The 56,444-nt window shown below is 67.9% G+C and carries 51 protein-coding genes, 1 tRNA gene and 3 pseudogenes (1 of these 55 running past the window's edge); 21 read left to right on the top strand and 34 right to left on the bottom strand.

Annotation, left to right across the window (positions count from 1 at the left end):
• From KIP79_RS31355 to KIP79_RS31340, 4 genes and pseudogenes are all read left to right on the top strand, one after another.
• Positions 1 to 1,038: the 3' portion of an acyl-CoA dehydrogenase family protein gene (locus KIP79_RS31355; RefSeq protein WP_214108564.1), read on the top strand. The gene continues 108 nt to the left of window position 1, outside the view; only the last 1,038 of its 1,146 coding nucleotides appear in the window; its start codon lies off the left edge, out of view; it ends in the stop codon at positions 1,036 to 1,038.
• A 202-nt stretch (positions 1,039 to 1,240) separates the two neighbouring features.
• A pseudogene (locus tag KIP79_RS31350) lies at positions 1,241 to 2,499 on the top strand (RNA-guided endonuclease InsQ/TnpB family protein).
• Complete coding sequence (locus KIP79_RS31345) at positions 2,481 to 2,645, top strand: hypothetical protein (protein ID WP_214108562.1); 165 nt, start codon at positions 2,481 to 2,483, stop codon at positions 2,643 to 2,645. The pseudogene KIP79_RS31350 and the gene KIP79_RS31345 overlap by 19 nt, the downstream one beginning before the upstream one ends.
• 85 nt (positions 2,646 to 2,730) lie before the next feature.
• Positions 2,731 to 3,009, top strand: a complete 279-nt coding sequence (locus KIP79_RS31340) for a hypothetical protein (RefSeq protein ID WP_214108561.1) — start codon at positions 2,731 to 2,733, stop codon at positions 3,007 to 3,009.
• On the opposite strand, the gene KIP79_RS31335 is transcribed toward KIP79_RS31340, so the two are convergent.
• From KIP79_RS31335 to pdxH, 5 genes are all read right to left on the bottom strand, one after another.
• Complete coding sequence (locus tag KIP79_RS31335; RefSeq protein WP_214108560.1) at positions 2,969 to 3,724, bottom strand: alpha/beta fold hydrolase; 756 nt, start codon at positions 3,722 to 3,724, stop codon at positions 2,969 to 2,971. The genes KIP79_RS31340 and KIP79_RS31335 overlap by 41 nt on opposite strands.
• A gap of 42 nt (positions 3,725 to 3,766) precedes the next feature.
• Positions 3,767 to 5,995 (bottom strand): ATP-binding SpoIIE family protein phosphatase, encoded by a 2,229-nt coding sequence (locus KIP79_RS31330; protein ID WP_214108559.1) that lies wholly within the window; start codon positions 5,993 to 5,995, stop codon positions 3,767 to 3,769.
• 99 nt (positions 5,996 to 6,094) lie between these two features.
• Positions 6,095 to 6,814, bottom strand: a complete 720-nt coding sequence (locus KIP79_RS31325; RefSeq protein WP_214108558.1) for an iron-dependent transcriptional repressor DtxR — start codon at positions 6,812 to 6,814, stop codon at positions 6,095 to 6,097.
• 142 nt (positions 6,815 to 6,956) lie between these two features.
• A complete protein-coding gene (locus KIP79_RS31320; RefSeq protein ID WP_308169984.1) occupies positions 6,957 to 8,195 on the bottom strand; it encodes an MFS transporter in 1,239 nt (412 codons plus the stop codon).
• Positions 8,196 to 8,230: 35 nt separating this feature from the next.
• A complete protein-coding gene (gene pdxH / locus KIP79_RS31315) occupies positions 8,231 to 8,869 on the bottom strand; it encodes a pyridoxamine 5'-phosphate oxidase (protein ID WP_214108557.1) in 639 nt (212 codons plus the stop codon).
• A 173-nt stretch (positions 8,870 to 9,042) separates the two neighbouring features.
• Between pdxH and KIP79_RS31310 the strand changes: the two genes are divergently transcribed.
• Complete coding sequence (locus KIP79_RS31310; RefSeq protein ID WP_214108556.1) at positions 9,043 to 10,149, top strand: citrate synthase 2; 1,107 nt, start codon at positions 9,043 to 9,045, stop codon at positions 10,147 to 10,149.
• A gap of 55 nt (positions 10,150 to 10,204) precedes the next feature.
• On the opposite strand, the gene KIP79_RS31305 is transcribed toward KIP79_RS31310, so the two are convergent.
• The 5 genes from KIP79_RS31305 to KIP79_RS31285 form a co-directional block, all read right to left on the bottom strand.
• Positions 10,205 to 12,820, bottom strand: a complete 2,616-nt coding sequence (locus KIP79_RS31305; protein WP_214108555.1) for a type 1 periplasmic-binding domain-containing protein — start codon at positions 12,818 to 12,820, stop codon at positions 10,205 to 10,207.
• Between the two features lie 203 nt (positions 12,821 to 13,023).
• Positions 13,024 to 14,385 carry a DUF4407 domain-containing protein gene (locus tag KIP79_RS31300; protein WP_214108554.1) on the bottom strand — a complete coding sequence of 454 codons (1,362 nt, stop codon included), beginning with the start codon at positions 14,383 to 14,385 and terminating at the stop codon, positions 13,024 to 13,026.
• Positions 14,382 to 16,079, bottom strand: coding sequence for a coiled-coil domain-containing protein (locus tag KIP79_RS31295; RefSeq protein ID WP_214108553.1), 1,698 nt, complete (start codon positions 16,077 to 16,079; stop codon positions 14,382 to 14,384). Before KIP79_RS31295 ends, KIP79_RS31300 begins: the two co-directional genes overlap by 4 nt.
• On the bottom strand, positions 16,076 to 18,067 hold the full coding sequence (locus KIP79_RS31290) for a hypothetical protein (protein ID WP_214108552.1): 1,992 nt from the start codon (positions 18,065 to 18,067) through the stop codon (positions 16,076 to 16,078). The genes KIP79_RS31295 and KIP79_RS31290 overlap by 4 nt, the downstream gene beginning before the upstream one ends.
• Before the next feature lie 14 nt (positions 18,068 to 18,081).
• On the bottom strand, positions 18,082 to 19,089 hold the full coding sequence (locus KIP79_RS31285; RefSeq protein ID WP_214108551.1) for an AfsR/SARP family transcriptional regulator: 1,008 nt from the start codon (positions 19,087 to 19,089) through the stop codon (positions 18,082 to 18,084).
• Positions 19,090 to 19,199: 110 nt separating this feature from the next.
• Between KIP79_RS31285 and KIP79_RS31280 the strand changes: the two genes are divergently transcribed.
• Complete coding sequence (locus KIP79_RS31280; RefSeq protein WP_250214128.1) at positions 19,200 to 19,388, top strand: DUF397 domain-containing protein; 189 nt, start codon at positions 19,200 to 19,202, stop codon at positions 19,386 to 19,388.
• 86 nt (positions 19,389 to 19,474) lie between these two features.
• On the opposite strand, the gene KIP79_RS31275 is transcribed toward KIP79_RS31280, so the two are convergent.
• Positions 19,475 to 20,311 carry a DUF5753 domain-containing protein gene (locus KIP79_RS31275; protein WP_372453720.1) on the bottom strand — a complete coding sequence of 279 codons (837 nt, stop codon included), beginning with the start codon at positions 20,309 to 20,311 and terminating at the stop codon, positions 19,475 to 19,477.
• 508 nt (positions 20,312 to 20,819) lie between these two features.
• Here KIP79_RS31275 and KIP79_RS31270 point away from each other — a divergent pair.
• Positions 20,820 to 21,641 carry a helix-turn-helix domain-containing protein gene (locus KIP79_RS31270; RefSeq protein WP_214108548.1) on the top strand — a complete coding sequence of 274 codons (822 nt, stop codon included), beginning with the start codon at positions 20,820 to 20,822 and terminating at the stop codon, positions 21,639 to 21,641.
• A 313-nt stretch (positions 21,642 to 21,954) separates the two neighbouring features.
• A complete protein-coding gene (gene serC, locus KIP79_RS31265; RefSeq protein WP_214108547.1) occupies positions 21,955 to 23,067 on the top strand; it encodes a phosphoserine transaminase in 1,113 nt (370 codons plus the stop codon).
• Here serC and KIP79_RS31260 read toward each other — a convergent pair.
• The 10 genes from KIP79_RS31260 to KIP79_RS31215 all read right to left on the bottom strand — a co-directional run bounded on the left by KIP79_RS31260 (position 23,064) and on the right by KIP79_RS31215 (position 32,923).
• Positions 23,064 to 23,516 (bottom strand): BlaI/MecI/CopY family transcriptional regulator, encoded by a 453-nt coding sequence (locus KIP79_RS31260; RefSeq protein ID WP_214108546.1) that lies wholly within the window; start codon positions 23,514 to 23,516, stop codon positions 23,064 to 23,066. The two genes, serC and KIP79_RS31260, sit on opposite strands and share 4 nt — an antisense overlap.
• Positions 23,517 to 23,529: 13 nt before the next feature.
• Positions 23,530 to 24,132, bottom strand: coding sequence for a rhomboid family intramembrane serine protease (locus KIP79_RS31255; RefSeq protein WP_250214127.1), 603 nt, complete (start codon positions 24,130 to 24,132; stop codon positions 23,530 to 23,532).
• 55 nt (positions 24,133 to 24,187) lie between these two features.
• Complete coding sequence (locus tag KIP79_RS31250) at positions 24,188 to 24,952, bottom strand: crotonase/enoyl-CoA hydratase family protein (protein ID WP_214108545.1); 765 nt, start codon at positions 24,950 to 24,952, stop codon at positions 24,188 to 24,190.
• Between the two features lie 8 nt (positions 24,953 to 24,960).
• On the bottom strand, positions 24,961 to 25,734 hold the full coding sequence (locus tag KIP79_RS31245) for an SDR family NAD(P)-dependent oxidoreductase (RefSeq protein WP_214108544.1): 774 nt from the start codon (positions 25,732 to 25,734) through the stop codon (positions 24,961 to 24,963).
• Positions 25,735 to 25,767: 33 nt separating this feature from the next.
• The gene (locus KIP79_RS31240) at positions 25,768 to 26,112 is read right to left on the bottom strand and encodes an STAS domain-containing protein (protein ID WP_214108543.1); all 345 of its coding nucleotides are present in this window, start codon (positions 26,110 to 26,112) and stop codon (positions 25,768 to 25,770) included.
• A 36-nt stretch (positions 26,113 to 26,148) separates the two neighbouring features.
• Positions 26,149 to 26,907 carry an energy-coupling factor ABC transporter ATP-binding protein gene (locus KIP79_RS31235; protein WP_214108542.1) on the bottom strand — a complete coding sequence of 253 codons (759 nt, stop codon included), beginning with the start codon at positions 26,905 to 26,907 and terminating at the stop codon, positions 26,149 to 26,151.
• A 55-nt stretch (positions 26,908 to 26,962) separates the two neighbouring features.
• Positions 26,963 to 27,751 (bottom strand): cobalt ECF transporter T component CbiQ, encoded by a 789-nt coding sequence (gene cbiQ, locus KIP79_RS31230; protein WP_214108541.1) that lies wholly within the window; start codon positions 27,749 to 27,751, stop codon positions 26,963 to 26,965.
• A 38-nt stretch (positions 27,752 to 27,789) separates the two neighbouring features.
• Positions 27,790 to 28,809: an energy-coupling factor ABC transporter permease gene (locus tag KIP79_RS49735; protein ID WP_214108540.1), complete on the bottom strand. Its 1,020-nt coding sequence runs from the start codon at positions 28,807 to 28,809 to the stop codon at positions 27,790 to 27,792.
• Between the two features lie 167 nt (positions 28,810 to 28,976).
• Positions 28,977 to 30,776, bottom strand: coding sequence for a glycosyltransferase family 2 protein (locus KIP79_RS31220; protein ID WP_214108539.1), 1,800 nt, complete (start codon positions 30,774 to 30,776; stop codon positions 28,977 to 28,979).
• A 98-nt stretch (positions 30,777 to 30,874) separates the two neighbouring features.
• Positions 30,875 to 32,923, bottom strand: a complete 2,049-nt coding sequence (locus KIP79_RS31215) for a WD40 repeat domain-containing serine/threonine protein kinase (RefSeq protein WP_214108538.1) — start codon at positions 32,921 to 32,923, stop codon at positions 30,875 to 30,877.
• A 249-nt stretch (positions 32,924 to 33,172) separates the two neighbouring features.
• Between KIP79_RS31215 and KIP79_RS31210 the strand changes: the two genes are divergently transcribed.
• Together KIP79_RS31210 and KIP79_RS31205 are read left to right on the top strand one after the other, a co-directional pair.
• Positions 33,173 to 34,447 (top strand): esterase-like activity of phytase family protein, encoded by a 1,275-nt coding sequence (locus tag KIP79_RS31210; protein WP_214108537.1) that lies wholly within the window; start codon positions 33,173 to 33,175, stop codon positions 34,445 to 34,447.
• A gap of 68 nt (positions 34,448 to 34,515) precedes the next feature.
• Positions 34,516 to 34,878: a YciI family protein gene (locus tag KIP79_RS31205; RefSeq protein WP_214108536.1), complete on the top strand. Its 363-nt coding sequence runs from the start codon at positions 34,516 to 34,518 to the stop codon at positions 34,876 to 34,878.
• A 49-nt stretch (positions 34,879 to 34,927) separates the two neighbouring features.
• Here the strand turns inward: KIP79_RS31205 and KIP79_RS31200 are convergent, their stop codons facing one another.
• Positions 34,928 to 35,266, bottom strand: coding sequence for a cupin domain-containing protein (locus KIP79_RS31200; protein WP_214108535.1), 339 nt, complete (start codon positions 35,264 to 35,266; stop codon positions 34,928 to 34,930).
• A gap of 23 nt (positions 35,267 to 35,289) precedes the next feature.
• Here KIP79_RS31200 and KIP79_RS31195 point away from each other — a divergent pair, with 23 nt between their 5' ends.
• Together KIP79_RS31195 and KIP79_RS31190 are read left to right on the top strand one after the other, a co-directional pair.
• Positions 35,290 to 35,904 (top strand): TetR/AcrR family transcriptional regulator, encoded by a 615-nt coding sequence (locus tag KIP79_RS31195; RefSeq protein ID WP_214108534.1) that lies wholly within the window; start codon positions 35,290 to 35,292, stop codon positions 35,902 to 35,904.
• A 514-nt stretch (positions 35,905 to 36,418) separates the two neighbouring features.
• Positions 36,419 to 37,129, top strand: a complete 711-nt coding sequence (locus tag KIP79_RS31190) for a DUF5710 domain-containing protein (protein WP_214108533.1) — start codon at positions 36,419 to 36,421, stop codon at positions 37,127 to 37,129.
• A gap of 12 nt (positions 37,130 to 37,141) precedes the next feature.
• Here the strand turns inward: KIP79_RS31190 and KIP79_RS31185 are convergent, their stop codons facing one another.
• Positions 37,142 to 37,618 carry a MarR family winged helix-turn-helix transcriptional regulator gene (locus tag KIP79_RS31185; RefSeq protein WP_308169983.1) on the bottom strand — a complete coding sequence of 159 codons (477 nt, stop codon included), beginning with the start codon at positions 37,616 to 37,618 and terminating at the stop codon, positions 37,142 to 37,144.
• Between the two features lie 92 nt (positions 37,619 to 37,710).
• On the opposite strand from KIP79_RS31185, the gene KIP79_RS31180 reads away from it, so the two are divergent.
• Complete coding sequence (locus KIP79_RS31180) at positions 37,711 to 38,577, top strand: haloalkane dehalogenase (RefSeq protein ID WP_214108532.1); 867 nt, start codon at positions 37,711 to 37,713, stop codon at positions 38,575 to 38,577.
• A 31-nt stretch (positions 38,578 to 38,608) separates the two neighbouring features.
• Here KIP79_RS31180 and KIP79_RS31175 read toward each other — a convergent pair whose 3' ends face one another.
• Positions 38,609 to 38,980 carry a MarR family winged helix-turn-helix transcriptional regulator gene (locus tag KIP79_RS31175; RefSeq protein ID WP_214108531.1) on the bottom strand — a complete coding sequence of 124 codons (372 nt, stop codon included), beginning with the start codon at positions 38,978 to 38,980 and terminating at the stop codon, positions 38,609 to 38,611.
• 139 nt (positions 38,981 to 39,119) lie between these two features.
• Between KIP79_RS31175 and KIP79_RS31170 the strand changes: the two genes are divergently transcribed.
• From KIP79_RS31170 to KIP79_RS31160, 3 genes are all read left to right on the top strand, one after another.
• A complete protein-coding gene (locus tag KIP79_RS31170; RefSeq protein WP_214108530.1) occupies positions 39,120 to 39,566 on the top strand; it encodes a MarR family winged helix-turn-helix transcriptional regulator in 447 nt (148 codons plus the stop codon).
• Between the two features lie 237 nt (positions 39,567 to 39,803).
• Positions 39,804 to 41,237 carry an AAA family ATPase gene (locus KIP79_RS31165; RefSeq protein WP_214108529.1) on the top strand — a complete coding sequence of 478 codons (1,434 nt, stop codon included), beginning with the start codon at positions 39,804 to 39,806 and terminating at the stop codon, positions 41,235 to 41,237.
• A 379-nt stretch (positions 41,238 to 41,616) separates the two neighbouring features.
• The gene (locus tag KIP79_RS31160; protein ID WP_308169982.1) at positions 41,617 to 44,076 is read left to right on the top strand and encodes a DUF8508 domain-containing protein; all 2,460 of its coding nucleotides are present in this window, start codon (positions 41,617 to 41,619) and stop codon (positions 44,074 to 44,076) included.
• 1,229 nt (positions 44,077 to 45,305) lie between these two features.
• On the opposite strand, the pseudogene KIP79_RS31155 reads toward KIP79_RS31160, so the two are convergent.
• A pseudogene (locus tag KIP79_RS31155) lies at positions 45,306 to 45,422 on the bottom strand (Glu/Leu/Phe/Val dehydrogenase dimerization domain-containing protein); the annotation flags it as partial.
• A 318-nt stretch (positions 45,423 to 45,740) separates the two neighbouring features.
• On the opposite strand from KIP79_RS31155, the gene KIP79_RS31150 reads away from it, so the two are divergent.
• Both KIP79_RS31150 and KIP79_RS31145 read left to right on the top strand, forming a co-directional pair.
• Entirely contained in the window at positions 45,741 to 46,061 is a 321-nt protein-coding gene (locus KIP79_RS31150; RefSeq protein WP_214108528.1) for a hypothetical protein, read from the top strand.
• Positions 46,061 to 46,633 (top strand): nucleotidyl transferase AbiEii/AbiGii toxin family protein, encoded by a 573-nt coding sequence (locus tag KIP79_RS31145; RefSeq protein ID WP_214108527.1) that lies wholly within the window; start codon positions 46,061 to 46,063, stop codon positions 46,631 to 46,633. Before KIP79_RS31150 ends, KIP79_RS31145 begins: the two co-directional genes overlap by 1 nt.
• A gap of 150 nt (positions 46,634 to 46,783) precedes the next feature.
• Here the strand turns inward: KIP79_RS31145 and KIP79_RS31140 are convergent.
• The 5 genes and pseudogenes from KIP79_RS31140 to KIP79_RS31120 all read right to left on the bottom strand — a co-directional run bounded on the left by KIP79_RS31140 (position 46,784) and on the right by KIP79_RS31120 (position 51,212).
• Positions 46,784 to 47,913: pseudogene (locus KIP79_RS31140) on the bottom strand (IS3 family transposase).
• A gap of 292 nt (positions 47,914 to 48,205) precedes the next feature.
• Positions 48,206 to 48,278: transfer RNA gene (locus tag KIP79_RS31135), tRNA-Thr, on the bottom strand.
• A 41-nt stretch (positions 48,279 to 48,319) separates the two neighbouring features.
• The gene (rlmB, locus tag KIP79_RS31130) at positions 48,320 to 49,291 is read right to left on the bottom strand and encodes a 23S rRNA (guanosine(2251)-2'-O)-methyltransferase RlmB (protein WP_214108526.1); all 972 of its coding nucleotides are present in this window, start codon (positions 49,289 to 49,291) and stop codon (positions 48,320 to 48,322) included.
• Between the two features lie 31 nt (positions 49,292 to 49,322).
• Positions 49,323 to 50,720, bottom strand: a complete 1,398-nt coding sequence (cysS, locus tag KIP79_RS31125; protein WP_214108525.1) for a cysteine--tRNA ligase — start codon at positions 50,718 to 50,720, stop codon at positions 49,323 to 49,325.
• 96 nt (positions 50,721 to 50,816) lie between these two features.
• Positions 50,817 to 51,212 (bottom strand): PPOX class F420-dependent oxidoreductase, encoded by a 396-nt coding sequence (locus KIP79_RS31120; protein WP_214108524.1) that lies wholly within the window; start codon positions 51,210 to 51,212, stop codon positions 50,817 to 50,819.
• Positions 51,213 to 51,284: 72 nt separating this feature from the next.
• On the opposite strand from KIP79_RS31120, the gene KIP79_RS31115 reads away from it, so the two are divergent.
• Positions 51,285 to 52,478, top strand: coding sequence for a DUF2637 domain-containing protein (locus KIP79_RS31115; protein ID WP_214108523.1), 1,194 nt, complete (start codon positions 51,285 to 51,287; stop codon positions 52,476 to 52,478).
• A 60-nt stretch (positions 52,479 to 52,538) separates the two neighbouring features.
• Positions 52,539 to 53,723, top strand: a complete 1,185-nt coding sequence (locus tag KIP79_RS31110; protein ID WP_214108522.1) for a fumarylacetoacetate hydrolase family protein — start codon at positions 52,539 to 52,541, stop codon at positions 53,721 to 53,723.
• On the opposite strand, the gene KIP79_RS31105 is transcribed toward KIP79_RS31110, so the two are convergent.
• From KIP79_RS31105 to KIP79_RS31090, 4 genes are all read right to left on the bottom strand, one after another.
• Complete coding sequence (locus KIP79_RS31105) at positions 53,724 to 53,993, bottom strand: GlsB/YeaQ/YmgE family stress response membrane protein (protein ID WP_214108521.1); 270 nt, start codon at positions 53,991 to 53,993, stop codon at positions 53,724 to 53,726. It abuts the gene before it with no gap.
• Positions 53,994 to 54,091: 98 nt separating this feature from the next.
• On the bottom strand, positions 54,092 to 54,361 hold the full coding sequence (locus tag KIP79_RS31100) for a GlsB/YeaQ/YmgE family stress response membrane protein (protein WP_250214126.1): 270 nt from the start codon (positions 54,359 to 54,361) through the stop codon (positions 54,092 to 54,094).
• A 142-nt stretch (positions 54,362 to 54,503) separates the two neighbouring features.
• Positions 54,504 to 54,983, bottom strand: a complete 480-nt coding sequence (gene ispF, locus KIP79_RS31095; RefSeq protein ID WP_214108520.1) for a 2-C-methyl-D-erythritol 2,4-cyclodiphosphate synthase — start codon at positions 54,981 to 54,983, stop codon at positions 54,504 to 54,506.
• 17 nt (positions 54,984 to 55,000) lie between these two features.
• A complete protein-coding gene (locus tag KIP79_RS31090) occupies positions 55,001 to 55,483 on the bottom strand; it encodes a CarD family transcriptional regulator (RefSeq protein ID WP_030451583.1) in 483 nt (160 codons plus the stop codon).
• 253 nt (positions 55,484 to 55,736) lie between these two features.
• On the opposite strand from KIP79_RS31090, the gene KIP79_RS31085 reads away from it, so the two are divergent.
• Positions 55,737 to 56,336 carry a copper chaperone PCu(A)C domain-containing protein gene (locus KIP79_RS31085; protein ID WP_214108519.1) on the top strand — a complete coding sequence of 200 codons (600 nt, stop codon included), beginning with the start codon at positions 55,737 to 55,739 and terminating at the stop codon, positions 56,334 to 56,336.
• The last annotated feature ends 108 nt before the right edge of the window (positions 56,337 to 56,444 follow it).

Raw genomic sequence — 56,444 nt, 5'->3', positions numbered from 1 at the left:
ATCGTCCCCCGCGAGGTCTGGAAATCAGCGGGCGAACTCGGCATGTTCGGCTTCGGCGTCCCCGAGGAGTACGGCGGCGCCGGAATCACCGACTTCCGCTACAACGCCGTGATCCTCGAAGAGATCATGAGAATCGGCGCCACCGGCCTCGGCTTCTCCCTCCACAACGACGTGATGGCCCCGTACTTCACGGACATGACCAACGAGGAGCAGAAGCAGCGCTGGCTCCCCGGCTTCGCCTCCGGCGAGCTGATCACCGCCATCGCGATGACCGAACCCGGCGCCGGCAGCGACCTCCAGGGCATCCGCACCACCGCCGTACGCGACGGCGACCACTACATCCTGAACGGCCAGAAGACCTTCATCACCAACGGCATCAACTCCGACCTGGTGGTCACCGTCACCAAGACCGACCCGTCGGCGGGCGCCCGCGGCACCACCCTCTTCGTGGTCGAACGCGGCATGGAGGGCTTCTCCCGGGGCCGGAACCTGGACAAGGTCGGCATGCACGCCCAGGACACCGCCGAACTCTTCTTCGAGAACGTCCGCGTCCCGGCCGCCAACCGCCTCGGCGAGGAGGACGGCCAGGGCTTCTTCCAGCTGATGAAGAACCTCCCCCAGGAGCGCCTGAGCATCGCGGTCGGCGGGGTGGCCGCCGCGGAGACCGTGCTCGCCGCCACCATCGAGTACTGCAAGAGCCGCAAGGCGTTCGGCCAGAACATCGGTTCCTTCCAGAACACCCGCTTCGTCCTGGCCGAACTCCAGACCGAGATGGACATCGCCCGCCTGTACGTGGACCGCTGCATCCTGGCCCTGAACGTCGGCGAGTTCACCGCCGTGGACGCCGCCAAGGCCAAGTGGTGGACCACCGAACTCCAGACCCGCCTGATCGACCGCTGCGTCCAGCTACACGGCGGCTACGGCTACATGACCGAGTATCCGGTCGCCAGGGCCTGGCTGGACAGCCGGGTGCAGACCATCTACGGCGGCACCACCGAGATCATGAAGGAGATCATCGGCCGCTCGTTCGGCTTCTGACGCGGGTCCCCCACAAGGTTCCTCTGCGAAGCCCGGCATGCTCCAATCAATCCGCTCATCAGACGCCTCCGAGGAGCCCCCCCCCAGACAGGGGGAATCGGACCCTGCCGAGCAGGGCAGGGGCAGGCGGTTCGCCGTCAGGCCGCCCGCCGTTTACCACAACAGGCCACTTCTTAACTGATCGCCTAGTAATGTGTGAGACGTGGCGCAGATCGTGAAGCGGGCCTACAAGTACCGCTTCCACCCGACCCCCGAGCAAGCTTCCGAGCTTGCCCGGACCTTCGGGTGCGTGCGCCTGGTTTACAACAAGGCCCTGGAAGAACGCACCCGCGCCTACACCCAGGACGGCCGCAAGATCTCCTACGTGCAGTCCTCTGGGCGGCTGACGGAATGGAAGCGCACCGAGGAGCTGGCGTTCCTCAACGAGGTTTCCTCGGTTCCGCTTCAGCAGGCACTGCGCCACCTTCAGGCGGCGTTCGCGAACTTCTTCGCCAAACATGCCAGGTATCCAGTGTTCAAGTCGCGGAAGAAGTCGCGGCTGTCGGCCGAGTACACCCGCTCGGCCTTCCGCTGGCGGGACGGCGCGCTCACCCTGGCCAAGATGGACGCGCCGCTGGACATCGTGTGGTCGCGTCCGCTGCCGGAGGGCGCGCGTCCGTCCACGGTCACCGTGTCCAGGGACGCGGCGGGACGATGGTTCATCTCGATCCTGGTGGAGGAGAGGATCCGCCCGCTTGACCCCGCAGAGGCCATGGTCGGAGTGGACGCGGGAATCACCGCCCTGGTGACGCTGTCCACCGGGGAGAAGATCACCAACCCCAGGCATGAGCGGGCCAACCGCACGAGGCTGGCCAAGGCGCAGCGGGCGCTGGCCCGCACGACCAAAGGGTCCGCCAACCGGGCCAGGGCACGGCTGAAGGTCGCCCGCATCTACGCTCGGATCACCGACCGTCGCCGTGACTTCCTGCACAAACTGTCCACCCGGCTCGTTCGCGAGAACCAAGTGATCGCCGTGGAAGACCTGACCGTCCGCAACATGGTCCGCAACCGCAAACTCGCCCGCGCCATCTCCGACGCCTCCTGGCGGGAACTCCGGTCGATGCTGGAGTACAAAGCGCAGTGGTATGGGCGGGAACTGGTGACGGTGGACCGCTGGTTCCCCTCGAGCAAGCTGTGCTCGGCGTGCGGGACCCTGCAAGAAGCCATGCCGCTGAACGTCCGGGAATGGGAATGCGCCTGCGGCGCATCCCATGACCGGGACGTCAACGCGGCCAGGAACATCCTCGCCGCCGGGCTGGCGGAGAGGTAAAACGCCTGCGGAGCAGGTATAAGACCTCAACGAGAGTCCTCTCGGGCGGGCGACCGGCGATGAAACAGGAACCCCTGCGGGTGACCGTGGGGACTCCTCTCCCTTCAGGGAGGGAGGATGTCAAAATGGGCGCATGGACTGGAGCGGACTGATTCTCCTGGTTTTCTTGGCGTTCCTGTTCGCCTGGCTGCTCAACCGCATCCGCCGCTTCTTTCGGCTGAGCAACATCGCGTACGCTGGTGTGATGATCGTCTTCATCATCGCCATGCTCCTGATCTGGGGCCAGAACCTCCGATGAAGCCGATCCTGGATCCGGAGCTCTCACCGACCGACCGGGCCCTAATGACCGCGCACCCGGAATTCCCCGACGCCCCCCCGTCGCGATGCTCGACCACAAGCAGCGCAACAACTTCCCCAGCGGCACCCGGGGCCGGGACGTGGCCTCCCAGCCGATCAGGAACGGCTGGATGATCGTCCGCGAGATGCACATGCCCAAGAGCGACGCGGGCCGCAAGGCCAACCTCGAACTGGCCGCCGCCATCGCGGTCGACACAGGCGCCGACCGCCCGGGCATCCTCTGGATCACCATCCCGGAGACCCATCGGCGCCTCTGGCCGGACCTCAACCGCCTAGCCGGATCGGTTCGCGCGCTCCATCCATGATCACCTGAGCCACCAGCTCGGGATCGTCGCTCATCGGCAGATGCCCGCACCCCCGCAGCAACACCACCCGCTGCTGGGCCCACCGCCCCGCCCTGACCGCCTGCCACCGGGGCAGCAAACGATCATGGGCGCCCCACGCCACCGTGATCGGCACCTTCGGCGGGGCCGGGGGCGCCATCCAGGCGAACGAGTCCAGCGTGCCGTCGAACCCGGCGGACCGCCGCAGCGCCTCGACGGCCGCCACGTACGCCTCCTCCGGCAGCCGCTCCGGGTGCGCGAGCAGCAGTCTCGCCCCGAGCATCCGGGCCACCCAGAACGGAGCCCGGCGCAACGCGCGCAACGCCGTACGGGCGTAGAGCAGTTCGGACCGGGACCAGAACCCGGCCGGGGAGAACGCGGTCGCCGTCCGCACCACGCCCCGGGAGGCCATGTCCAGCGCGAGGTACCCGCCCAGCGAGTTCCCCGCCACGTGCGGCTCCGCGATGCCCAGCCGCCCCCAGAACTGCTCCACCGCGCCGGCCAGCGTCTCCGCGTTGTACGGCAGCCCGGCGGGCAACGGCGGCGAAGCCCCGAACCCGGACAGATCCACCGCGATCACATCGTGCCGCTGCGCCAGCAGGTCAAGAACGGGGTCCCAGGCCGCCAAGTGGTGCCCGATCCCGTGCAGCAGCACCAGCGGCGTCCCGGACCCCCTGCGCTCGTAAACCAGCTCCATGCCTTCGAGTCAAGCACCCGAACAGCGGGGGAACCAGCTTCCTCACCGGCCGCCGATCGGGATCTCGAACCAGACCGCCTTGCCCTCCGGGGTGGGCCGCGAGCCCCATCGGCGGGCCAGCTGGTCGACCAGGTAGAGCCCGCGGCCGCCCTCGTCGTTCTCCCCGGCGCTGCGGATCCGCGGCAGCCGCAGGTCCTGGTCGAAGACCTCCACCCAGATGGCGTCCCTGCCGCGTCGCAGCCGGAGCGTGAACTCCTTGTCGACGGCGGCGATCTCCTCCTCCAGGCCCGGCACGTCCCACGCCTCGTCGAAGGGCAGCGGCGGCCCCTCCAGGGTGAGCTCGCGGCGCGGCGCGCTGACCGTGGCCGCGTGCAGCACCACGTTGGTGACCACCTCGGAGACCAGCAGGCAGGCCAGGTCGGCCCGCTCGTCAGGCACGTTCCAGCTGGCGAAGGCCTCCATGGCCATCCGCCTGGCCTCGCCGACCATGATCGGCTGGGCCGGGAAGGCGCGGCTCTCGAACTCCAGCTCGTTGGCGGCCGAGCGGACCACCAGGATGGCCATGTCGTCGTCGATCTCGCCCGGCACCGCGATGGTGGCGGCGTCGGCGATGCGCTCCACCGACTCACCGGCGATCTTGGTGACCTTGTCGCAGAGGATCTGGAGGGTCTCGTCCTCCGACAGCCCGGGCTCGTCGGTGCCGCGCGTGGGGCGCCGGTCGACCAGGCCGTCGGTGTAGAGCAGCAGGGTGGCGCCCGGCGGCAGGGTCCGGGTCTCCTCCTTGTAGACCAGGTCGGCGTGCATGCCGGAGACGCGGGCGCCGAGCGGCTGGCCCACGTAGGTGATGTCCAGCTCGGTGACGACACCGTCCACGATCAGCAGCGGCGGGGAGTGGCCGGCGTTGGCGAACGACAGCTGCCGGGACCAGGCGTCGTAGACCAGGTACTGGCAGGTCACCATCGGCGGGTTGGTGACGTCGGCGCCGAAGTCGTCGTGCTCGGGGGCGGCCACGATCCTGGTCCACTCGTCCAGCCGGGCCAGGATGTCGGCGGGCGGCTTGTCGTCCTGGGCGAAGGCGCGCAGCGCGGCCCGCAGCTGGCCCATCACGGCGGCGGCCTTGGCCCCCCGGCCCTCCACGTCGCCGATGACGATGCCGACCCGGCCGGCCGAGAGCGGGATCACGTCGTACCAGTCGCCGCCGACCTGGGTCTGGATGCCCTGGCCGTGGCTGGCCAGCGGGGCGGCGGGGTAGTACCGGACGGCGATCTCCAGCCCGTCCAGCGAGGGCAGCTCGCGCGGGAGCAGGTGCTTCTGGAAGGACTCGGCGGTGTGCCGCTCCTCCTCGAACAGCAGCGCGTTGTCCACGGCGAGCGCCACCCGGGTGGCGATGGCGCCGACGAAGTCGCGGTCGAAGGCGTCGTAGTGCGGCGAGCGGCGGTCGGTGAGGTTGGACAGGGCCAGATACATCAGGCCGAGGGTCTCGCCGCGGGCGCAGAGCGGCGCCACGATGGCGGAGGTCATCCCGATCTCGCCGCACACCCGGGCCGCGCCCTCGCTCGGCGACGGGTAGCTGACCTGGGAGAAGTCCTCGACCAGGATGGTCTCCTGGCGGCGCAGCGCGGCGTCGCCGTAGTGGCCGGCCGGGTACCTGATCTCCGCGCCCACCGGCTTCCAGCTGTCCGGCGGCGGGGTCCAGCCGCCCACGTGGGTGGACACCTTGCGGATCAGCCGGTCGCCCTCCATCAGCTCGATGAAGCAGTGGTCGGCGAACTGCGGGACCAGCATCTCGGCAACCCGGTTGAGCGTCTCCTCCACGTACAGCGAGCCGGCCAGCCGCTCGCCGATGCGCTCCAGCAGGCCGAACCGGTCCTTCTCCCGCTCGTTGCTCTTCATCGCCTCGCGGGCGGTGATCACGATGCCGGTGACCGAGCCGGACGGGTGGCGCATCGGCACCGCCTGGGCCCGGACGTAGATCATCGTGCCGTCCATCCGGAGCACGTCGAAGGTGCCCTCCCAGACGTTGCCCCTGAGCACGTGCTTGGCCAGGTCGACGGCGAGCGGATGATCCTTCTCCATGATGCCCAGGGAGAACACGTCGTCCTTGTCGCCGGCCAGCCCTGGCCGGCCGAAGAGCCGTTCGGCGAACGGGTTCCAGTACAGGACGTTGCTGAAGCGATCAGTGACGACGACGGCCATCTCCGCATGGTCGAGAACTGACCCTGCGGAGAGATGGTCGGCGGCGTCCTGTGACAGATCCCCCCAACGTTTCATCCAGCGACCGCCCCTCGGGGGATATGGACCACGGGTGCTCCAGAGTAAACAGAGCGGGTGGGCTCATGGGAGAGGAGGGGGTCCCTGAGTCGGCTGGGATCAGCGCCGGGAGACGAAAACATGCGCGGCGACGTCGCGCGGTAGCTCCGCGAGAGTGTTGTCCGCTTCGTCGTCACCTGTCACCCGCACACCGTCGTCGCTCGCCGCGAGCGTGACCTCGCGTCCGGGTTGTATCCCAACTTGCTTGAGTTTAAGCATCACAGCGGCGTCGCTTTGCACTTGTTCGCTAATTCGGCGCACCACAACGGGTATATCCCGGGGTCCAGCCAGCTCCGCCATGGGCGAGACCGCCTCATATTCCGCCAAACCGGACCCTTGCCCGGCCGCCGCCTCGTCGCTGAGCTCCTCCAGGCCCGGGATGGGGTTCCCGTGCGGGCACACTTTGGGGTTGTTCAGCAGCGTGACCAGCCGGGTCTCCACCGAGTCCGACATCACGTGCTCCCAGCGGCAGGCCTCGATGTGCACCTCCTCCCAGGGCATCCCGATCACCTGGATGAGCAGGCACTCGGCCAGGCGGTGCTTGCGCATCACCCGGATGGCCAGGGTGCGGCCCAGATCGGTCATGGTGAGATGGCGGTCCCCCTCCACCTTGACCAGACCGTCGCGCTCCATCCGCGCGACCGTCTGGCTGACCGTGGGGCCGCTCTGCTGAAGGCGTTCGGCGATGCGCGCGCGCAGCGGGACGATGCCTTCTTCTTCCAGCTCGTAGATCGTCCGGAGGTACATCTCCGTCGTGTCGATCAGGCCGTGTGCGGTCAACGTCTTTCCTCCCGGTCTGTCTCGATGCTACGACCCGTCCAGCGGCTTCTGCCCGTCCCGGCGGCATCATCCGGCGCAGGATTGCTAACATGCGCGCGACCTGAATCCTTCCATGTCCGGGGAGCGTTGCGGACGGCCGATCTCAGGAGCGCACCCGGTAGCGCCGGAACGACGGCACCGCCAGGCCCACGACCACCACCGTCACCGCGCAGACCAGACCTCCGCCGACCCAGGCCGGCACCAGCCCGAACATCGAGGCGGTGCTGCCCGCGCGCAGGTCGCCCAGGCGCGGCCCGCCGGCCACCACGACGAAGAAGACGCCCTGCAACCGGCCGCGCATCGAGTCGCGGGCGTAGGTCTGGAGGATGGTCTGCCGCCAGACCGCCGAGACCAGGTCGGCGAACCCGCCGAAGGCCAGCAGTAACACGATCAGCCACAGCGACTCGGCCAGCCCGGCCCCGGCGACGGTGATCCCCCAGACCGCGATCACCAGGGTGAGCGCGACACCCTGCCTTCGTACCCGGCCGACCCAGCCGGAGAAGACCCCGCCGACCACCGCGCCCAGCGGGATGGCCGCCGCCAGCCAGCCGTAGGCGATCTCCGAGCCGTCGAAGCGCACCGCGGTCAGCTCCGGGTAGAGCGCCCGGGGCAGCGCGAAGGCCATCGCGATGATGTCCACCAGGAAGGACATCAGCACCACCGGGGTGCGCATGATGTAGCGCAGGCCGTCGGCCACCGCGCGGGGGCCCGGGGCGGTCACCTCGCCCTGCGGCTCCAGCGGGGGCAGCCGGAAGGCGGCGTAGAGCGCGGCGGTGAACAGCACGGCGTCGATCAGGTACGCGGTGCCGTACCCGCCGCCGGCCAGGATGACGCCGCCGAGCAGCGGGCCGAGCACCGAGGAGAAGCTGCTGAACAGGAAGTTGAGGGTGTTGGCCGAGGGCACCAGCTCGACCGGGACGAGCCGGGGCACGATCGCGTTCCTGGTCGGCGAGGAGACCGCGAACCCCATGGACTGCACGGCCACCGCCACCATGATCACCCAAATGCTCTTCAGGGTGACCGCGTTGACCAGCAGGGTGAGCGTGGCCGACCAGCTGATCACCGAGCTGGCCAGGAGCAGCCTGCGCCGGTCCATGGCGTCGGCGATGGCGCCGCCCCACAGGCCGAAGACCACCAGCGGGACCAGCGCCACCGGGCCGAGCAGGCCGACCCAGAAGGAGGAGCCGGTGAGCGCGTACACCTCGGCGCTGACCGCGACCGCGGTGAGCTGGAAGCCGATGAAGCCCACCGCCTGCCCGGCCAGCAGCCGGCGGTAGTCGAGGATCTGAACCGGACGGGTGTCCACCATGTGCCGGCGAAACAACTCACTTACTCTGCCCACGCCCAGCACCCTCCCATGTACCTAGATTCAGGTACTCAGGGGGCCAGACGTTCGATCACCCAGCGGTCGCCGGAGCGGCGGTAGCGGAAGCGGTCGTGCATGCGGTTGTCCCGGCCCTGCCAGAACTCCAGCTCGTTCGGCACCACCCGGAAGCCGCCCCAGTGGTCAGGCACCGGCGGATCCTCCGGCCAGCGCTCGGCCAGTTCGGCGTAGCGCGCGTCCAGTTCCTCTCTGGACCTGACCACCGCCGACTGCCGCGAGGCCCAGGCCGCGATGCGGGAGCCGTACGGCCGGGAGTGGAAGTAGGCCGTGGACTCCTCCCGGGAGACGCGGACGGCATGGCCCTCCACCCGGACCTGGCGGCGCAGCGGATGCCACGGGAAGACCAGGCAGGCGCGCGGGTTCTCGGCCAGGTCGCGGCCCTTGCGCGACTCGTAGTTGGTGAAGAACGTGAAACCTTGCTCGTCGAATCCTTTCAGCAGAACTGTCCGCGCCGAGGGTCTACCCCCGGCCGAGCAGGTGGCCAGGATCATGGCATTGGGTTCCGGCAGCCCGGCGTCGACCGCGTCGGCGAACCAGACGGTGAACTGGGCCACCGGGTCGTCGGCCACGGCGAGCAGGGGCTCACCCCGGTAGTCGCGCCGGAACCCGGCGAGATGCGAAGAGCGGTCCACGGAAAGGTATTCTCCCGTGCTTGGCAGAGATCCGACGCAGCACCCCCTACCTGGGGTGATGGTGTTCTGGAGGGACCGGGGGGCGACCACAGCCGCCACGAGAGGTTAAATTGACCCGCCGGTATCTCGACATCAAGGCTTTTTGACTTCACAAGAGAGGGAGGCGGCCGAGAGTGTCCGACTTCAAACCCGGTCTCGAGGGCGTGGTAGCTTTCGAGACCGAGATCGCGGAACCGGACAAAGAAGGGGGCGCCCTGCGATACCGGGGCGTCGACATCGAGGAGTTGGTCGGCCGCGTCACCTACGGCAACGTGTGGGGACTGCTGGTCGACAACGAGTTTCTGCCGGGACTCCCGCCGGCAGAGCCTTACCCCGTACCTGTCCATTCCGGTGACATCCGGGTAGACGTGCAGAGCGCGCTGGCCATGCTGGCGCCCGCGTACGGCTTCCGGCCCCTGCTCGACATCGACGACGCCCAGGCCCGCGACGATCTCGCACGCGCCTCGGTGACCGCGCTGTCGTTCGTCGCGCAGTCCGCCCGTGGTCTGGGCCTTCCGATGGTTCCCCAGAAGCGGGTGGACGAGGCGTCCAGCATCGTGGAGCGTTTCATGACCCGCTGGCGGGGCGAGCCGGATCCCCGGCACGTCAAGGCCATCGACGCGTACTGGGTCTCGGCCGCCGAGCACGGCATGAACGCCTCCACGTTCACCGCCCGGGTGATCGCCTCCACCGGCGCGGACGTCTCCGCCGCGCTGTCCGGCGCGGTCGGCGCGATGTCCGGGCCGCTGCACGGCGGGGCTCCCGCCCGGGTGCTGCACATGATCGAAGGTGTCGAGCAGCTCGGCGACGCCCGCAAGTACGTGCAGAGCGAACTGGACAAGGGCCAGCGCCTGATGGGCTTCGGCCACCGGGTCTACCGGGCCGAGGACCCGCGGGCCCGGGTGCTCCGCCGTACCGCCAAGGAACTGGGCGCCCCCCGGTACGAGGTGGCGGCGGCGCTGGAGACGGCCGCGCTTGAGGAGTTGCACGCGCGCAAGCCGGATCGGGTGCTCGCCACCAACGTGGAGTACTGGGCGGCGGTCATCCTGGACTTCGCCGAGGTGCCGGCGCACATGTTCACCGCGATGTTCACCTGCGCCCGTACGGCCGGCTGGGCCGCCCACATCCTGGAGCAGAAGCGCACGGGCAGGCTCGTCCGCCCCAGCGCGACCTACGTGGGTCCCCCGCAGCGCTCGGTCACCGACGTGCCCGGCGCCGCCGACGTTCTCGGCAACGACTGATACTTCTCTCTGACGTGATGCGCCCGCGGTGGTCCCGACCGCGGGCGTCATTGCGTCACCGGCCGGGCGTCTCCTTGTCGAGGGAGCAGCCGACCGCCAGCTCCGCCGTGCCCGGCGCCTTCTCGTCCACGGTGCACCTGCCGCGCAACAGCGGCACCTTCTCGCCCCGCTCGCTGGAGAACAGCCAGAGCTCCCGGGGCAGCGCGGTGTGGAACTTGGCGTCGGTGGAGAAGAAGAAACTCCCGGTCGCCCCCTGGACCTGCCCGTCCACCCCGAGCCCGCGCAGGTTGTAGGCCACGCTCTGGGCGACGTTCACCGAGTCGTCCACGGTGGTGGCCTTGATCTGGTCGATGGCGCTGGTGACCGCGAGCAGCGCGTCGTACCCCATGCGGGCGTGCACCCGGGAGACCTCCGGGCCGCGCTGCCGGACGACCTGCCCGATCCACGCCTCGATCTCCCGCTGGGAGTCGTTGACGGCGCCGCTGCCGGACTGCTCGGCGCGGGCGTCGTTGAGCGCGATGAAGGAGATCTCCGGGTTGTTGACCGCCGAGCCGTCGGCCAGGATCTGCGCCACCCGGCCGGTCACCTCGTCCCCGGCCAGCACCCGCACACCGTCCGCGCACTGGTGCTCCCTGGTGTCCATCAGGTTGTCCAGGTAGCCGGCGCGGCCGGTGTAGAAGAGGACCTGGGCGCCGTCCTGGCAGGCCTGGTCCACGATGGCGGACAGCGAGTCCTGGTCCTGGAACTCGTACCTGCGGGCCGCGGCGTACGGCGGGGCCACGCCGTCGCGCGGGGCGGTCAGGCCGTTGGCCAGGTCCTGGCTGTACAGCTCGCGCTTGGCCGCGTCCAGCTCCACCAGCACGGCCACCCGCTCCGCCGGCACCGGCTTGCCGCCGGGCAGGCCCTTGCTCAGCCAGAACTCGGCCGCCTTGGCCTGGGCGGAGTTGGGGGCGGCCATCCGGAAGAAGGACGGGGAGGGGGATCTGCCGTTCAGCAGCGGGGTGGTGTCGGCGGTGTTGGTGGTGCTCAGCATCGGCATGTGCGCGTCGCTGAGCAGGCGGATGGCCTGCTGGGTCTCGGTACGGCTCCAGGCGAAGCCGATCGCCGCGGCCACGTTGGGGTCCCCGGCCGCCCGATCCTTGATCATCTGGGCGGCGTACGCGGCGCTGACGAAGTTCTGCCCGGCGTTGGCGAACTCGACCCGGATCTGCCAGGTGCGCAGCCGGTTGTAGGCCAGCTGCCGGGCCGCGATACCGGCCAGTTCCCCGGCCGAGCCGCTGATCTGTTCGTCCCGGTGCCCCTTGGAGGTCAGCGGGCCCAGGTAGAAGACGGTGATGACCCGCTGGTTGCCGGTCACCGCGCGGTTCTGCTCCTCGATCCGCTCCAGGATGGGGACCAGCAGCGGGTCGGGGTTGATCTCCCTGAGATCGTCGCTGAGGCCCACGCACTGGGCGTTCTCCTCGCGCAGCCCGCCACCGCAGCCGATCCAGGTCTGACCGACCACCGCCACCGGGCCGAACGCCAGCACGGCGACCGCCGCCCAGTAGCCGAACGCGCGTAACGGGCTGGGCCGGAAGGCTCCTATCCCGGTCGTCTCGGCGTCGTCCACCGTCACCGGGACGTACAGCTCGGGAACCTTGAGCTCCTGCGCGGCCCGCCACTCGGCGACGGCCTCGGGGAGCTGGTCCAGAGTGCGGACCGGCGGGACCGGCCGCACCACCAGTGGCATCTCCGGGCCACCCACGATGACCAGCATGGGCGGGTAGCTGCCGGTCTCCGCGATCACCTGGCGGAGCACCTCGAGGAAGCGGGTCCCGGACGGGAGCACCAGCAGGCAGTACCAGCCCCGGCCCCAGCTCGGCCAGGGGATCAGCCACTTCTGGTACGCCTGCCGGAGGTCCTGCACCATCGCGTACACCAGCAGCTTGTCCAGCTCGGCGACGGGGGCGTTGGACAGGCGCAGGGCGTACTTGTAGCGGCTCTCGAAGCGCCTGCGGCGCAGGCCCACGTACTGGTGGCGGCGGAACCAGCCGGAGAAGAAGGTGCCCCGGATGGAGAGCGTGGCCTGGACGGCGGTGCCGGCCCCCGCGATCACCAGACCGGCCACCCAGGGGATGAGCGAGAGCAGGTCCACCACGTCCCACCCGGCCAGCAGCGCCACCACCATGCCCACCGGCACCCAGGTGGTGGCCGCCCGGACCACGAAGTCCGCGGCGGTACGGCGGACGCGTTGCTCGCCGTACCGCTGCCAGCGCCATTTGCGGTACCGGGCCCGGAACTCCTCCTGGCCCAGGCGGGACTCGGGGGCGGGCGGCCAGGCGGCGGTCCAGTTCTCCGGGGTCTTCTCACGCTGCTCGCGGGCCCAGAGCACGAACTGCGCCAGCGGGAACCTCGGGGCGGGCAGGAACGAGCCGCTCACCGAGGCGCCAAGGTTGCCGTTCTCCCCCGCCAGCGCGTCCACCACCGCGACCACGTCCCGGACGTCCTCCGGCGCCGCGTACGGCAGGCCGCCCTTGAACGGCGCGGCCAGCGCCCGAGCGGCCTCGCCGGCCTCCCGCTCCTCCCCGACCAGGTGCAGGATCGGCAACGGCGGATCGCCACGCCAGAACGACGGCCGCCGCAACAGCCCTTGGACCACCTCATGGAGCCGCCGCTGATCAGCCGCGATCATCCGCACCCTTTCGCCTCGTTGCCCCCATTCTGCGCCACCCCAACGATCAACGCCCCCACAATCCCCACCCCGCCCATTTTTTCTTGATATTTCCCTTTAAGAGCTTATTGTCGGTTTATTCCGCCCGGATGTTCACGGCTGATCACCCAGGACGGGGAAGGGAGCCTGCTGCCCTGGGACGCGACTCAACCGCCGAATCGGGCTCATTCAGCAAAGGTCGATTGGCGGGCGCTGCGGGCTCGCTTGGCCTGCTCGATCAAGGCGTCGATCCGCTCCCGCAGGTCAGCCTCACGCCTGGCGGTCCGCAATCGCGTGTCGAAGTCGCTCTCCTCCATCGCATGTCGGATTCGCGCCTCCTCCTGATGCAGCCGCACGTCGCCATCGCCAGTACGCAGTCGTTCGTTCAGCCGGAGGTCGTTGTCGTGCAGCCGCTCCTTGCTCTCCAATTGGGCTGCGATCCTGCGGTCGTACGCACTGGGTGCACTCATCAGCTTGGTGAGCACGGGGTAGCAGTCGATAACAATGAGTAGTCCAGCGAGCAGCAGATGCGCCCACCAGACTGCCCAACTCCTGGAGGCCAGCGAACTGAGCGCCTCGAACCGCTCAAGGATCCCCGGCGTGGCGGCGTGCTTGTCTCTCTCTTCCGCCATTTTGGCCTCGATCTGCCGGGTGACCTCCCGCTCGTAGTTCACGGTGCTGACCCCAAGTGAGGTGGTCAACGTCGTGATCTTCCTGTTCAGGTCGTTGAGTTGTCCCTCTTTCTCTGCCACGCCATGGTCGGAGCGGAACGTCTTCACCTGCTCCTTGCGCATCGCGCAACGCCATCCAGGGCCGGCCAGGCCGCTGGTGTGTGCCGTCTTGAACCCACCGCATTCCTCGGCCACGGCCGCATTCAACTTGTCGAGTTTCTTGTTCAGCGGCTTCAACACGTCCTGCAGTTGTGTGCGCTGACCCTTGTACCGATCAAGCTCGGTGGAGTCCGGTGCACTGATGCTGAGCTTGTACGCAGCGCAGTCCGCACCCGCCGTCGGCTTCGGATAGCAGTTGCCATATCCCTTGCCCACGTTTTCCACAGCCGCCTGGTTGTCCGCCTTGATCTGTTCGACGACCGCCGATTCAAAGATCTTGAGCGTTACCGGCTCCGAAATCAGAATGCCGATCAGCAGCGAAATCAGCAGTCGAGGCACCAGCACCCAGAAACGACCGCGTCCGATCACTCCGTGTGAACTGGAGATCAGCCAGCTGTCGAAGACTCCGATCACGATGGCCCAGAATGCCGCACCTGCGATACTCATCGGCAGCGACGCTCGCAGGAACTCATGGAGGACGATCCACATCGACAGCCCGGCGATTAGTGCGGTGCACAGCACGATCGCACCCGTACGGGTGAATTTCGGGCGATCCTCCGGCACCCAGTCCAGCACATTCTCTTGGACGCCGATCAGAGCACGGAGCAAGCGGCTCGGGCCTGATCTCCGCCTTAGCGGGACAGGTGGCGGCTCACCCTGCCCGCCGCCGTCATGTTGGCTTGTGTCACGGACCATCGACTCGGTCATCTCGGTCATCCGATCTCCTCCTCCGGCAAACCGGTGTGGGGAGGCGGAAGCGTGCTGTCCTCGACCACCTCCGCAGTGGCGATCTCGGGCACCTCCTCTTGCACGATCTCGCCCGGCGGAGAAGCGTTCGTGATGTCCTGGACGACGCTGAGGATGACATCCGCCATGCCTGTGTGATCGACATGACCGCGCTCGATCAAGGTCTGCGCGATCTGTGCCTTCAGCTTCCGGCTCTCGGCCTCACGCCGTTCTGCTCGCTCCTGCTCGCGTGCCTTCTGTTCGCGCTCCCAGGCCTTCTGCTCCTTCTCATCTCTCCACCTGTACTCGTCGCGCTTGGAAGCGAGTTCCTGCGCCCGCAGCTCCCTCTCATGGGCGAGGCGCGCCTGCTCCTGTTCCCACTGCCGGTCCTGGTCTCGGCGGCTGGCCTCAATCTGCTGCTGGGCGAGGGCTATGTCGTGTTCGAGGCGGAGCTTTTCATTCTTCCGCGTCCAGGCACGGTCTTCCCGAGTGGCTTCCCAGTTCCTGGAGTCGGACTCCCGCTCGATGTCGAGTCGCACCCGGTCGCGTTCCAGGTCGTTACTACGTTCGGCAGCCGACGCGTCGATCTCCTGCTGTCGCCGTTCCAACTCGTGTTGGTGACGGCGCTCGTCGAGTTCGTATTCCCATTCGCGTTCGATTCGAAGGTTGACTCTGTCTTCCCGAGCTTGCTCCGCACGCAGTTCATCGTCGCGTCGCCGCCTGGCATCCTCGTCAAGGCGGCGAATCAGCTCAGTCGAGTTCAACTCGCCGCTCGCCACAGCGTAGGAGATCACCGCGTACGGATCATCAGCGGTCTCCTGGCCAAACATCTTGGCCTGACGGAGTTTGGCGGCGAGCGCGCGCTGGCTCTGTTCGTGATCGAACTCGTATTCTTCACGCTGGTGATCGCGGATCATCCGCGATTCACGGGCTTTCCGCTCCAATCGCTCACGCTCGGTCTCCCCCTCTTCACGGGAAAGTTCGCGGGTGAACCGGTGCTCGTCGAGCTTGTCATCCCTCTCGTACGAGCGTTGCTTGGTCTGAAGCTCCCGCTCCAGGTCGATCTCATGCTGCCTGCGTTTGTGTTCGCGAAGTCGCTCCTCCAGCTTGCGCTGCTCGTCGAGAACCCCTGCGGGAGTAAGCACCTCAACGCTCGACAGCTCAACCTGCATGCCGAGCAGCACCATCGGTGACGCATGCGTATAGACGCTGAGTTCGAGTTGGGCATCTTCTTGCACGATGTGCACTGACTCGATCGGGTGCTGGAGACCAAGCTGATAGAGCTTGTGATAGCCCTTCAAGTACGTCAGGAGGGCATCGGTCAAATCCCGGTGGCCGACCTTCGCCACAACGATCTCGTCGTTGACAGTGCAGGCGAAGGTGACGCGCAGTGTGAACTCGTCCAGGCCACTCGACTGCAGTGGGAGCTGTACGGGGAGCAGCTTGTCGCGTGTCATGTCCACCACGCAGTAGCTGGTGGCGTTGACCGTGGCTGCGGCGCGCCGATCGAGACGCTTGTGTTTGCTACTGGTGTAGTTGACCCCGTCGGTGAGGACAACGGCCTCGTGGGCGAGCGGACTGGGAATCTCATCGGCTGCCCGTACTCGCGCGCCCAACCCGAAGGCCCAGCGCTTGCCGGCCGACCCGAGGGCGGCCTGCGTGATGATCGGATATGACGTACTCATCGGAGCTCCCTTTTGAAGGTCGATGTGATGCGAGAGACAAACCGCGGCGTGTCCTCTGGGGCCCGGGACATTGCGTATCTGACGAACTCGACTGCGAACGGACGGCGCTCGTGCACGGGCAGCGCCGCTCTGAGCGCGGTGATGGCCGCGCCCGGCAGGTCCTCATCGCCGTCGTCGATCTCAGCGAGAATGTCGAAAATGGCGGCGAAAACCGCCCTGCGTCTGGGGCGATTGACCACGCTCAGCGCCCACAGCTCGCCGAAAATCGGAGCGTCGGCCGACTGCGCGCGCAGATGTTCCGCCGACACCGACCGCTCCTCCAGTTGCACTCCAAGCACGTTCACAGCGATGTCGATGGTGTGTCCGAGCCTGGCCATATCGGTCTGCCGGAGCCAACGCATCCGCGAAATGAGGTCCTTGAGGACCACCTTGTTGTCGCCGGTGCCGGCAGTAGTGAGCGTGACGTACAGCAGAACGATCGCCGCGGCGCCGTTCTCCGCGGTCTCGGACCGTTCGGACAGCGGCCAGAGATGCCGTAGCGCGTCAGCCGGGTAGAGCACACCGACCGCATGAGAGAACGCGAATGCTGCCGCGCATCGGCGCAGCACCTTCTCGCTCCGCGACCACCTGATCGCGGTCCTGTGTGCCAGTGGCGCGACTGTGTCGTCGAAACACATGTAGGACAGCACGTTCGCCGCGGCCGTCCAGGCCCGCAGACCGTACTCTCCAGCGGACCATGGCTGCAGAAACTCTTCCCGCACACTGTCGAAGTCGTGTGCGGCGAGTAGCGCCAGGCCGTAGGTGACCAGGTCGCGCACTTCGGGATCAGGGGTGCGGATGATCTCGTTGAGCCAGCCGAACAGCGGCCGCCAGAACTTCTCGGGGTAGCGACCGCACAACTCGGCGATCACATGGACTCGGAAGCTCGGGGATTTGAACTCCACGCAACGTCTGGTCTGGCCGGGGATGGCCTCCGGAGAAGTGGCGGCGCGTTTGACGACTGTGATCAGCGACCGCTCATCCCGTTTCCTGGTCTGGGACAGCGCCTTCGGCTGTAACGGTCCCTCAGCCTCAGTCGGCGGAGGGATGATCGCAGCGGCCAAGCGCTCGAACCAGGGTTCGAATTTGTTCTCCGGTAAGCCGTTGAGGAAGGCGAGAGCCGCCACTTCAAGCAGTTCATGGGGCGTAGGTTCGGAGTCGAACCAGGCCACGACCTTCCGCCGGTTGGCCAGATCGAGCCCGCCGAGTGAGGTTTGGGGGTCCATGCCGTCCGCCAGATTGCGCGCGAACAGGACAAGATCCGCCAGGCTGTGCTCCTCCAGAACTTCCCTGTCGACCTCCACCTCTCGCACGTCGTACGCGCACAGGATGCTTTCCAGGGTGGGACGCTCCCAATGAAATTGCGCCACGAGCGCTGAAATCGGCCGCTCACTCGTGATGATGAGATGGGTGCCTTCTTCTCCCTGGATCTTCTCGGCCAGCGCGAGAATGGCGACGTCTACGCCGTCGGAATCCGCGTCGGCGCCTGACCAGCCCAGAACGAGGTACGCGGCGCCGCTTCGGTAGTCGCGCTTGGCAAGATCCTCAAGAGTCTGGTCGTGGCGCAGCATGATCAGAGCACGGTCATCGCCGAGTTCGCGCGTCAAGTTGAGTGCGCCTGTCTGCTTGCCCGAGCCACGTGGGCCGTACAGGACGATGACCCGGTCGCTGCGGAGGGCCTTCAGCGCGAAGGCGTAGCTCTCTGGGCGTGCGTATTTGTCGCAGGCATCCCTGATCACACCCGGCGGCACCTGCCCTTCCAGCCGGTGCGCACCGGATCCCGAAACCGCGTTGGCAATGCCGAAGGCCGCGACCCCATCGACATGAACCGGGCCGTTGAAGGTCGTGAACGCACTCTGGTTGAACCGCATCGCCTTGGCTGCGGCCGCAGGTGCCAGTTCCTCAGGTTCCGCCGTGGCCGATTCCGGCCGTTGCTCGTCTCCATTCATGGCACTCACCTCGCTCAGGTACGGAACGTGTTCGAGATGCCGAACACCGATCCAGGCGCGATGACCTTCTTGTTGAACTCGATGTGGACCTCCGACCCTGTGGTCTTCGGCCGCTCACGCCGTACCTGCTCGTCGGGGCCGTCCTTGGCCTTCGCGGACCCTGGCGCGTCGGCGTCCACCGGCTCCTCAGCCGGAGGGTCGAGTTCGGGATCGTGGTTGAGCATGCGCTGGTACAGATCATCGAGACGTCGCAGGTTGTCGGTGGCAAGCGTCTCCTGCAAGCGGCGACGTAGCTCGCGGTAGACCCGCTGGGCGTCGCCCTGACGACCCGCCCGGTGCAGCGTGGTCATCAGCAGCTCGGCGATCATCTCGTCACCGGGATGCCGGATGTGCTCGCCGGTCAAGTCGCCGATCAGTTCGTGATGCTGTCCCAACCGGAGGCGTGCCTTGGCCATGTTCAAGGTGGCCAGTCTGCGGGTCTCGTTCATTTGGTGGCGTAGCCCGTCGATCCGGCGCCCCTCGAGGTCGGCCATAAGGTCGCCGTTCGCCAGTTCCAGCGCACGGCGCAGCAGTTTCACGGCCTGGTGATCGTCCTTGCCGAGGAGTTGCTGAGCCTGTTGCGTATCCCTCCGGAAAACGTGGACGTCCACGCGGTCGGCGGGTACCTCCAGCTGGTAGAGCGATCCATCGCGCCTGAGGTCGAAGCCGAGGTTCTCCAGTCGCTTCCGGGTCTTGGAAACCACCTTGTAGAACTCGGCGCGCGCTCCCTCGGGCTGCGGCTCTTCCCAGAGCCACGCCATCAACTCCTCCCTCCGCACCTGTTTCGAGCCCGCCAGGGCCAGCGCGCCGACCAACGCCCGCACCTTGGGTTCACCGAGGTCCACCGGAAGGCCATCCGAGGTCACCTCGGTCGGGCCATACAGACGGAAGCGCACGTCCGGCTGGGGAAGTACGGGAAGGTTGTTCTCAGTCATTACTCGTTCCTCCGTTTTCGGGTCGTCGCAGTTCCTGTCGCGCAGCACCCTGTTCCGCCCCCCGTAGCGCTCCCACCTCTGCCGCCGAGCCTGCTGTGACACGCGGCGAAAGCCTCAAGACCAGGGAGATGAGCGCGATGAGCGGTAGCCAGCGGCCGATGCCGGCTTTCACGAAGAGCACGTACTCGGGTGCGGACAACAACAACTGCGTAGAGGTGGCCTTCGTGCTCGACGAGATCCTCGTGCGGGACTCGAAGGACCGCCGAGGGCCGGTGCTGCGGTTCACCCGGAGTGAGTGGGAGGCCTTCCTGGCGGGAACCAGGGCGGGTGAATTCGACCTGAGGTGACTCCTGAGAAAGAAGCAGGGCGCCGTGGCCCCCTCGGTCACGGCGCCCTGTCCATGTTGGTCTGAACATTGGGACATGAGCGTCTCTCAGGCGCGGACGAGCGTGGTCATGAAGGCGAGCGACTGCTCTGGATTCAGCGATCTCACCGTCGCGTGCTCGAATGCCCGCAGGTACCGCTGAACGTCGTCACTCTGGTCGGTGAACTGTTCTCGATCCAGCAACTCCTGCTGCGCTACTGGCGGATCACCGTTCGCGAAGCCGAAGATGTGGAAGCTGGAGCCCATCGCCAGGTCCGGGCCCGTGTCCAGCGTGCGGACCCGTATCTCGACGTTGGGGCGGCCCGCGGCTTCGATGAGCCACTCGATCTGCTCCCGCATCACCGACGTGTCTCCCACCGGTCGCCGCAACGCGGCCTCGTCGATGACGGCCGCAAGGTGCAGTGGCTGGTGTTCGCGGGTCAGGACGGCCCGGCGGGCCGCGCGCACCTCAACGCGCTGCGCTATCGCCTCCAGAGGCTGGTCGCTGAGCGTGGTCATGAGTTCCCAGGCGTACCTGTCGGTCTGGAGAAGCCCCGGGACGAGGCTGGGCTGATGCGTGCGCAGCCAGGTCGCCCCGTCCTCCAGGACAAGCAAGGACTCGAAGGACTCCCCGACGAGATCGGAGTACTTGGCCCACCAATGATCGGTACGCGACACGAGATCCAGCAGAGGCTGGTCGGCAACGCCGTACAAGCGGAGCAGGTTTCTGGCTTCGACCATGCGAATGACCGCCTGGCCCTTCTCCACCCGGTGGAGCCGTTCCGGTGACCAGCCAAGGGTTTCGCCGGCGTCGTCAGCGGCCACGGAAGCGGTGACGCGGTGCCTCCGGAGGATGTCGCCGATCGTTCTGCGTCGTTCATGGCGACTTTCAGGACTCTGCCCCATCGCGGCCCTTCATCCATGAGTGTCCGGGTAGGCCCCTAGGACTTGCTTGATGAGATTTGCAGTATGAACCTTTCAAAGAGAGATTTGCAACTTGCGAGGGGATTTGGGCATGACTGGTCTAGGAGGAAGGGTCGTTCCCAGGCTGGTCGGCACCGGAATCCTGACGGCGGCACCAGTTACGGCTCACCCGATACACCCATCTGACCAGGGCCGGAAGGACACAGGCCAGGGCCGAGAGCAGGCAGATGACAGCCCCTTCGGGCCACCCAAGAGCCATGCAAAGCGCTGCGGCCAGCGTCAACACGCGCTCTGCGCTTCTGCCGGAATCGCCCGTAGTGGGGCGTTGCGGGACAGACATGTGCTTTCCTTCACCTAGGGAGGATCTTGCAAGAGATAGGATGGATCCGACGGAATGAAAATTGCAGAATGTATGATCCAGAATCCGACACAGTGAACGACGAAGGTCATGGAAGCGGGATGCACGATGGCAAGAGGTAGGAGTCCCGTGATGCAGCGACGTCGGCTCGCCGCCGAGCTACACCGGCTCCGCACCAACGCGCGACGGACCCTCGAGGAGGTCGCCGAGCATCTCGAGTGCTCGCCAGCCAAGATCAGCCGTATCGAGAACAACCAAGTGGCAGTCCGCATCCAGGACGCCCGAGACTTGCTGGATCTTTACGGCGTCGAAGGGCCGCACCGCGAGGAACTGCTTCAGGTGGTGCGCGAGGCGCGCAAGAAGGGCTGGTGGTCCAGATACTCCGACCTCATGGAGGAGGGAACCGAGACCATACTCAGCTTGGAAGATGAGGCGGCCTCCATCCTCATCTACGAGAACAGCCTCGTGAACGCATTGCTGCAGACCCCCGACTACGCGCGCGCGTGCCTGCTGTCCCGAACCGACGCGAAGCTGGACGTGATACAGCGGCAGGTGGAATTGCGCATGACCCGGCAGCGGATCCTCACCGATCCGGACGGGCCAGCGCTTACCGTCGTCCTGGACGAGGCGGCGCTGCGCCGGTCCGTCGGCGACCCGACGGTCATGCGCGAGCAGTTCAGAAGGCTTCTCACCGATGCCGATCGGCAGAACACCACAGTGCTGGTGCTGCCCTTCAGCGCCGGACCGCACCAGGCGATGGGTTTTCCGTTCTGCATTTTCGGGTTCAACGGCGAGGATCCGAGGATCGTCTATGTGGAGATGCTCGAAAGAGGGCACCTGATCGAGAGCGCGAAGGATGTCGGCCGGTACACCGCAGCGTTCGAACAGGTCCAGGCACGCGCCTTGAACGCCACTGAATCCGTGCATTTCATTGAGAAGCTGATGGACAGTTAGTGGCACTGTGGTTGTCATACATCCTCCCGTCAGGCAACCCCATGAGATGACTCTTCTCCTGATGACGGGGGGGTCGGCGGGGTGCCGCAGTTGGAGGTGAGCGGACATCCGCACATCCGGCCGCGTGCCGTTACCCTCGCTGCCGATCACGCGCCCCCACACCAGAGTGTGGATTTGCTCACCTTCGCTGAACAAAAACCCGGCCGACGGAGGTCACTAACACCCCAATAAGCAGCAAAGATCCCGGTCCGTACACATCTCATGATGCGGACCGGGGTCTGGATCAGGGGGGCCGCTCAGTACGCTTGGGCGAGTGGCTGACATCGTGATACCCGCTGACCTCAAGCCCGCCGACGGCCGCTTCGGCTGCGGGCCCTCCAAGGTACGTCCCGAGCAGATCGCCGCCCTGGCCGGGCCGGGCGCGAGCCTGATGGGCACCTCGCACCGCCAGCAGCCCGTGAAGAACCTGGTGGCCCGGGTGCGTTCCGGCCTGACCGACCTGTTCTCCCTCCCCGAGGGGTACCAGGTCGTGCTCGGCAACGGCGGAACCACCGCGTTCTGGGACATCGCCGCACACGGCCTGATCCGGGAGAAGTCGCAGCACCTGCACTTCGGCGAGTTCTCGTCCAAGTTCGGCGCGGTCGCCAAGAAGGCGCCCTGGCTGGCCGACCCCTCGGTCATCGCCACCGACCCGGGCGACCACCCGCTGCCGGTCGAGGAGGCCGGCGTGGACGTCTACGCCCTCACCCACAACGAGACCTCCACCGGCGTGGCCATGCCCATCCGCCGGGTCGGCTCCGGTGACTCCCTGGTGCTGGTGGACGCCACCAGCGGCGCGGGCGGCCTGCCTGTGCGGGCCGAGGACTTCGACGTGTACTACTTCGCGCCGCAGAAGAGCTTCGCCTCCGACGGCGGGCTCTGGGTGGCGCTGTTCTCCCCGGCCGCGCTGGCCCGGGTCGAGGAGATCGCCGGCTCCGGGCGGTACATTCCCGAGTTCTTCAGCCTGCCGATCGCGATCGACAACTCCTCGAAGGACCAGACGTACAACACCCCGGCGGTGGCGACGCTCTTCCTGCTGGCCGAGCAGATCGACTGGATGAACGACAACGGCGGCCTGGCCTGGACCACCTCGCGCACCGCCGACTCCTCCACCCGGCTCTACACCTGGGCGGAGAAGACCGGGTACACCACGCCGTTCGTGACCGACCCGGCCAAGCGCTCGCAGGTGGTGGGCACGATCGACTTCGACGACACGGTGGACGCCTCGGCGGTGGCCAAGGTGCTGCGCGCCAACGGCATCGTGGACACCGAGCCGTACCGGAAGCTCGGCCGCAACCAGCTGCGGATCGCGATGTTCCCGGCCATCGACCCGGCCGACATCGAGGCGCTGACCGGCTGCGTCGACTACGTGGTCGAGCGGCTCTAGCCTTCCCGGTTCTCGCCGGTTTCCTTGCCGGTTTCCTTGTCGCCCGGGCTGGGTGGGGGCACCCAGCCGGGTGGCTGCCCGGCCGGGCCTCGCCCGGCGCGGCGGGCGAGTTCGTCCAGCAGGCGCAGGGCGTCGTCCAGGTCGACGCTCTGCGCGAACCGGCTGAGCACCGGTGAGCGGTCCTCGCTCTCGGCCAGCGCCCCGAGCATGCGCTCGGTCAGGTGCTCGGCGCGGGAGCGGGCCGCGCCGTACCGGAACGCCTTGCGTTCCGGGGCCCGGCTGAGCAGGCCTTTACGAACCAGGCGCTCGGCCACGGTCTGGATCGTGGTGTACGCCAGGGGCTTCGTCGCGCCCTCGTTGAGCTTCTCCTGGATTTCACGGATAAGCAGGGACTTCTTGGCGTCCCACACCGCGTCCATGATCGCACGTTCCAGGGGCCCCAAATTCACAGGAATGATTCTGTCAGTTCTCTCGTCTGCGGCGCAGCAGCCAGGCGGCCAGCACTCCGCCGATGAGCCCGAACAGGTGGCCCTGCCAGGAGATTCCGGCCTGTCCGGGAAGCACCCCGAAAATTATCGAGTAGTACATCCCGGCCACCACCACGCCGAGGACGATGTCCAGCATCCGGCGATCGAAAAGCCCTCGCGCCACTACATAACCGAAATATCCGAATACGAGGCCGCTGGCGCCGATGGTCACCGTGTTCGGGGGCGCGATCAGCCACACCCCGATCCCGCTCACCAGCACGATGATCAGGCTCGCGCCGAAGAACTTGCCCAGCCCCCGGATGGCCGCCAGGAATCCCAGGATCAGCAGCGGCAGCGAGTTGGCGATCAGATGCCCGAAGCCCGCGTGCAGGAACGGCGCCGCCAGGATGCCGACCAGGCCGTCCGGATCCCGGGCCACGATGCCGTACCTGTCGAGACTGCCCCCGCCGACGTAGTCGATCACCTCCAGCAGCCACATGCCACCGACCAGGAAGACCATGACCAGGGCACTGCCGAGCGCCCCGGCCAGCAGACTGGCCGTACGCTCCCTGGCGGTAGGGGGAAGTCCTTCGCTCATGCCTTTACGGTACGCACTCCCGGCCACGAACGCGGACTTCCCCCAGGAGACCCGACTATTCGCCCTTCCAGTTCGGGGCGCGCTTCTCGGCGAAGGCCGCCGCGCCCTCCATCGCGTCCTTGGAGCCGAAGACCGGGTCGGAGATCTCGCCCTGCTTGGCGAACATCTCCTCCCGGGACCAGTCCACGGACTCGACGATGATCTTCTTGGTGGCGGCCAGGGCCAGCGGGGCGTTGGCCGCGATGTTCTTGGCCAGTTCCACCGCCTCCGCCAGCGCGCCCTCGGCCGGGGTGACCCGGTTGACCAGGCCCAGCTCGTACAGACGGGCCGCCGGGTAGTGATCCCCGGTCAGCGCCATCTCCATGGCCACGTGGTACGGAATGCGCCGGGGCAGCCGCAGCACGCCCCCGCCCACCGCGACCAGGCCGCGCTTGGGCTCGGGCAGGCCGAACTTGGCCTCCTCCGAGGCGATCACCAGGTCACACGCCAGGGCCAGCTCGAAGCCGCCCGCCAGCGCGTACCCCTCGACCGCCGCGATCAGCGGCTTCTTCGGCGGCGACTCGACCAGGCCGCCGAAGCCCCGGCCCTCCAGGATCGGGAGATCCCCGGTCAGGAAGGCCTTCAGGTCCATCCCGGCGCAGAACGTGCCGCCCGCACCGGTAAGCACGATGACGGACACGTCGGCCCGCCCGTCCAGCTCCTCCATCGCCGCCGCGATGCCGCGGGCCACCGCCCCGTTCACCGCGTTTCTGGCCTTGGGCCGGTTTATGGTGATGACGGCGACCCCGCCGTCGCTTTCTACCAGGACCTCGTCGGACATCGGGGACCTCACTTCGGCTGGAATCGGATGCCGCCGTCGAAGCGGATGACTTCGCCGTTCATGTAGTCGTTCTCGATCAGCGTCCGGACCAGGTGCCCGAACTCCGAGGCCCGGCCCATGCGCTTGGGGAACGGCACGGGCGCGGCCAGCTGCGCCTTGAAGGCGTCCGCCTCCGGGCCGGAGCCGTAGATCGGGGTGTCGATGATGCCGGGGCAGATGGTCAGCACCCGGACCCCGATCACCGACAGGTCCCGCGCCGCGGGAAGGGTCATGCCGATGATGCCGCCCTTGGAGGCCGAGTAGGCGACCTGACCGGTCTGCCCCTCGATACCCGCCACCGAGGCCGTGTTGATCACGACACCGCGCGCCTTGTCCTCGCCCACCGGCTCGGTCCGCGCCATGGCCGACGCGCCGATCCGCATCAGGTTGAAGGTCCCGATCAGGTTGACGTCGATCACTTTCCGGAAGGCGCCCAGGTCGTGCGGGGAACCGTCCCGTCCGACCGTACGGGAGGCCCACCCGATCCCGGCGCTGTTGATCACCGCGCGGAGCGGCCGCCCGGTGGCCACCGCCGCGTCCACCGCGGCCTGCACCGAACCCTCGTCCGCCACGTCGGTGCGGACGAAGACCCCGCCGAGCTCACCGGCGAGCGCCTTGCCGCGCTCCTCGTTGAGGTCGGCGATGACCACGGTCGCGCCGATACCGGCCAGTTCACGCGCGGTCGCCTCACCGAGACCGCTGGCGCCGCCGGAGATGATTGCTGCTGCATCCTTCAGGTCCATAGCCGGACCCTAACTTGCCAACCGAATGAAGTTCTACTCGGGGTGCCCCAAAATGGCCGTGTCGACGTCCGGGTACACCTTGATCCGCCGGTCCAGCCCCGTGGTACGGAGAATCCGGGCCACCGGGGCCTGCGGCGCGGCCAGCGTCACCCCGCCGCCCTCGCCGGTGGCCAGCCGCCAGGCCTCGATGAGCACGCTCAGGCCGCTGGAATCCATGAACGACAGTGCGGTGAGATCCAGCACCAGGGTGGCGCCGTCCTGTTTGATCGCGTCGCGGACCTCGTCGCGCAGGAAGGGGGCGGTGAACAGGTCGAGCTCGCCCTCGACGGCGACCACGACGGCACCGGAGAGTGACCTCCGCGCGAGCCGCAGCTTCATGGTGGACCTCCTCGCGAGGCCCACTTTACTTCCGCATCACCGTGCGTGAGGTGCTTGATCCGGGACGCCTTGCGGAACCGCGAACCCGTAGGGCAGTTCCAGGCGGTGTGCGGCGAGCAGCGTGGGGTTGCCCAGCAGGTCCGGGGTCGGGCCGTCGGCGGCGATCGTGCCCCCGGAGAGGATGAGCGAACGCTCGCAGAGCTCCAGCGCGTAGGGGAGATCGTGGGTCACCATCAGGATCGTCACGTCCAGTGAGCGCAGGATCTCGGCCAGCTCGCGGCGGGAGGCGGGGTCGAGGTTGGAGGAGGGCTCGTCCAGGACCAGGATCTCCGGGTCCATGGCCAGCACGGTGGCCACCGCGACCCTTCTGCGCTGGCCGAAGGACAGGTGGTGCGGCGGCCGGTCGATCACCTCCAGCATGCCCACCCTGGCCAGGGCCTCGGTGACCCGGCGCTCCAGCTCGGCCCCCCGGATGCCCAGATTGGCGGGGCCGAACGCGACATCCTCCCGCACGGTGGGCAGGAAGAGCTGGTCGTCGGGATCCTGGAAGACCAGGCCGACCCGGCGCCGGATCTCCTGAAGATTGCCCTTCTCCACGGGCAGCCCCGCCACCCGGACCGAACCGTGGCCGGCGGTGAGAATGCCGTTCAGATGCATGACCAGCGTCGTCTTCCCGGCCCCGTTGGGACCGAGCAGAGCCACCCGCTCACCACGCGAAATCGACAGATTCACCCCGAAGAGCGCCTGCGTCCCATCCGGATAGGCATAGGCCAGATCACGAACCTCCAGCGTCATCTCCGCCCTCGCCCTCGCCTGACCTTCATCTCGGCCCCCGCTTCGGCCGCGGTCGTCATGTCAGCCCCAGCCCTGGCAGATGGGCGAGCAGGGTGGTCAGCACGGCGACGGCCGCCGCGGCCAGCGGCAGCGCCCCGGCGGTGAGCCATTGCCGCACCCCTGCCGACATATCCGAAATAACCGGCATGGTGCCGGTGTAGCCCCGGCTCAGCATGGCCAGGTGCACCCGCTCTCCCCGCTCGTACGACCGGATGAACAGCGCCCCGGCCGACTTGGCCAGAATCGGCGCCTGGCGCAGATCCCTGGCCCGGAACCCACGCGACTCCCGGGCCACCCGCATGCGCCGGGTCTCGTCCATGATGACGTCCAGATACCTGACCATGAACATGGCGATCTGCACCAGCAACTGCGGCACCCGGAGCCGCTGGGCGCCCAGAATCATCGCCCGGGGCTCGGTGGTGGCCGCCAGCAGGATCGAGGCCACCACCCCAAGGGTCGCCTTGGCCAGGATGTTCCAGCTCGCCCAGAGCCCCTCCCGGCTCAGCTCCAGCCCCAGGACCTCGACCCGCTCCCCCAGCCCGATAACCGGAATGGCGAAGACGAACAGCAGGAACGGCAATTCGACGACCATCCGCCGGATCACGAACCCGGGCGGCACCCGTGCCACCACCGCCACCCCGGCCAGCAGCACCGCATACGCCCCGAAGGCCCAGAACCGCTCCCGCGGGGTGGCCACCACGACGATCGCGAAGGCCACCACCGCCAGCAGCTTGCACTGCGGAGGCAGCCGGTGCACGGGCGTGTCCCCCGGCCGGTAGAGCTGATGGTGATGCCCCGCGCCCACCTCAGCGCCCCCTGCCGATTTCAGTGCTCAAGCCCATGTCAGGCGACGGCCTTCGCCCTGCGCCGCCGAGCGAGATAGGCCACGCCGACCCCGACGGCCAGCGTGATCAGCACGCCGATCACGCCCGCCACCCCGACCGGGATGCCGCCCACGTCGCCGTAGTCGGCCAGCGCGAACCCGCCGAACTGGTGCTCCCCGGCCTGGCCGAGGAAGCCCTTGTCCTCGGCCACCCGCTCCAGACCGTCGGGGTCGCCGGAGGCGAAGAAGCTGACCACTCCGGCCAGCAGCAGCGTCACGACCCCGGCGCCCACCAGGAAGGGCCGGAACGGGCGCCCCTCCGGGGCCGGCTGCGACACGGGCTGGGGGGCCACCTCGCGCTCCCCGTCGGCGGTGCGGAGCACCAGCGGCTTGGCCAGGCCACGCGCGCCGTACACCAGGTCGGGCCGGACGGCCAGCACGCTGCTCACGGTGACGGCGGTGATCAGACCCTCGCCGATGCCGATCAGCACGTGTACGCCGCCCATCGCCGCGGCCACCGCGCCCGCGTCGATCGGCGCGGTGCCGCCCACCGCGAACAGCGCGGCGAAGGTCAGCGCCGAGGCCGGCACGGACACCAGGGCGGCCACGAACGAGCCCGCCACCACCGCCGCCCGGTTCCCCGGCGCGGCCCGGACGATCAGCCGGAACACCCCCCAGGCCACGGCCGCCGTGACGATGCCCATCAGGGTGATGTTGACGCCCAGCGCGGTCAGCCCGCCGTCGGCGAAGAAGAAGCCCTGCACGAGCAGCACCACCGCCATACAGAGCACGGCCGTGTAGGGCCCGACCAATATGGCGGCCAGCGCGCCGCCGAGCAGGTGACCGCTGGTGCCGGCGGCCACCGGGAAGTTGAGCATCTGGACGGCGAAGATGAATGCCGCCACCAGGCCGGCCATCGGCGCGGCGCGGTCGTCCAGCTCCTGGCGGGCGTTGCGCAGCGCGACGCCGACACCGGCGGCGGCGACCACGCCCGCCGCCACGGACACAGACGCGGTGAAGAACCCATCAGGCACGTGCACGGCAGTGACCTCCGTGTTTTGCGAACTCTTGCCACAACATTAGAGCAGTTGCGAATTATTCGCATTAAGCGAAGCACCGGATGGAGCGAATGTTTGTTCGAACTTCACCTGCAGGCTACCACATCATTCGAGCACACGTTCCCATGTTCGGAGCGTGACCGGTCGGGTCACCGCCGCCACTGCCGCAACCACCGCCTCGCCAGCCCCAGCACGCTGGTCCGCCGCACCGCCGCACTCAGCCGGTGCCCCACCGCCGTCGCGTACGGCCGGGCCGTCCACCGGACCGGGCCGCTCCACCAGATCCGGGTGCGCTCCAGCGCCTTGGGCTCGGTCACCTTGACCGGAAATCGCGCGGTCGGCCCACCCATGTCCAGCTCCAGGTAGGCGTCCCAGATCCCCCGCCCCAGCGGACGGGTCTCGGCCACGAACGCCCGGGACCCGGTGGCCAGGGCGTTCTCCAGCCGCTCCTGCCCGGTCCGCCGCTCCCGCCAGACCAGCCGCCGCACCGCGGAGGCCCCCGGCCGGCCCCCCACGGTGACCAGCCCCTCGACGCGTAACCGCCGCTCCACCCACTCGCTGTGGGTCAACCGCACAGAGGCCGGCACCCGCATCACATGCCCGCCCACGTCCAGGCTGAGATTCCCGTACGGCCGGGTCAGGTACGGCAGCGCCACCACCCCGCCGGTGAACCGCGGCACCGGGCTGACGCCACGCCGCTCCCGGTCGGGCCCCAAACGCCCGATCCGGCGGATGCCCTCGCACTCCACCGCCACGAAGACGTCCCAGACCCCGGTGGCCAGCCCGGCGACCGCCACCGACGCGCTGAACAGGTCGGCCACCTGGGTGACCGGGACGGTCAGCTCCGTACGCCGGGAACGCTCCCGCAGCAGCAGGCCGACCGCGCCGTCGAACCCCGCCAGCGCGACGGTTCCGGAGATCAGCAACCGGTCGTCCTGCCACTCCAGGCCGGTCAGCCGGCGGCGCAGCGGGGCGGTCTGCACCCGCGCCAGCCGTACCAGGCGGTCGGGGTCGGTCAGCGAGGCCAGGCGGGCGCGGTCGGTGGCGCTCAGCCGGGTCCGCACGCCCTCGGTGAGCCACTCGGCGCAGAGGTCGGCCACCTCGATGGCGATCTTCTCCCGGGTGGACTCGTCGGCGCCGAGGAACGGCTCGCCCAGCTGGGCCAGGATGTCGTAGGTGAAGTGGCGGAGCAGCAGGTGGTCGCGGAGCGCCCCTGGCGGCACGTGCTCGGCCACCCGGCGGATCGGCTGGCGCACCATGCGCAGCCAGGAGAGCGGCTCCCGGCTGCCCGGCTCCTGCATCAGGCTGGTGCCGTCCTCCCTGGCCACCAGGTGGTAGCAGTCGTAGTCGGCGACCACCGAGATCACGTCCGCGTGGCAGTAGGCGTGCGCGGTGAACTCCATGTCCTCGCCGATCCGGAGCGTCTCGTCGAACCGGATGCGGTGCCGGTCCAGCAACGACCTGCGGAAGAGCTTGAAGCAGTTGAGGCTGTTGTAGACGGTGCTGCCGAGCAGGGTGATCCGGTCGGCGTTGGCCCGGAACATCGAGATGGGAACCTTGCGGCCGTGACCGGCCACCTTGCCGACCACGATGTCGGCACGGGTGCGGTCGGCGGCGGCCACCAGCTTCTCCAGGGCCTGCGGGCCGAGGTAGTCGTCGGCGTCGCAGAAGTACACGTACCGGCCGCGGGCCCGCGACAACGCCCGGTTGCGGCCGCTGGCCGGGGTGCCGGTGTGGGCCTGGTAGATGACGGTGAGGTTGGGGTGGTACCGGGCGTACAGGTCCAGCAGGGATCGGCTGTCGTCGGTGGAACCGTCGTCCACCACGATGATCTCCTTGCTGACCCGCTGGACCAGCAGCGAGGTCAGGCACCGGTCGAGGTACGCACGGCAGTTGAACGCCGGGACGAGCACGCTGACGTCAACAGGGTGATCACTTTCCGCATCCATTGCGTTTCATTATGTGACCGAGCGTGGTCCGCCAGCGGCTTCTTGACGATTTCCCCGTGCCTGGATGGCACCTTCGTTTCCGAGGTACGTCCCCGGGGTCACGCGACGGGCGGCGGCAACGGCGGCGTCAGGTCCCAGATCCGGATGGTCTCGTCCTTGCTGCCCGTGACGGCCACCGGCCTGCCGTCCAGGGTGCCGAGGGTGACCGTCCAGACGCAGTCGTCGTGGCCGGTCAGCGGGGGGCCCAGCTGGCGGCGCGAGTTGAGGTCCCAGATTCTGGCGGTGTTGTCCTCGCTGCCGGTCAGCGCCACGGGCGTGCCGCCGATCTCGCCGAGGGCCACCGACCAGACCCAGGCGGTGTGGCCGGTCAGCGGGCTGCCGAGCTCCTTGTGCGTGGTCAGGTCCCACACCCGCGCGGTCTTGTCCTCGCCGCCGGTCAGCGCGATGGGCGTGCCGTTCAGCGCGCCGAGGGCGACCGAGCGCACCCATCCGGTGTGGCCGGTCATGTTGGCGCCCAGCTGCTGCCGCGCGTTCAGGTCCCAGACTCGTACGGTTGCGTCGTCGCTCGCGCTGACCGCGATCGGCGTGCCGTCCAGGCTGCCCAGCGCGACCCCCCAGACCGTGCCCCGGTGACCGGTCAGCGGCTGCCCGATCGGCTCGCGGGTGCGGAGGTTCCAGATCCGGAGCGCCTTGTCCACCCCGGCGGTCACCACGATCGGCTCGCCGCCCAGCTCGCCGGTGGCCAGCGCCTTGATACCGCCCGGATTGCCCGGGATGGCCGCACCGACCCGTTCCCGGGTGCGGAGGTTCCAGACCAGCGCGGTGCCGTCGTCGCTGCCGGTCACGGCCACCTGCTCGCCGTCCAGCTCGGTGATGGCGACGGCCCTGACCCACCCGGTGTGGCCGGTGAGCGCCGGGCCCAGCTGCTTACCGGTGTTCAGATCGACGACCCGGGCGGTGTTGTCGTCGGACCCGCTGACCGAGATCGGCTCGTCGCCGAGCCGCCCCAGCGCGATGGCCCGCACGTCGTTCTTGTGCACGGCGACCGGTTTGCCGACCGGCGCGCCGAACGCCGCGCCCGTACGCTCCGAGCTCGGCGAACCTGGTGATGCCTCCAGGGTGGTGCTGCTTCTGGCCGGACCGGTGTTGTCCTGGCCGTCCGGCCAGAACTGGACGACAGCCACCACGGCCACGGCCACCGCCAGCGCGACTGCGATCAACGCGGGTGCCCGAACGCCTCTTCTGCGCGTCTGGGTGGTCACCGGCTCGGGAGCCGGCAGGGTGAGCGGGCCCGAAACCACCTCCGTGCCGGCCGGTTCAGCCGGGTTCTTCGCGACGTTCGGAGTGGTATTCGGGGCGGAATCGCCGGTCAGCGTGGCCACGATGGCGGCGAAGGTGGGACGGCGCTCCGGGTCCTTGGCCAGGCAGGCGGCGATGAGCGGCCGCAGGCCCTCCGGAAGGCCGGTCAGGTTCGGCTCGCCGTACAGGATGCCGTGGATCAGGACCGGGACGGTGTCGCCGGGGAAGGCCGGGTGGCCGGTGGCGGCGAAGACGATGGTGGCGGCCCAGCTGAACACGTCGGCGGCCGGGCCGACCTGTCCGGAGGAGATCTGCTCCGGGGCCATGTAGCCGGGCGTGCCCATCGTGCCGGACTGGGTGACGACCGTGTGGTCCAGCGCCCGGGAGATCCCGAAGTCGATGACCACCGGACCCTCGGGGCCCATGATGACGTTGCTCGGCTTGAAGTCGCGGTGCACCACCCCGGCCCGGTGGATGGCCGCCAGCGCGGTGGCCGTGGCGACCGCCAGCCGCTCCAGGCCCCCGCCCGTCCGGGGCCCGTCCTGCTGGACCACCTTGGTCAGTGACAGGCCGGGCACGTACTCGCTGACGATGTACGGCCGGTTGTCGTGCAGGCCCACGTCGAGCACCCGGGCCGTACAGAACGGGGCGACCCTGCGGGCCAGCTCCACCTCGCGGAAGAAACGCCGCCGGGCGTCGGGGTCGCCGGAGAACATGGCGTGCAGAATCTTGACGGCGACCTCGGCGCCCGCCGGGGACTGTGCCCGGTAAACCTCGCCCTGCCCGCCCTGTCCGATTCGGGTGATCAGCCGGTAGTCGCCCACCTGCTGGGATTCGGCGCGCGACATCGGTCACCTCTTGGAAAGCCCGTTCATTCGGCGACTTCATGATAGGAGATCCAAGCCCGCCAATGGTCTGTGCAATATTCCGCAAAAACCTCTGATTAACCTTCCGGCAAGCTCGCGTTATGACGGAATTCGCATTTCGTACAATTTCCATATCATTGGTGTTCAGCGGCGATCGACGCGGTTGTCGTCGGTGGTCACTAGGTTCAGGGCGCTGTTCCGAAAGCTCCTGCACGAGCGAAAGGCCGCCTGATGCTCCGTCCCGCCCTCGCCGCCCTGGCCCTCGCCGCCGCCTCCCTGGTCAGCCCCGGTACGGCGCACGCCGCCACCGGTTCACCGGTGGTCGTGAAAGACGTCACCATTCCGCCGGTGCCGCTGGCCGAACTCCAGAGTTCCATCCAGAACGACCGCGGCATCCTGCTGGGCGGCCTCGGCAGCGGCCTGTTCCCGGCCGAGCGGCGCGGCGAGTTCTGGATGGTCACCGACAGGGGGCCCAACGGCCAGCCGACGGTCAACGGCCAGAAGCGGCGCACCTTCCCGATCCCCGAGTTCGCCCCGGCCATCGTGAAGGTGTCCACCCGGTTCGGTGTGGAGATCAAGAAGTACATCCCGCTGGTCGGCCAGTCCGGCAAGCCGGTGACCGGGATGTCCAACCAGGCGGGGCACGACGAGGTTCCGTACACCTGGGACGGGCTGACCCAGCTGCCGTACAACCCGAGCGGGGTCGACACCGAGGACATCGTCCAGGCCTCGAACGGGGACTTCTGGCTGGTCGAGGAGTACAGTCCGTCGCTGCTGCGGGTCTCCTCCCGCGGCCGGGTGCTGGCCAGGTACGTCCCCGCCGGGCTGAACCTGACAGGAGCCGACTACCCCGTCCACCACACGCTGCCCGCGATCCTGGCCAAGCGCCCGCAGAACCGGGGCTTCGAAGGACTGGCCATCAACGGTCACACGCTCTACCTGGCCGTGCAGAGCCCGCTGCAGAACCCGGACAAGGCCACCGGCGACAAGTCGCGAATCGCCAGAATCCTCACCTTCGACCTGCGGCGCGGCAAGGTGACCGGTGAGTACGCCTACCAGTTCGAGGACGTCACCACCTTCGACCCGAAGGTCAACGGCGACCAGAGCCAGATGAAGATCTCGGGGCTGGCGCACGTGGGCGGGCAGCGGCTGCTGGTGGACGAGCGCACCGACAACGTGGCCCGGATCTACCAGATCGACCTGGCCAAGGCGAAGAACCTGCTCGGCGGGGTGTACGACGACGCGGCCACCAGCCCGTCCCTGGAGGCCCTCACCGATCTTTCCGCGGTTCGGCCCGCTCCCAAGAAGCTGATCGTCGACCTGTCGGTGGTGGTCCCGACGCTGCCCGGGAAGGTGGAGGGTGTCGCGCTGCTCGACCCGCGCACCCTCGTCGTCGCCAACGACAACGACTTCGGCCTCGGCGACTTCGGCCCCGACGGCCGGCTGATCGACTCCGGCGTGAAGAGCCGTATCGTCACCATCCGCCTCCCGAAGCCGCTGCACTGATTTCCGGCGGCGTGTAGAGAGTAGGGTCCCGGCTCCGACAACCCTGTGAACCACGGAAGGAGCCAACGATGAAGTACCTGCTGATGATCCACGTGAACCCGGCCGCCCTGGACGCGCTCTCCGAGGAGGACCGCCAGGCGATCTTCGCCGAGCACGACAAGTTCACCGCCCTGACCAAGGAATCCGGCGAACTGGTGGGCTTCGCCGCCCTCGCCGACCCGGCGGCCACCACCACGGTCCGCGTCCGGGACAACGTCCCGGCCATCACCGACGGCCCGTACGTGGAGGCCAAGGAGTTCCTGGCGGGTTACTACGTGATCGACGTCGAGGACCTGAACCGCGCCACCGAACTGGCGGCGATGATCCCCGACGCCCGCTTCACCGCCATCGAGGTCCGGCCGGTCATGGAGTCCGGCGGAGCCGAGATGTAACCCTCCCGGGCAGGTCCACTCCCAGTGGACCTGCCCGACTTCGGCGGACTCAGGACTGAGGACCCAGGTGGTCACCCGCCGACTGTGAGCCGGGCTCCTTGAGTTCGATGAAAAGCGAATGGGTCTCGGTGTGGCCGATGTTCTCACCCGCGTGTTCCTGCGCGCCCACCCACCGCACCTGACCGGCCGGGAGTTCCACCTCCACCTGCCTGCCCTCGGCGGTCAACCGGCGGCGGAACGAGCTGAGCGTGTACATCACCGTGTCGGGGTGCCGGTGGGGGTGGGTGCGATCACCCGGGCGGTCACGGTACTCAAGCACCCGCACCCGATCGTTCTCGAAGACCACCTTGTAGAGATCGGGGTCGGTAACCGCCGGATCGTAGCTCATGGGACGACGGTACCATCATGGGCATGGCCGTACCATATGAGCAGACCGGACGCCGACAGCAGAAGTCCCGCACCAGAAACGCTCTGCTCACCGCCGCCCGGGCCCTCCTCGCCGAAGGCGCCGACCCCACCGTCGAAGAGGTCGCCGAAGCCGCCGGCATCTCCCGCACCACGGCCTACCGCTACTTCCCCAACCAACGCGCCCTCCTCCACGCCGCTCACCCCGAAATCGACCTGACCTCCCTCCTCCCGCCTGACCCACCCAGCGACGTACGCGCCCGCCTTGACCTGGTCATGCGCGCCTTCACCCGCCTGACCCTGGAATGGGAGCCCCAGCTCCGCCTGGCCCTCCGCATGTCCCTGGACCCCTCCCCCGCCGACCCCGAACTCCGCCAGGGCCGAGCCATCACCTGGATCGAAGACGCCCTGACCCCTCTCCACCCTCAGATCGACACCCGCCGCCTGGCCATCGCCATCCGCTCCGCCACCGGCATCGAATCCCTGATCTGGCTCACCGACATCGCCGGTCTCACCCGCGAAGAGGCCACCGAACTGATGTGCTCCACCGCCCAGTCGCTACTGGAAGCCGCCCTGCGCTCGGCAGGCGAGACCGAACCAGTCGGCCGGGAGGCAAGATAATCGAGTGAATTCCAGCGGCGAGGACCGGTTCAAAGATCCGCTCACTCGGGTGTACGCGTTCATCGATCACGTACTGGTCCGCTGTCCCACCTGCGATGCCTGCGCGGTCGTCCTGAAGGACACCTCCGCCCCCGAACCCCGAACCGGAACTCCGCGCACCCGTCGGCGACTCCGATGCGGAGCCTGCGGCCTGTCCAAGGACGAACTCACTCCCATGTCCCTGATCGGCGCGCCGGTCGACCCCTTCTACCGACTTCCCTTATGGCTGCAAGCCAATTTCCGTGGCCACATTCTCTGGGCGTACAACGTCCAGCACCTCGACCTACTGGAGTCCTACGTCGCAGCACGCCTGAGAGAACGAGGCCCTAACCCGGGCCCGATGAGCATGCTCGACCGACTCCCATCCTGGCTGAAGTCAGCCAAAAACCGCGACGAGATCCTCCGCACCATTACCCGCCTACGCGCAACACTCCCAGCGACCTAACCGATCATTCCGGCGTCTCAAGGAACAAACATGGCAGAGCGGATCTGGCTCGACGTCCCGTACAGCCAGAAGGACGAGGCGAAAGCGCTCGGAGCACGCTGGGACGCGCAGGTACGCCGCTGGTACGCACCTCGCCCCGGCGTAGTCGGCCTCGATCGGTGGGCGGCGTCACCCCCGGTGCCGGACCTACTGCCCGGCGAAGACCGTTCCTGGGGAACAGGACTGTTCGTCGATCTCGTACCCTCCTCATGCTGGTTCACGAACGTCCGGACCTGTGTCAGCGGGAAGGATTGGGAACGGCTCCGGCGCATGATCACGGGACGCGCGGGACAGCGCTGCGAGGCATGCGGACGGGCCGAGGACCGTGACACGCGCCGCTGGCTCGAAGCCCACGAAAGATGGGCCTACGACGACGCCACCATGACCCAGCATCTCCGCCGCCTGATCTGCCTGTGCACCGACTGCCACACAGCGACACACTTCGGATTGGCCACCATCCGGGGCAAAGACACGGAAGCCCTGGCCCACCTCCGCACGGTGACCGGCCTGACCCCGACCCAGGCCCAACGCCACGTAGACGAGGCGTTCCAACTCTGGCAGCATCGCTCGCGCTTCACCTGGCAGCTCAACCTGAGCATCCTCACGAATGCGGGCGTAACTCTCGGATCACCACCAGAAGCCGAAGCCCGCGCCCAGACCGCTCACGAGAACCTACGAGCAGCGCGGTCAACTGACGGCTGAAGGTGGCCGGGCTCAGGTGCTGAGGGATCTCCCATGGTGGAGGAGGAGGCGGGCCAGGAGCTCGGTGAGCTGCTCGCGTTCGGGCTCGCTCAGTGGCTGGAGCACCTCGTCCTGGAGGGCGGCGATCAGTTCATCGAGTCTGCGCAGGTGGCGGCGGCCCTGCTCGGTCAGGGTGATGACGTTGCGGCGCCGGTCGGTGGGATCCGGTGTGCGCTCCACATGGCCGCGGTCGGCCAGCTCGTTGATGACGGTGACCAGGTCGCTGCGGTAGATGCCGGTACGGCGGCTCAGTTCCGCCTGGCTCACCGGGCCGGACTCCTGCAACGTCACGAGAACCGCGTAGTGCCACTTGTGGGCGTCCGCGCCGGCCAGCCCTTCGCTGACCACGCGGTCGGCGTACATCGCGGTCAGTGCCAACAGCCTGCTCGGCAGGTTCCGCAACCGGGCGGGAGCGGCCTGCTCGTCCATGGAATGGGATGTGTGCGCCACGCCCCGATCCTAGGGCTTTGCATTAGTCGGACTAACGGTATACGTTTGTTAGTGGCACGAACGTTAGTCAGACGAATGATTGCGAGAAGCTCATGCCCGTCATCGACGTGCTCGACTCCACGATGTACTACGAGGACACCGGCAGCGGCACACCTGTCGTCTTCCTGCACGGCAATCCCAATTCCTCCTACCTGTGGCGGAACGTGCTGCCCACGATCGACAAGTCGGTGCGCCCGCTCGCCCCCGACCTCATCGGCATGGGCCGTTCGGGCAAGCCCGACCTGCCGTACCGTTTCGCCGACCACGCCCGGTACCTGGACGCCTGGTTCGACCGCCTGGAGTTGGAGCAGGTGGTGCTGGTCGGCCACGACTGGGGCGGGGCGCTCGCCTTCGACTGGGCGGCACGCCACCCCGGCCGTACCCGTGGCGTGGCCTTCTTCGAGACCTTCGTCCGCCCGTTGGCCTCCAGCGACCTGTCCGAGGCCGCACGCACCCGAACGGCGGCGATACGCGGGCCGAAAGGCGAGGAACTGGTGCTCGACCAGAACTTCCTGGTGGAGACGGCCTACACCGGAGGTGTGCTGACGCCCCTGAGCGAGGAGGCGAAGGAACCGTACCGGACGCCGTACCCGACCCGCGAAAGCCGCCGCCCGCTCCTGGAGTTCGCGCGCTCCGCTCCGATCGACGGCCGGCCCGCCGACGTGGTCGAACGCGTCGAGCAGTACGACAAGTGGCTCGCCACCAGCGACGAGGTCCCCAAACTGCTGCTCACCTTCGAAGGTTCGCCGACCCTAATGATCCGGGAGGAGATGGCCACCTGGTGCGCGGCCAACATCACCCACCTCGACATCGAACACTGCGGCCCAGCCGGCCACCACGCCCCGGAAGACCAGCCCGAGACCATCGCGACGGCGATCAACGCGTGGCTGAAGCGGAACGAACTGAACAGGGCGGGCTAGCGCGGTGTCCTCCACCAGCTTGGATCACGCGTCACTGGTCATGAGACCCGAACTGGAGCAGACGCATGAGGGTCCGGCGCAGGTGTTCGATGTCGTCGCGACCCACGACGGCAGCCCAGTTCTCCTCGACCTGATCGCCGGCGCTGCGCGAGGCCGGCCCGAGTGCGCGGCCCTTGTCGGTGAGGAAGATCAGGCTGGCCCGGCCGTCGTTGGGGTCAGGGCGTCGCGTCACGTATCCGGAGGCGACCAGCAACTCGACGGACTGCGCCATCGACTGTTTGCGCACCTTGGCCAACCGTGCCAACTCGCCGACCTGGATCCCCTCCGGGGGAACGAAGGGGATGACCTGGGCATGCGCAGGGGTGAGGCCCTCGACTCCATGGGCCTGCAGCGCAGCATCCATATCGGACCCCCATTGCTGGGCGGCCAGGCGGAGCAGCAGACCAACGAGCGGCTTAGGGGTATCTGATACCGACAAGATTGACAGGCTCCTGTCTTTCTCCTAGCTTGGACAGGTACCTGTCTAATCTAGGAGGGACATCATGGCACAAGCAACCAAGCTGCCCTTCGGCACAGCCCTCGCGCTCGCCCAGCGCACGCTGACCGCTCCCCTCGCGGCGGTCCTCAGCACCGAAAACCTCGACATGCGGGAGTGGTTCACCCTCAACGCACTCGGGCTACGCGGCTCGATCCGCATGGAGGTCATCACAGACCTACTCGCAACCAATGGATTGGACGCCTCCGCCGCCCGGAACCTCGTCGCGGGCATGGAAAACTCCGGGCTCATCGAGACGCGCGACAGCGTGGTCTCCCTGACCCAGGCCGGCGCCACCCGCTACACGAGCCTCCGAGAGAGGATCAACCAGGTCACTACTCGCATCTTCGACCAGTTCGACGCAGAACGAGTGGAGACCGCCCGCAGCCTGCTACAGGAGATCGCCGACATCAACCCGGAAGACCTCACGCGCCGGTCCGTGCTGGCCAGCTGATCGCCGTCGCCGCCGCACGATACGCCGACACGATCGGCCAAGCCACGGGGGCGAAAGCTCGACGGACGGCCGATGCCCGGCGTCGCCGGGTGATCGCGCGGCTGACCCTCGGCTACCCGGAGCAGTCTCCGGTACGTCGCCCCCGACCCGAGAGGGCGAGCGGCCGGCACAACAGCTCGTAAGAGATTGTGAAGTATAGTTGAGTCAACTTTAGTTCGGTCAAGTATACTTCGACATATGCGGAAGCCTCAGCATGTGTTCGACCGTGAGCGAGAGTGGGCGGGCCTGGTCTCGTTCGCTTCGGAAGGTAGCCCGGGAGCTCGGCTCGGTGTGGTGAGCGGCCGCCGCCGCCAGGGAAAGAGTTATCTCCTGCAGGCATTGGCGAGCAGCATGGGCGGCATCTACTTCCCCGCGCTCGAGGTGACGGAGGCGGTGGCGTTGCGCCTCTTCGCGGACGAACTGATCAGGTTCACCGGCGCGCCCGTTCCGGCCTTCCGCGATTGGATCGACGCCATCCCCTACCTCTTCGGTGTCGTGCGCGATCGGGCGGTGCCCGTCGTTTTTGACGAGTTTCCCTATCTCGTCAAGGCATCCCCGGAGCTTCCCTCGATCATCCAGCGGGAGCTGGGTCCTGGCGGCTCCGGAGCCGCCAGCACCGCCAGGGTGCTGCTCTGCGGTTCGGCGATGTCGGTGATGGGCGGGTTGTTGTCCGGTACGGCTCCGCTACGTGGACGTGCGGGACTGGAAATGGTCATCAGGCCCTTCGACTACCGCCAGGCCGCCCGCTTCTGGGGAATCGACGACCCGCGTCTGGCGGCCCAGGTCCACGCGGTGGTGGGTGGGACACCCGCCTACCGGAAGGAGTTCGTCCGTGGCGATATCCCGGACGGACCGGCGGATCTCGACGACTGGGTGATCAGATCCGTGTTGAACGCCGAGGTCCCGTTGTTCAGGGAGGCCCGCTACCTGTTGGCGGAGGAGATGGAGATCCGCGACCCGTCGCTCTACCACTCCGTCCTCGCCGCCGTCGCCGACGGCAACACGACGTCAGGGGGGATCGCCGGCTACGTGGGGCGGAAGTCCAACGAGATCGCGCACCCGCTCCGCGTCCTGGAAGACAGCCATCACCTGGTCAAGGAGCGCGATCTCTTCCGGCCGAACCGGAGCTACTACCGGGTGGCCGAACCGCTCATCACGTTCTATCAGGCGATCATGGTCAGGGAGTGGGCGCGGCTGGAGCGCGGGGACGCGGCGACGGTGTGGCGGGGCAGCAGGGCACGCTTCCTGTCGCAGGTCGTCGGCCCCCATGTCGAGGTGCTCTGCCGCGAGTACGCCCTGCATGCCGATGCCGCGGCCGGCGAGGTGGGGAGTGGAGTCGTACCCGATCCCGCCAACCGCACGCAGATCCAGGTCGATGTCGCTGTTCTGGCGCCCGCGGATCACGGGCGCCCGCGGCGGGTTCTCTCACTGGGCGAGGTCAAGTGGGACAGGGTCATGGGAGCCGAGCATGTGGCCAGGCTCCGGCGTGCACGCGACCTGCTCACTACCAAGGGGTACGACACCCGTGACACGGTGCTCACGTGTTATTCGGGCGCCGGATTCACCCAGGAACTCGGCACCGAACCAGAGAGCGACGTGCGCCTGATCACCCTTGACGACCTCTACGCTTGATCACTGCCCCCAGGTCGCCCTTGGTCTCCCAGAGACAGACCTCCTACAGCCCACGCAGGGTCTCCTCGTCCGGGTTCAGCGGAAGTCGAGGCGATTGTCGCTTATGCCGGAAAACCGATTTTGGCCATCACGGCTTCGAATTGGGTGTGGTCCGCCTCTGACCAGGGGTGATGACGAAGGACCGGGCGCGCCGCCACCCCGTCTCCCGAAAGGAACCTGGACCGCGAACACGGTATCGCGACCCACGCCCTGTGGTTGGACGGCCGCGACGGCGGAACAGATCTGACGAATAGGCAAATAGTCGATAACGCTACTTTTCAAGCGATATTTCATGGCCTCATGCTCCTGGAGAGACCCACCGATCTAGGAGCAAACTCCTGTGGCATCCCCCCGAGTACGTCGGCTGACCATGGCGGCGATCCTGCCGCTGACGGCCGCGGCGACCATGACAGCACTTCCCGGCCCCGCGAACGCCCTCTCAACCGACGTCGTCATCTCCGCCGTGTACGGCGGCGGTGGCAATTCCGGAGCGACCATCAAGAACGACTACATCGAGCTGGCCAACACCACCGGCGCCCCCATCGACGTCTCCACCTGGAGCGTCCAGTACGCCTCAGCCGCAGGCGCCGTGTTCCAGATGACCACGCTGACCGGCAGCATCCCCGCGCACGGCAGATACCTCATCCAGCAGGCCGCAGGCGCCGGTGGCACCCTCAACCTGCCGACTCCCGACGCCATTGGAACGATCCCGATGTCGGCCACCTCCGGCGTCGTCGCCCTGGTCACGGCCCAGATCCCCTTAGTGGGCTGCGGCATCTCCTGCGCGACCGCTCCAAACGTCAAGGACCTGGTCGGTTACGGCGCCACCGCCAACGTCGAGACGCTCGCCGCGCCCGGGCTCACGAACACCACGGCCGCCGCCCGCTCCGGAGCGATGGTCGACACCGACAACAACGCCGCCGACTTCACCGCCGGCGTGCCCAAGGCCACCAACTCCGCGGGCACTACGGTCTCCGCGGACGACCCGGGCGGCCCCGTCGACCCCATCCCCGGCACCGTCCGCATCCACGACATCCAGGGCGCGGGCCGGATCTCCCCGATCGTCGGGCAGAACGTCACGAACGTCCCGGGCATCGTCACGGCCGTCCGGGTGACGGGTAACGCGCGCGGTTTCTGGTTCCAGGACCCGACCCCCGACGCCGACCCGCTGACCAGCGAGGGCCTGTTCGTCTTCACCGGCTCGACCTCACCGACGGTCGCGATCGGGGACTCCGTCCTGGTCTCCGGCCGCGTTACCGAGTTCCGCCCGGCCGCCGGCGCACAGTCTCTCACCGAACTCGGCGGCACGATCACCGCCACCAGGCTCAGCGGCGGCAACACGCTGCCCGCGGCCGTCCCGGTCGCCTTACCCAACGCGTACACCAAGAGCGGCAGCCTTGAGGCCCAGCCGCTGGAGCCGTCCTCGTACGTGCTGGACTGGCTGGAGGTCCACGAGGGCATGCGGATCACCGTCGCCCAGGACACCCGCCTGATCAGCCCGGTCAACACCGAGTTCTCCGAGCTGTGGGTGACGCTCAAACCCGGCCAGAACCCGACCCCACGCGGCGGTACCGTCTACAAGAACTACGACGACCCGAACAGCGGCCGCCTGATGATCCTCGCGCTGAACGGCGCGCCCGCCGCCAACGTCGGCTCCACACTGGCCGCCGGCACCACCGGCGTGCTCGACTACCAGTCGTTCGGTGGGTACGTCCTGCAGGCCACCCAGCTGGGCACGATCACCGAGGGCGGCCTCAAGCGCCAGAAGGTGCTCCCGCCGAAGAAGAAGGGCGATCTGTCCGTCGCCACCTACAACGTCGAGAACCTCGCCGCCACCAACCCTGCCGCCAAGTTCACGCGGCTGGCCGAGGGGGTCGTCGTCAACCTCGGCGCGCCCGACATCATCGCCTTGGAGGAGATCCAGGACAACAACGGCGCCACTAACAACGGCGTCGTCGCGGCCGACGAGACCGTCACGAAGTTCATCGCGGCGATCCAGGCTGCAGGCGGACCTGCGTACGATTGGCGCTCCATCGACCCGAACAACGGCACCGACGGCGGCGAGCCCGGCGGCAACATCCGCCAAGTGTTCCTGTTCAACCCCGCGCGCGTGACGTTCGTCGACCGCCCCGGCGGCGACGCCAACACGGCCGTGTCCGTGGTCAGCAATAACCCGAACGCCAACCCGAACAGCAACCAGATCTCACTGTCGGTCTCACCCGGCCGGATCAACCCGACGAGCGACGCCTGGACCTCCAGCCGCAAGCCGCTCGTCGGCGAGTTCCTGGACGACGAAAACAAGCAGCTGTTCGTCATCGCCAACCACTTCAACTCCAAGGGTGGCGACCACCCCCTGACCGCAGCCGTGCAGCCCCCGGTCCGCGGCAGCGAGGTCCAGCGCGTCAAGCAGGCCACCGAGGTCCGCGACTTCGTCCAGGACCTCGCCACGAAGACCGCCGGCCGCGCCCGCGTCGTCGTCCTGGGTGATCTGAACGACTACCAGTTCAGCCCCGCCCTCCAGACGATCACCGACGACGGCGCCCTACTCAAGACCCTGATCGACACCCTCCCCGCCGACCAGCGCTACAGCTACCTCTTCGACGGCAACTCCCAGGTCCTCGACCACATCCTCATCAGCCCCTCCATCAAGGGCTACGCCTACGGCGTCGTCCACATCAACGCCGAATTCTCCGACCAAGCCAGCGACCACGACCCCCAAATCATCCACATCCTCAAGAGCTGCAACGGCAACGAGGTCCCCGCCCGCTGCCTCCCCGGCAGCCCCGTCGTGGACATGTGACCCCACGGAAATGCGCCCGTCCCCGGAGGACGGGCGCATTTCCCTTCCAGCACCGCGTCAGATCGCCAACGGTTACCACACCAGGATGATCTGCCCTGCTGTCCCGGATCGGGGCAGGCTGAGAGGACTCACTGCATGTTCTCCAGATGCGGGTGGTCGAACGACTCCGGGCAGATGTAGATCTGCATGTTGTAGCCGCGACCGATGGAGACCATCGGAGGGTCGGAGGGCTCGCGGAGGCCGACTGGTCCAGCCGGTGGTACGCGGTCTTCGAGGGGAATCCAGCTTCCGCTCCCACCGTCCCATTCACCGGAGCTGGCGGTCAGTAGCGGCCGGCATTCGGTCTTGCAGGTGGTGCAGAGCATGGGCCATGGGTCGCTGAAGCTCCATGGCCCCCACCCGCCGAGCTTCCATCCGGGGGCAACCGACAGCTCAAACTGGTAGTAAGCGTCGCCGTCTTCATCGTCTTCATCCTTCGGATGGTTCTTGGCCCATTCCGCGCGGCCCCAGGCATCGAGACGGTCCGCGAGTTCCTCTGGCAACTCGAGCGGAGCCGGATACTCGATGACAGGCTCCGGATGAAGGATGCAAGGTTCGGGGACGTAATTGCCGTAGTGATCGACATCGGCCGGCTCGGGCGGACTGACCAGAGGATCGACGACGCTCGCGGCGTCCCGCCACACCAGGCAGGCCGCAGGCATTGAGGTTTCGTGATCGAGGGGACACCACAACACCTGGAGCAGATCCGCCCCATCGGGGCAGGGCAGCCCTGGGATGTCGCGCAGATAGAGCTGCGCGACGGGCAGTAGGGCGTTCGGCTCGCCGCCCGAAGGGTGACCTGCTTCCAATGTGTCCAATAAGACCCGCTCGTCTGGGGAGAGCAGGTTCTCCTTGGGGCCACGGGGCCGAAGCCACGCCGCTTCCAGCAGGGCACGACGTCTACGCACGTCGTCCAGCGACACCGGCAGCTCCCCATCATCGTGCGTTTCCGTGCAGACCGGCCACTTCTCGTTCGCGGGCCAGAGCAGTGGGCCACCGATGGAACTCTCATAAGGCGTCGGTGTCCCGGGGCGTGGGTGCAGCCGAACCGCCTGCCTGGCCAGCGGACCCAACTCGGGGAATATGGAAGCGATATCAACCGGTCGCGGCGGGGTAGTCCGTACCATCAGAACTCCTTCTGCAGCCACCCGCACGTCGGCGGCATGGCACAACCTCGGTGCTTCGGGACGAGCCAGCACGTCGGTGTACTCGCCGATGTGCCGGTAAAGCTCGGTCATGAACGACCGCCAGAATCGCATGACCTCGCCGTCGGAGCGGCCCTTGGGGTCGAAGTCGGAGCCACCCTCAACCGGCGTGATCCACCCACGGAACCAGCCTCTCGTCAAGGACGGGCACGCTGTCAGCAAGATTGTCACGACGGAACACAGAGCCCCTGCCCAGATCTCCACTGGTCAGGGGCTTTCGCATTGGAGCCGCCTTGGGGAATCGAACCCCAGACCTTCTGTTTACAAGTGAAATCAAGCTCGTCCATCGCCGTCCACAACTGTCAGAATGCCCCGGTCACGATCACTCCGGGACGGTCCACACGTGTCCAGGGCTGTTGTTAGCAACCGTGTTAGCAAGATCGACCTGACGACTGGCCTTGAATCGGTCACACTGGAAGCATGGAAGCCAGGGGATACGGAGCGATCCGCCCTTACGTCGTTCCCGCGTCATTGGAAGAGCTCACCGGGCCAGTCGCGGGTATCATCACGCTTCCCAGACACCTCGACTGGGGGCCAGAGCGCCGCTACCACCTAGACCGGATCGCTGATGCACGACTGCTGTACATGCGAGTGATCCGGGAAAGCGCCACGCCTGACGACCTACGACGCTTCCTCAACGCCTCGCTCCTGCGCGAACTCTGGCCTCAACTGATCTTGCCTCCCCGCGTCCGCGCCCTGTGGCTCGACCGGTTCCCCGAGCTTCAACGCCAAGCCGCCTAATGGATGACTTCCACCGTCTCCTGGCCCAAATAGCCCTGCAGGCAGCCGCCGATTATGGTTTCGCTCTCGCTGGCGGGTATGCCGTACAAGCTCAAGGCGTGCTCCAGCGGCCCAGCGAGGACATCGACCTGTTCACCTCCAGCGTCCGCAACGACTTCGCCGAGGGAGTCACGAAGATCTGCGACGCCTACATCGAACACGACCTGGTGATCAAAGTTGACGTCGACAGCCCCCAGTTCGTACGACTCACTGTCTCCCAGCCAGCCACAGGCCGAACCAGCAAAGTGGAACTGGCCGCCGACCTTCGCTCACATCCACCGGTCACCATGGAGATCGGCCCTGTCGTCCACCTCGACGACGTCGCGGGAGGCAAGGTCGAAGCCCTCTTCACCCGAGCCGAGGTCCGTGACTTCATAGACATCGACGCCCTTCTGACCAGCGGCCGGTTCACCCGCGAACGCCTACTGGACCTCGCCGCATCCCGCGACCTCGGCTTCGACCGAACCGTCTTCGCACAGATGCTCTCCGCCCTGGAGCTCTACCCCGAAGCGAATTCCTCGCCTACGGCATGACTGAGCCAGGGGTTCGCCTGCTCCGATCACGCTTCAATAACTGGCGAACGGCACTGTCCAACGACTGATCGGCTCCATCGCGACGAAGCACTCATCTCACCGAGATGAATCTGATGTGCCTCGTGTTGCGTAGAGTCACGTTGCTGGACTTCATGCCGGTTGGCGGGTTGGGTAAAGCAACTCGTATTCGATGGGTGTGCGCATCCCGAGGGCGCTGTGACGGCGTTGCCGGTTGCGGAAGATCTCAAGGTAGTCGAAGATCGCGTTGGCGAGTTCGATGCGGGTCTTCCACCGTTGTCGGATGAGCATTTCGACCTGCATACGCCCCCAGAACGACTCGATGACCGCGTTGTCGAAGCAGTCGCCGATCGACCCCATCGACGGCACCAGGCCGGACTCATGGGCGCGGCGGGTGAATCCACCCTGCACCCCGTGATCGGAGTGGATCAGGCCGCCCGGCTCTTGTGCCCGGTTCTGAATGGCCATGCCGAGCGCGTTGGTGACCAGCGTCGCGGTCTGGGTTGAGTCGATCAACCAGCCGACGACACGGCGGGAATAGACATCCAGCACGACAGAGCAGCAGACCTTGCCCTCCCGAGTGGGATGTTCGGTGATGTCGGTAACCCATAACTTGTTCGGCGCATCTCGGTGGAAGTCCCGGTCGACCAGGTCAGTAGCGGTCGGCACCTGCGGGATCGGGCGGCGGCGCCGATTGCCGGGCAGGCCGCAGATCCCGTGGCGCCGCATGAGCATCTCACAGTGCAGTGAGCGACGATCAGGCCGCTGCCCAAGGTGAGCTCAGCATGGACGCGGCGAGCACCGTAGGTGCCACGGGAGGCAGCGTGGATCTGCTTGATCCGTTCGGTCAACCAGGCATGCCGCAGCGAGCGGGGCGAAGGCGATCGGCCGCGCCAGGCGAAGTAGCCCAGCACCCGGCAGGCGACCTGGACGGGCATGCCTTCGCCGGCCATCACCGCGATTGCTTCGAATCACCTTTATTTGGGGGGCACCACCCCTCGCACCAGCTCGATCGCCCGCTTGGTGACGGCCAGCTCGGTCTCCAGTTCGTGGATCCGATTGTGGGTGGCCGGCAGCTCGACCTGTTCGCTCGAAGTGACGCCGGGCAACTGGCCCTTGTCGATCAGGTCCTGCTTGCGCCATACATAGACAGTCTGCTCGCTGATCCCCAGATCACGAGCGATGTCCCGGACCGTACGCCCCGCCTCTACCAGATCCGACACCTTGCGACGGAACTCCGGAGGGTAGCCCCTGCGTGGCATGCCGGCCTCTTCTCCTGGGGTCAATGGCACACAAGTCAACCAAAGTGCTCCACGGAAGGCGGGGCACATCAGGTGGCGGCGCGGCTCGGCCATTCCGACCCTGCCATCACGCTTCGCGTATACACCCACGTGATTAGCGAACAGATGGCGAGCGCGGCGGACATCTTCGCGAACGCGATTAAGGCCGCCTGAGCTGCCCTGTTAGCAAGGGTGTTAGCAAGATCGCGAGATTGTCAGGACAAATACAAAGCCCCTAGCCAGATCTCCGCTGGTTAGGGGCTTCTTACATGGGAGCCGCCTTGGGGAATCGAACCCCAGACCTTCTGTTTACAAGACAGATGCTCTGCCGATTGAGCTAAGGCGGCGTGTCAAGCCCGTCAAGTCTAGCGGCACCGGCGAGGGAGCGTCACGAGCGGCGGAGGCGGGAGATTTCGTAGAGGGTGATGGCGGCGGCTACTGAGGCGTTGAGGGACTCGGTGGCGGTGGCCATGGGGATGCGGAGGATTTCGTCGCAGGATTCGCGGACTAGGCGGGAGAGGCCCTTGCCTTCGGAGCCGACGACGATGACTAGGGGGTCGGAGGCGAGGGTGGTGTCGGCCAGGTTGCGGGGGGAGTCGCCGTCGAGGCCGATGATGAACAGGCCTGCTTCGCGGTAGGACTGGAGGGTTTGGGTGAGGTTGGCGGCGCGGGCCACGGGGAGGGTGGCCAGGGTGCCGGCGGAGGTCTTCCAGGCGCCGGCGGTGACGCCGGCGGAGCGGCGGGATGGGACCAGGAGACCGTGGGCGCCGAAGGCGGTGGCGGAGCGGGCGATGGCGCCGAGGTTGCGTGGGTCGGTGACGCCGTCGAGGGCGACGATGAGGGGGGACTCGGCGGCGTCGCGGGCGTAGCCGATCAGGTCGTCGGGGTGGTGGTAGTCGTAGGCCGGGATCTGGAGGGCCAGGCCCTGGTGGACGGTGCCCTCGGTCAGGCGGTCGAGTTTGTCGCGGGTGGCTTCCAGGAGCGCGATGCCGCGATCGGCCGCGATCTTGATGGACTCCTTGACGCGGTCGTCGTTCTCGAGGCGCTGGCCGACGTAGAGGGCGCTGGCGGGCACGCCGGCGCGGAGGGCCTCCAGGACGGGGTTGCGGCCGCCGATGTACTCGGGGGCGTCCTCGCTCTTGCGGGCGCGGGAAGGCGCCGGGCGGCGCGGGCCGCTGGTGCCCGTGCGCTCCTCGCGGGCGACGCGTTCGGCGCGAGCCTTGTCCTTGTACCAGTGACGCATCTCGGCAGGCGGGGTCGCCCCCTTGCCCTCCAGGGAGCGCCGGACCTTGCCTCCGGTGCCCCGCGTCGGACCCTGCTTCTTCGAAGGCTTACGCGAAGCCTTACCCCCAGCCGCCATGAAGCCCAGCCTATCCGTAGCCCTGGATTCCCTAGGACCGCGCGAGTTCCCAGCGCGGGCCCTGGGGGGTGTCCTCGACGACCACGCCGGCGGCGGCCAGCTGGTCGCGGATGGCGTCGGCGGCGGCGTAGTCCTTGCGGGCGCGGGCCGCCTGACGCTGCTCCAGGGCCACCGCGACCAGGGCGTCGACCACCGCGCGCAGGCCGGAGTCGCCGGTGGTGCGCCACTGCTCCGAGCGCGGGTCAAGGCCGAGCACGCCCAGCATGGTCTGGGTCTCCGCGAGCAGCCGGGCGACCTGCTCCTTGTTGCCCTGGGAGAGCGCGACATTGCCCTCCCTGACCACCTCGTGCACCACGGCCAGCGCCTGGGAGACGTTGAGGTCGTCGTTGAGGGCGTCGGTGAACGCCTGGGGCAGCGGGGCGGTGGCGTCCACGTCGTGGATCACCTCGGCGGCCCGGGTGACGAAGCCCTCCAGACGGCGGTATCCGGCGGCCGACTCCTGCAGGGCCTCTTCGGAGTAGTCGATGGCGGAGCGGTAGTGCGCGGAGATCAGGTAGTAGCGCAGCTCGACGGCGCGGACCTTGCGCAGCATGTCGGGGATGAGCAGCGAGTTGCCCACCGACTTGCTCATCTTGGTGCCGCCCAGCTGGAGCATGCCGTTGTGCAGCCAGTAGCGGGCGAAGCCGTCGCCGGCCGCCTGGGACTGGGCGATCTCGTTCTCGTGGTGCGGGAAGATCAGGTCGACGCCGCCGCCGTGGATGTCGAAGGTGCCGCCCAGGTACTTGGTGGCCATCGCGGAGCACTCCAGGTGCCAGCCGGGGCGGCCGCGGCCCCACGGGGTGGGCCAGGTGGGCTCGCCCGGCTTCTCGCCCTTCCAGAGCGCGAAGTCGCGCGGGTCGCGCTTGGCCGAGTCGGCGTCGGTGTCCCCGGCGGCGAGCATGTTCTCCAGCTTCTGGTTGGAGAGCTTCCCGTACCGCTCGGCGTAGGAGAGCACGTCGAAGTAGACGTCGCCACCCGCCGCGTACGCATGACCCTTGTCGATCAGGCGGTGCATGAGCTCCACCATCTCCGGCACGTGGCCCATGGCGCGCGGCTCGACCGTGGGCGGCAGGCAGCCCAGCTGGTCGTAGGCCCAGGTGAAGGCGCGCTGGTTACGCTCGGCGACGACGAACCAGGGCACGCCCTCCTCGGCGGCCACCCGGATGATCTTGTCGTCGAGGTCGGTGACGTTCCGGCAGAAGGTCACGTCGTAGCCCTGGCGGCTGAGCCAGCGGCGGAGCACGTCGAAGTTGACGCCGGAGCGGATGTGCCCGATATGCGGCGGGGCCTGAACGGTGGCACCACACAGATAGATCGAGACCCGGCCGGGTTCGACCGGTACGAACTCACGGACCGTACGCGTGCTGGTGTCGTAGAGGTTCAGGCTCACGAAGGCAAGGCTAACGCCTTCTCAGGCAGCACAGGCCGACTTACCCGACCGTGAACACTCCCATTTCGACCTTCGTACGGCCGGTCGCACACCACACTAACCCCGGAGATACACCTTCTCTGGGCTGATCCGTACGATCACCCGCTGGTTGTCCGGGTTGGCCTCCACAAACGGCCGCCCGTGATATTTGTGCGACAGCTCCTGGATCAGGTCCCCCGCCGGGTCGTCGGTCAGCGTCACCCGTCCGCGAACCTCCGCGTACACGTACGGATCAGACGGATCCACCACCAGGATCGAGGTACGCGGATCGCGTTCCAGGTTCCGGTGCTTGCGGCGGCCCTTGACCGTCGAGAACAGGATGTCGTCGCCGTCGGTCCGTACCCAGACCACGGACGCCTGCGGGCTCCCGTCGAGGTTCACGCTGGAGACGGTGGCGAAGTTGGTCCCGTCGAACAGTTCGCGGACCCGCTCGGACAGCGGTACGTGTGCCATGGCTCCGATCATGCCATTTCGCTCGTGTCATAAATCATCCGGCCAGGGCTGAGTCGGTAGTCTCGAAACGCCATGGACGCGACTCCCCCCGCGGCGGCAGGCCCGGCCGCCCGTTCCTTCACCCGCCCGGCTCCCGGCCCGGCCGGGATTCCGCTGCTGCTCCGCCGTCTGGCCATCGGCCTGGCCGGTCTCGCGCTCGCCATCCTCGCGGGTGCGGCCTGCGTGCTCTCCTTCGAGGACCTGCGGGTGCTGGCCATGCAGAGCGGCGTCGAGCCGCGCCTGGCCTACCTCTATCCGGCCGGGTTCGACGCGCTGCTGGTGGTGACGCTGATCACCGTCCCGCTGCTGCGCACCGGCCGCCTGCTGGTCCGCTTTCAGGTGGGAGCGATGCTGGCGGTCCTGCTGGCCGGCGCCGCTGCGGCCACGGTGGCGACCGCCACCGCCGCCACCTTCGACCCCCGGCAGGCCGCGATCGTGGTCGCCCTGCTTCCCTGGGTCATGCTGCTGCTCGGCCTGTGGCTGCTGCTGGTCCTGGTCAAGCACACCCGCGCCCGCCGCGCCGACCTGGACGACGACGCCGAGGACGAGGAACTCGTCCCGTTCGACCACCAGCAACCGAAACCCGTTTCGGTACGGCAAACGCCCCCGGAAGTACGGCAAACGCCCCCGGAACCCGAAATCTCCGAGCCCAAGGCCCCCGAGCTCAAGGTCTCCGAGCCTCACGTCTCCGCCGAGGCCGCGGCCCCGCCCGACTACGTCCCCCCGGTCCCGGTCAGCCCGGTGGCCGAGACCGTGGCCCCGCCCGAGCTGGCGCCCCCGCTGGAGCCCGAGCCGCCCAAACGCCCGGCCCGTTGGGGCGACCTCATCCGCCCCAACGTGGGCGACGTCCTGGTCCACCCCCGCCCCACCGACCGGGACGGCGACGAGGAGCCCGAGACACCCCCGGACGATCCGGCCTTCGCCGACGCGGCCAACGAGGAGCCCGCCGAGCAGGAGCGGCGCGACCAGCAGGACGCCTCCTACTGGGCGGGCGAGGCCGAGCAGCAGGCCGCGGACGAAACACCCGCGGCCAAGGCTGAGGAGGCCAAGGACCCGGAGGCCAAGAGCGAGGAGTCGGACATCGACACCCAGCCGCTTCGCAAGCTCCGCGAGTCCCCCGACCCGGGCCACGGCCTGGACGCCGCCGACCCGGAGGAGCGGCTCCAGCCGTACGATCCGGAGCCCCCGCTGGGCCGGATGCGGAGTACGCCGATCCCGCCCGGCTGATTGGGCAATCTTGACCGGGTCCGCACGGCCTCCTGACCCGATGAGGGGAAGGAGGCAGCCATGGCGATCACGTCCTGGGCCTGGATACCCGAGGGCAGCGACTTCCCGGTCACGAATCTCCCGTTCGGTGTCTTCTCCCGGCGGGGCGAGCTGCCCAGGGTGGGCGTCGCCATCGGCGATCACGTGCTCGACCTGGACCTGCTCCGCACCGCCGGCCTGCTCCCCCGGGAGGCGAACTGGTTCGCGGCCGGCACCCTCAACTGGTTCCTGTCGGCCGGCCGTGCGGCGTGGACGGCGACCAGGACCCGTCTGACCGAGCTGCTCACCGACCCCAGGGCACGCCCGGCCGTGCTGCCCGCCCTGGTCCCGATGCGCGAGATCCTGCTCCACCTGCCGTTCGCGGTCTCCGATCTGGCGTGCTTCCAGGGCTCACTGGACCACACCGCCAACCTGGGCCGGATGTTCCGCCCGCCCACCCTGGACCCGATCCGCCGGAACTGGCGGCAGATGCCGCTCGCCCACCACGGCCGCTCCGGCAGCGTGGTGGTCTCGGGCACCCCGATCGTCCGCCCGTCCGGCCAGCGCGGCGAGAGCGACGTGGGCCCCACCCGGCGGCTGGACATCGGCCCGGAGATCGGTTACGTCGTGGGCGTGCCCGCCAACCATCCGGTCGGCACGGGTGCCTTCCGCGACCACGTGTTCGGCGTGGTGCTGGTCAACACCTGGCGTGCCCAGGACCTGCTGTCCTGGGAGTTCCAGGAGCTGGGCCCGTTCACCGGCCGCGCCTTCGCCACCTCGGTCTCCCCCTGGGTGGTCACCCTGGACGCGCTGGAGCACGCCCGCACCTGCCAGCCCCCGCAGCTGCCACCGCCACCCGGCTACCTGACGGTCAACCAGCCGTGGGGCCTGGACCTGTCCCTGGAGGTGGCCCTGAACGGCGAGGCCATCTCCCGGCCGCCGTTCGGCCTGCACTACTGGACCGGGCCGCAGCTGCTGGCGCACACCACAGTGAGCGGCGCCCAGCTGCGCACCGGCGACCTGCTCACCTCGGGCCCCATCTCCGGCCCGGAGGACCCCGGCACCCTGCTGGAGCTCACCTGGAACGGGAAGAACCCGCTGCGCCTCCCGCAGGGAGGCGAGCGGGTCTTCCTGGAGGACGGCGACACGGTACGGATCACCGCGAAGTCCGCCCAGGGGGTCGGTCTGGGCGAGGTCACCGGGACGGTGCACACGCCGCAGAGCTGATCACACCCGTGTTCTGCCGTGGAGGGCGGCCACCACACCCACACCGACCATCGCCAGCACGATCTGCAGCACGAGTTCGATCCAGTCGATCCCTGGCGTGGTGGCGACGCCCAGTCCCTGGGCGAGCCAGGTGCCGATCAGCGCCGCGACGATGCCGACGACGATGGTGAGGATCCAGCCGATGGGCTGGCGCCCGGGTAGGAACAACCGGCCCAGCGCGCCGATGACCGCACCGATGACGATGGCGCCGAGAATGGTCTCGATGGACATATCGACCTCCGCTTGGGGGTGTCACTTGCACCCTCAGGGCAGGCCAACTACCCCCCGGCAGATAAGTAGTCCTCGGCGCCCGGATTCTCGGCGCGAACTTACGGCGTGCCGCTGGGCCGCCGCCGGGACGAGACCGCGCCCACCCCGATGATCGCCAGCACCAGCTGGATGATGTGCTCCCACCAGTCGATGCCCCGGGTGGTGGCGACGCCCAGCCAGTACGCGATCAGGGTGCCCAGGAGGGCGGCGACGATACCGATGATGACGGTCAGTCCCAGGCTGATGTTCTGCCGCCCCGGCAGGATCAGCCGCGCCAGCAGACCGATGACGGCCCCGATCACGATGGCGCTGATAATCGATCCGATCATGATAAATCCCCCTTAAGGGGACAAATACCCGAAACCGGATACCGGCATGCGGAAGGCGGCAACCCGCTACCGCGCCTTGGTCACAGGTTGCCGCCGCCTGCATGTGAGACGCGCCTGCGACGGCCCCGGTTGGCCGATCGGATCAACCTGTTTGGAACGGGCCAAAGCCTCCGAACACCAGCGCGGTGGCCACCGCCGCGACGCCCTCGCCCCGCCCGGTCAGGCCCAGCCCGTCCGTCGTGGTGGCGCTGACGCTCACCGGCGCCTCCAGCGCGGCCGCGAGGGCTTTCTCCGCCTCAGCCCGGCGGGGGGCCAGCTTGGGCCGGTTGCCGATGATCTGCACGGCCACGTTCCCGATCTGGAACCCGGCCTCCCGTACCTTACGTGCGGCCTCGGCCAGCAGGGCGGCGCCGGACGCGCCCGCCCAGCGCGGGTCGGCGGTGCCGAACAGGCCGCCGAGGTCGCCGAGGCCGGCCGCCGAGAGTAACGCGTCGCAGCAGGCGTGCGCGGCGGCGTCGCCGTCGGAGTGGCCGGAAAGCCCGGTCTCGCCGGGCCAGAACAGGCCGGCCAGGTGCAGTTCACGACCGGCAGCAAAAGGGTGGACGTCGACACCGACGCCCACCCTTGGAAGCAACGTGTTCAGGAGTTCAGCACCTCGTCAAGGAGTGCCTCTGCCTTGTCCTCGTTGGTCTTCTCCGCCAGAGCGAGCTCACTGACCAGAATCTGCCGGGCCTTGGCGAGCATGCGCTTCTCGCCCGCCGAGAGCCCGCGCTCCCGGTCGCGTCGCCACAGGTCACGAACGACCTCGGCCACCTTGTTGACGTCGCCGGACGCCAGCTTCTCCAGGTTGGCCTTGTAGCGGCGGGACCAGTTGGTTGGCTCCTCCGTGTGCGGCATGCGCAGGACGTCGAAAACGCGCTCAAGGCCTTCCTGGCCGACGACGTCACGCACACCGACGAGTTCGGCGTTCTCCGCTGGCACCTGGACGGTAAGGTCGCCCTTGTCGACCTTCAGCACCAGGTAGGTCTTTTCCTCACCCTTAATCGTCCGAGTGGTGATGGCTTCGATCCGAGCAGCCCCGTGATGGGGGTAGACGACCGTGTCGCCGACCTGGAAAGTCATGTGACAAGTACCCCTTCCGCTGTACTCCAGGGTACCACGCGTCAACAGCCTCCCGGAACAGTGAAATCACCATAACTGCAGGTCAAAGCCTCATTTTGGGACTTGACAACCGGTCGACTCTGTGAATCGGCATGTCCGACATACGGGATGACCTGCCAAATCAGGCCAAACCAGCCCGGTGCGTGGACGGACCCCCACGATCGATAGGGTGATCCCGCTCTATCTGTCCGCTGTAACAAGGAGACCCCAAGCCGTGACCAGCACCAGCCGTCGCACGGTGATCGCCATAGCCGCGTTCCTCGCCGCGGCACCCGCGCTGGCCGCCTGCGGCGCCGGCACGGACGCCAACACCAATCTGCCGTACACGCCGACCGAAGCCCAGGTCCTGATCAGCGGTGAGCAGTACGGCGAGAAGGGCATCCGGATCAGCCAGGCCTTCCTGCTCGGCCCCGACCCCGGCGGTCGTATCCCGGCGGGCGGCGCGGTCCCGCTCTACCTGGCCATCACCAATGAGAACGCCGCCCCCGACACGCTGGTCGGCATCACGCCGGATACCCAGCAGGCCACCTCCGCGACGCTCTCCACCCCGGTCCAGGTGGCCCCGCACACGCTGGTCACCACCGGCCGCCCGCAGCCCCAGGTGACCGTGGACGGTGTGAAGAACCCGCTGCTCGGCGGCGAGGTCTTCCGGCTGACCCTGAAGTTCCAGACCGCGGGCGACATCATCATGGACGTCCCGGTGCTCGCGCGCAGCCGCGAGTTCGCCACGCTGCCCCCGGTCCCGGGTGCCCAGCCCGCCCCGAGCCCGGCCGCATCGGCCTCGCCCACCGAACTCGCCCCGAGCGGACACTGAGTCATTGGGCCCGCCTCCGGCGGGCCGGCCCGGCCGCTCCGCAGCCGGTGTCTTCCCTCTCTCCGGTCGCTACGCTCCCTCCGTTCAGTCCAGACACCGGCAGCGGCC

Origin of the sequence: Acrocarpospora catenulata (assembly GCF_018476525.1) — a bacterium.
Taxonomy (GTDB): Bacteria; Actinomycetota; Actinomycetes; order Streptosporangiales; family Streptosporangiaceae; genus Acrocarpospora; species Acrocarpospora catenulata.
The sequence above is the reverse complement of the archived record's forward strand: the minus strand, read 5'-3'. Positions and strand labels throughout refer to the sequence as shown.

Bases quoted from the DNA above. Each gene is read 5' to 3' on its own strand.
- KIP79_RS31270 (WP_214108548.1), top strand. From the start codon at position 20,820: ATGCAGCGACGTCGGCTCGCCGCCGAGCTACACCGGCTCCGCACCAAC.
- KIP79_RS31105 (WP_214108521.1), bottom strand. From the start codon at position 53,993: ATGTCCATCGAGACCATTCTCGGCGCCATCGTCATCGGTGCGGTCATC.
- KIP79_RS31195 (WP_214108534.1), top strand. From the start codon at position 35,290: ATGGCCGTACCATATGAGCAGACCGGACGCCGACAGCAGAAGTCCCGC.
- KIP79_RS31170 (WP_214108530.1), top strand. From the start codon at position 39,120: ATGGCACAAGCAACCAAGCTGCCCTTCGGCACAGCCCTCGCGCTCGCC.
- KIP79_RS31275 (WP_372453720.1), bottom strand. From the start codon at position 20,311: ATGGGGCAGAGTCCTGAAAGTCGCCATGAACGACGCAGAACGATCGGC.
- KIP79_RS31335 (WP_214108560.1), bottom strand. From the start codon at position 3,724: ATGGAGCTGGTTTACGAGCGCAGGGGGTCCGGGACGCCGCTGGTGCTG.
- KIP79_RS31300 (WP_214108554.1), bottom strand. From the start codon at position 14,385: ATGACCGAGATGACCGAGTCGATGGTCCGTGACACAAGCCAACATGAC.
- KIP79_RS31100 (WP_250214126.1), bottom strand. From the start codon at position 54,361: ATGATCGGATCGATTATCAGCGCCATCGTGATCGGGGCCGTCATCGGT.
- KIP79_RS31280 (WP_250214128.1), top strand. From the start codon at position 19,200: ATGCCGGCTTTCACGAAGAGCACGTACTCGGGTGCGGACAACAACAAC.
- KIP79_RS31250 (WP_214108545.1), bottom strand. From the start codon at position 24,952: ATGTCCGACGAGGTCCTGGTAGAAAGCGACGGCGGGGTCGCCGTCATC.
- KIP79_RS31165 (WP_214108529.1), top strand. From the start codon at position 39,804: ATGCGGAAGCCTCAGCATGTGTTCGACCGTGAGCGAGAGTGGGCGGGC.
- KIP79_RS31205 (WP_214108536.1), top strand. From the start codon at position 34,516: ATGAAGTACCTGCTGATGATCCACGTGAACCCGGCCGCCCTGGACGCG.
- KIP79_RS31295 (WP_214108553.1), bottom strand. From the start codon at position 16,079: ATGAGTACGTCATATCCGATCATCACGCAGGCCGCCCTCGGGTCGGCC.
- KIP79_RS31220 (WP_214108539.1), bottom strand. From the start codon at position 30,776: ATGGATGCGGAAAGTGATCACCCTGTTGACGTCAGCGTGCTCGTCCCG.
- KIP79_RS31235 (WP_214108542.1), bottom strand. From the start codon at position 26,907: ATGACGCTGGAGGTTCGTGATCTGGCCTATGCCTATCCGGATGGGACG.
- rlmB (WP_214108526.1), bottom strand. From the start codon at position 49,291: ATGGCGGCTGGGGGTAAGGCTTCGCGTAAGCCTTCGAAGAAGCAGGGT.
- KIP79_RS31145 (WP_214108527.1), top strand. From the start codon at position 46,061: ATGGATGACTTCCACCGTCTCCTGGCCCAAATAGCCCTGCAGGCAGCC.
- KIP79_RS31115 (WP_214108523.1), top strand. From the start codon at position 51,285: ATGGACGCGACTCCCCCCGCGGCGGCAGGCCCGGCCGCCCGTTCCTTC.
- KIP79_RS31150 (WP_214108528.1), top strand. From the start codon at position 45,741: ATGGAAGCCAGGGGATACGGAGCGATCCGCCCTTACGTCGTTCCCGCG.
- KIP79_RS31245 (WP_214108544.1), bottom strand. From the start codon at position 25,734: ATGGACCTGAAGGATGCAGCAGCAATCATCTCCGGCGGCGCCAGCGGT.
- KIP79_RS31215 (WP_214108538.1), bottom strand. From the start codon at position 32,923: ATGTCGCGCGCCGAATCCCAGCAGGTGGGCGACTACCGGCTGATCACC.
- KIP79_RS31330 (WP_214108559.1), bottom strand. From the start codon at position 5,995: ATGAAACGTTGGGGGGATCTGTCACAGGACGCCGCCGACCATCTCTCC.
- KIP79_RS31120 (WP_214108524.1), bottom strand. From the start codon at position 51,212: ATGGCACACGTACCGCTGTCCGAGCGGGTCCGCGAACTGTTCGACGGG.
- KIP79_RS31090 (WP_030451583.1), bottom strand. From the start codon at position 55,483: ATGACTTTCCAGGTCGGCGACACGGTCGTCTACCCCCATCACGGGGCT.
- KIP79_RS31190 (WP_214108533.1), top strand. From the start codon at position 36,419: ATGGCAGAGCGGATCTGGCTCGACGTCCCGTACAGCCAGAAGGACGAG.
- KIP79_RS31175 (WP_214108531.1), bottom strand. From the start codon at position 38,980: ATGGATGCTGCGCTGCAGGCCCATGGAGTCGAGGGCCTCACCCCTGCG.
- KIP79_RS31210 (WP_214108537.1), top strand. From the start codon at position 33,173: ATGCTCCGTCCCGCCCTCGCCGCCCTGGCCCTCGCCGCCGCCTCCCTG.
- KIP79_RS31200 (WP_214108535.1), bottom strand. From the start codon at position 35,266: ATGAGCTACGATCCGGCGGTTACCGACCCCGATCTCTACAAGGTGGTC.
- KIP79_RS31305 (WP_214108555.1), bottom strand. From the start codon at position 12,820: ATGATCGCGGCTGATCAGCGGCGGCTCCATGAGGTGGTCCAAGGGCTG.
- KIP79_RS31110 (WP_214108522.1), top strand. From the start codon at position 52,539: ATGGCGATCACGTCCTGGGCCTGGATACCCGAGGGCAGCGACTTCCCG.
- KIP79_RS31290 (WP_214108552.1), bottom strand. From the start codon at position 18,067: ATGAATGGAGACGAGCAACGGCCGGAATCGGCCACGGCGGAACCTGAG.
- KIP79_RS31240 (WP_214108543.1), bottom strand. From the start codon at position 26,112: ATGAAGCTGCGGCTCGCGCGGAGGTCACTCTCCGGTGCCGTCGTGGTC.
- KIP79_RS31255 (WP_250214127.1), bottom strand. From the start codon at position 24,132: ATGAGCGAAGGACTTCCCCCTACCGCCAGGGAGCGTACGGCCAGTCTG.
- KIP79_RS31340 (WP_214108561.1), top strand. From the start codon at position 2,731: ATGCTCGACCACAAGCAGCGCAACAACTTCCCCAGCGGCACCCGGGGC.
- KIP79_RS31345 (WP_214108562.1), top strand. From the start codon at position 2,481: ATGGACTGGAGCGGACTGATTCTCCTGGTTTTCTTGGCGTTCCTGTTC.
- KIP79_RS31180 (WP_214108532.1), top strand. From the start codon at position 37,711: ATGCCCGTCATCGACGTGCTCGACTCCACGATGTACTACGAGGACACC.